Annotated in this window: 47 protein-coding genes and 1 pseudogene (2 of these 48 only partly in view); 21 read left to right on the top strand and 27 right to left on the bottom strand. The window is 68.9% G+C overall.

The features are described 5' to 3' along the window. The 6 genes from H0I76_RS17095 to H0I76_RS17120 form a co-directional block, all read right to left on the bottom strand. Positions 1–45 carry the 5' end (the start) of a GNAT family N-acetyltransferase gene (locus H0I76_RS17095; RefSeq protein ID WP_200612733.1) on the bottom strand. The gene continues 1,128 nt to the left of window position 1, outside the view, so the window shows 45 of its 1,173 coding nt (coding positions 1–45); it begins with the start codon at positions 43–45; its stop codon lies beyond the left edge, outside the window. 171 nt (positions 46–216) lie between these two features. Next, positions 217–1,761 (bottom strand): TRAP transporter large permease, encoded by a 1,545-nt coding sequence (locus tag H0I76_RS17100; RefSeq protein ID WP_234455405.1) that lies wholly within the window; start codon positions 1,759–1,761, stop codon positions 217–219. A gap of 1 nt (position 1,762) precedes the next feature. Continuing rightward, positions 1,763–2,266: a TRAP transporter small permease subunit gene (locus tag H0I76_RS17105; protein ID WP_200612736.1), complete on the bottom strand. Its 504-nt coding sequence runs from the start codon at positions 2,264–2,266 to the stop codon at positions 1,763–1,765. A 61-nt stretch (positions 2,267–2,327) separates the two neighbouring features. After that, positions 2,328–3,416 carry a TRAP transporter substrate-binding protein gene (locus tag H0I76_RS17110; protein WP_200612738.1) on the bottom strand — a complete coding sequence of 363 codons (1,089 nt, stop codon included), beginning with the start codon at positions 3,414–3,416 and terminating at the stop codon, positions 2,328–2,330. A 63-nt stretch (positions 3,417–3,479) separates the two neighbouring features. Then, a complete protein-coding gene (hutU, locus tag H0I76_RS17115) occupies positions 3,480–5,177 on the bottom strand; it encodes a urocanate hydratase (protein WP_200612741.1) in 1,698 nt (565 codons plus the stop codon). A 163-nt stretch (positions 5,178–5,340) separates the two neighbouring features. After that, positions 5,341–5,949: a glutathione S-transferase family protein gene (locus H0I76_RS17120; protein ID WP_200612743.1), complete on the bottom strand. Its 609-nt coding sequence runs from the start codon at positions 5,947–5,949 to the stop codon at positions 5,341–5,343. Between the two features lie 195 nt (positions 5,950–6,144). Here H0I76_RS17120 and moaA point away from each other — a divergent pair, with 195 nt between their 5' ends. Beyond that, a complete protein-coding gene (gene moaA, locus H0I76_RS17125) occupies positions 6,145–7,158 on the top strand; it encodes a GTP 3',8-cyclase MoaA (protein ID WP_200612745.1) in 1,014 nt (337 codons plus the stop codon). Positions 7,159–7,220: 62 nt separating this feature from the next. On the opposite strand, the gene H0I76_RS17130 is transcribed toward moaA, so the two are convergent. Further along, a complete protein-coding gene (locus tag H0I76_RS17130; RefSeq protein ID WP_200612748.1) occupies positions 7,221–8,318 on the bottom strand; it encodes an alkene reductase in 1,098 nt (365 codons plus the stop codon). 232 nt (positions 8,319–8,550) lie between these two features. Here H0I76_RS17130 and ggt point away from each other — a divergent pair, with 232 nt between their 5' ends. Then, positions 8,551–10,323: a gamma-glutamyltransferase gene (ggt, locus tag H0I76_RS17135; protein WP_200612750.1), complete on the top strand. Its 1,773-nt coding sequence runs from the start codon at positions 8,551–8,553 to the stop codon at positions 10,321–10,323. Positions 10,324–10,368: 45 nt separating this feature from the next. On the opposite strand, the gene H0I76_RS17140 is transcribed toward ggt, so the two are convergent. The 5 genes and pseudogenes from H0I76_RS17140 to ileS form a co-directional block, all read right to left on the bottom strand. Next, entirely contained in the window at positions 10,369–11,685 is a 1,317-nt protein-coding gene (locus H0I76_RS17140; RefSeq protein ID WP_234455406.1) for a M16 family metallopeptidase, read from the bottom strand. Beyond that, positions 11,685–13,025, bottom strand: a complete 1,341-nt coding sequence (locus H0I76_RS17145) for a M16 family metallopeptidase (RefSeq protein ID WP_200612752.1) — start codon at positions 13,023–13,025, stop codon at positions 11,685–11,687. Before H0I76_RS17145 ends, H0I76_RS17140 begins: the two co-directional genes overlap by 1 nt. A gap of 65 nt (positions 13,026–13,090) precedes the next feature. Further along, positions 13,091–13,804 (bottom strand): DUF3035 domain-containing protein, encoded by a 714-nt coding sequence (locus H0I76_RS17150; RefSeq protein WP_200612754.1) that lies wholly within the window; start codon positions 13,802–13,804, stop codon positions 13,091–13,093. Between the two features lie 115 nt (positions 13,805–13,919). Next, entirely contained in the window at positions 13,920–14,387 is a 468-nt protein-coding gene (gene lspA, locus H0I76_RS17155; RefSeq protein ID WP_407704281.1) for a signal peptidase II, read from the bottom strand. A gap of 31 nt (positions 14,388–14,418) precedes the next feature. Continuing rightward, positions 14,419–17,341 (bottom strand): annotated as a pseudogene (gene ileS, locus H0I76_RS17160) (isoleucine--tRNA ligase). 317 nt (positions 17,342–17,658) lie between these two features. Here ileS and H0I76_RS17165 point away from each other — a divergent pair. Next, positions 17,659–18,126 (top strand): DoxX family protein, encoded by a 468-nt coding sequence (locus tag H0I76_RS17165; protein ID WP_200612758.1) that lies wholly within the window; start codon positions 17,659–17,661, stop codon positions 18,124–18,126. A 106-nt stretch (positions 18,127–18,232) separates the two neighbouring features. Here H0I76_RS17165 and H0I76_RS17170 read toward each other — a convergent pair whose 3' ends face one another. After that, positions 18,233–18,901 (bottom strand): 50S ribosomal protein L25/general stress protein Ctc, encoded by a 669-nt coding sequence (locus tag H0I76_RS17170; RefSeq protein WP_407704282.1) that lies wholly within the window; start codon positions 18,899–18,901, stop codon positions 18,233–18,235. Between the two features lie 258 nt (positions 18,902–19,159). Here H0I76_RS17170 and H0I76_RS17175 point away from each other — a divergent pair, with 258 nt between their 5' ends. The 4 genes from H0I76_RS17175 (at position 19,160) to H0I76_RS17190 (ending at position 22,865) form a co-directional block, all read left to right on the top strand. Continuing rightward, positions 19,160–19,942, top strand: a complete 783-nt coding sequence (locus H0I76_RS17175; RefSeq protein WP_200612762.1) for a hypothetical protein — start codon at positions 19,160–19,162, stop codon at positions 19,940–19,942. A gap of 108 nt (positions 19,943–20,050) precedes the next feature. Next, positions 20,051–20,815 (top strand): (Fe-S)-binding protein, encoded by a 765-nt coding sequence (locus H0I76_RS17180; RefSeq protein ID WP_200612765.1) that lies wholly within the window; start codon positions 20,051–20,053, stop codon positions 20,813–20,815. Continuing rightward, positions 20,812–22,233, top strand: coding sequence for a lactate utilization protein B (locus tag H0I76_RS17185; RefSeq protein ID WP_200612768.1), 1,422 nt, complete (start codon positions 20,812–20,814; stop codon positions 22,231–22,233). Before H0I76_RS17180 ends, H0I76_RS17185 begins: the two co-directional genes overlap by 4 nt. Beyond that, positions 22,230–22,865, top strand: a complete 636-nt coding sequence (locus H0I76_RS17190; protein WP_200612771.1) for a LutC/YkgG family protein — start codon at positions 22,230–22,232, stop codon at positions 22,863–22,865. Before H0I76_RS17185 ends, H0I76_RS17190 begins: the two co-directional genes overlap by 4 nt. A gap of 32 nt (positions 22,866–22,897) precedes the next feature. Here the strand turns inward: H0I76_RS17190 and H0I76_RS17195 are convergent, their stop codons facing one another. Both H0I76_RS17195 and H0I76_RS17200 read right to left on the bottom strand, forming a co-directional pair. After that, positions 22,898–23,353, bottom strand: coding sequence for a YybH family protein (locus H0I76_RS17195; RefSeq protein ID WP_200612774.1), 456 nt, complete (start codon positions 23,351–23,353; stop codon positions 22,898–22,900). A 114-nt stretch (positions 23,354–23,467) separates the two neighbouring features. After that, a complete protein-coding gene (locus H0I76_RS17200) occupies positions 23,468–23,785 on the bottom strand; it encodes a hypothetical protein (protein WP_200612777.1) in 318 nt (105 codons plus the stop codon). Positions 23,786–23,993: 208 nt separating this feature from the next. Here H0I76_RS17200 and H0I76_RS17205 point away from each other — a divergent pair, with 208 nt between their 5' ends. Further along, complete coding sequence (locus H0I76_RS17205; RefSeq protein WP_200612780.1) at positions 23,994–24,401, top strand: hypothetical protein; 408 nt, start codon at positions 23,994–23,996, stop codon at positions 24,399–24,401. Between the two features lie 63 nt (positions 24,402–24,464). Here H0I76_RS17205 and H0I76_RS17210 read toward each other — a convergent pair whose 3' ends face one another. Both H0I76_RS17210 and H0I76_RS17215 read right to left on the bottom strand, forming a co-directional pair. Then, positions 24,465–25,070, bottom strand: a complete 606-nt coding sequence (locus tag H0I76_RS17210; RefSeq protein ID WP_200612783.1) for a DUF2238 domain-containing protein — start codon at positions 25,068–25,070, stop codon at positions 24,465–24,467. A 2-nt stretch (positions 25,071–25,072) separates the two neighbouring features. Continuing rightward, positions 25,073–25,237 carry a hypothetical protein gene (locus H0I76_RS17215; RefSeq protein WP_200612787.1) on the bottom strand — a complete coding sequence of 55 codons (165 nt, stop codon included), beginning with the start codon at positions 25,235–25,237 and terminating at the stop codon, positions 25,073–25,075. A 122-nt stretch (positions 25,238–25,359) separates the two neighbouring features. Here H0I76_RS17215 and H0I76_RS17220 point away from each other — a divergent pair, with 122 nt between their 5' ends. Further along, positions 25,360–28,815 carry a pyruvate carboxylase gene (locus H0I76_RS17220; RefSeq protein WP_200612790.1) on the top strand — a complete coding sequence of 1,152 codons (3,456 nt, stop codon included), beginning with the start codon at positions 25,360–25,362 and terminating at the stop codon, positions 28,813–28,815. A gap of 96 nt (positions 28,816–28,911) precedes the next feature. Next, positions 28,912–29,664 carry a DUF2459 domain-containing protein gene (locus H0I76_RS17225; protein WP_200612792.1) on the top strand — a complete coding sequence of 251 codons (753 nt, stop codon included), beginning with the start codon at positions 28,912–28,914 and terminating at the stop codon, positions 29,662–29,664. Here the strand turns inward: H0I76_RS17225 and H0I76_RS17230 are convergent. Next, positions 29,630–30,085 (bottom strand): methylated-DNA--[protein]-cysteine S-methyltransferase, encoded by a 456-nt coding sequence (locus H0I76_RS17230; RefSeq protein WP_200612794.1) that lies wholly within the window; start codon positions 30,083–30,085, stop codon positions 29,630–29,632. The genes H0I76_RS17225 and H0I76_RS17230 overlap by 35 nt on opposite strands. Positions 30,086–30,254: 169 nt before the next feature. Then, positions 30,255–31,940 carry an acyl-CoA synthetase gene (locus tag H0I76_RS17235; protein ID WP_200612796.1) on the bottom strand — a complete coding sequence of 562 codons (1,686 nt, stop codon included), beginning with the start codon at positions 31,938–31,940 and terminating at the stop codon, positions 30,255–30,257. Positions 31,941–32,098: 158 nt separating this feature from the next. On the opposite strand from H0I76_RS17235, the gene H0I76_RS17240 reads away from it, so the two are divergent. Next, complete coding sequence (locus H0I76_RS17240) at positions 32,099–32,899, top strand: SDR family NAD(P)-dependent oxidoreductase (protein WP_200612798.1); 801 nt, start codon at positions 32,099–32,101, stop codon at positions 32,897–32,899. Between the two features lie 43 nt (positions 32,900–32,942). Here H0I76_RS17240 and H0I76_RS17245 read toward each other — a convergent pair whose 3' ends face one another. Then, entirely contained in the window at positions 32,943–33,716 is a 774-nt protein-coding gene (locus tag H0I76_RS17245; protein WP_200612800.1) for a DUF1013 domain-containing protein, read from the bottom strand. Positions 33,717–33,877: 161 nt separating this feature from the next. Between H0I76_RS17245 and H0I76_RS17250 the strand changes: the two genes are divergently transcribed. Next, entirely contained in the window at positions 33,878–34,531 is a 654-nt protein-coding gene (locus tag H0I76_RS17250) for a ribonuclease T2 family protein (RefSeq protein WP_200612802.1), read from the top strand. Between the two features lie 6 nt (positions 34,532–34,537). Here H0I76_RS17250 and H0I76_RS17255 read toward each other — a convergent pair whose 3' ends face one another. The 7 genes from H0I76_RS17255 to acs form a co-directional block, all read right to left on the bottom strand. Continuing rightward, positions 34,538–36,664, bottom strand: a complete 2,127-nt coding sequence (locus H0I76_RS17255; protein WP_200612804.1) for a 3'-5' exonuclease — start codon at positions 36,662–36,664, stop codon at positions 34,538–34,540. Next, complete coding sequence (locus tag H0I76_RS17260; protein WP_200612806.1) at positions 36,657–37,070, bottom strand: response regulator transcription factor; 414 nt, start codon at positions 37,068–37,070, stop codon at positions 36,657–36,659. The genes H0I76_RS17255 and H0I76_RS17260 overlap by 8 nt, the downstream gene beginning before the upstream one ends. 29 nt (positions 37,071–37,099) lie before the next feature. Beyond that, positions 37,100–37,624, bottom strand: a complete 525-nt coding sequence (locus tag H0I76_RS17265) for a hypothetical protein (RefSeq protein WP_200612810.1) — start codon at positions 37,622–37,624, stop codon at positions 37,100–37,102. 17 nt (positions 37,625–37,641) lie between these two features. Next, a complete protein-coding gene (locus H0I76_RS17270) occupies positions 37,642–39,486 on the bottom strand; it encodes a DUF294 nucleotidyltransferase-like domain-containing protein (RefSeq protein ID WP_200612812.1) in 1,845 nt (614 codons plus the stop codon). 110 nt (positions 39,487–39,596) lie between these two features. Continuing rightward, positions 39,597–41,372, bottom strand: a complete 1,776-nt coding sequence (locus tag H0I76_RS17275; protein ID WP_200612815.1) for a sodium:solute symporter family protein — start codon at positions 41,370–41,372, stop codon at positions 39,597–39,599. 16 nt (positions 41,373–41,388) lie between these two features. Further along, the gene (locus tag H0I76_RS17280) at positions 41,389–41,649 is read right to left on the bottom strand and encodes a DUF4212 domain-containing protein (protein ID WP_200612818.1); all 261 of its coding nucleotides are present in this window, start codon (positions 41,647–41,649) and stop codon (positions 41,389–41,391) included. A 232-nt stretch (positions 41,650–41,881) separates the two neighbouring features. Beyond that, complete coding sequence (acs, locus tag H0I76_RS17285) at positions 41,882–43,825, bottom strand: acetate--CoA ligase (protein ID WP_200612821.1); 1,944 nt, start codon at positions 43,823–43,825, stop codon at positions 41,882–41,884. A 494-nt stretch (positions 43,826–44,319) separates the two neighbouring features. Here acs and H0I76_RS17290 point away from each other — a divergent pair, with 494 nt between their 5' ends. From H0I76_RS17290 to H0I76_RS17330, 9 genes are all read left to right on the top strand, one after another. After that, positions 44,320–47,418 carry a Stf0 family sulfotransferase gene (locus tag H0I76_RS17290; RefSeq protein ID WP_200612824.1) on the top strand — a complete coding sequence of 1,033 codons (3,099 nt, stop codon included), beginning with the start codon at positions 44,320–44,322 and terminating at the stop codon, positions 47,416–47,418. Between the two features lie 138 nt (positions 47,419–47,556). Beyond that, complete coding sequence (locus H0I76_RS17295) at positions 47,557–48,135, top strand: methylenetetrahydrofolate reductase C-terminal domain-containing protein (RefSeq protein WP_200612827.1); 579 nt, start codon at positions 47,557–47,559, stop codon at positions 48,133–48,135. Further along, positions 48,132–49,151 carry a methylenetetrahydrofolate reductase gene (locus H0I76_RS17300; RefSeq protein WP_200612830.1) on the top strand — a complete coding sequence of 340 codons (1,020 nt, stop codon included), beginning with the start codon at positions 48,132–48,134 and terminating at the stop codon, positions 49,149–49,151. Before H0I76_RS17295 ends, H0I76_RS17300 begins: the two co-directional genes overlap by 4 nt. A gap of 115 nt (positions 49,152–49,266) precedes the next feature. Beyond that, entirely contained in the window at positions 49,267–49,731 is a 465-nt protein-coding gene (locus tag H0I76_RS17305) for a hypothetical protein (protein ID WP_200612833.1), read from the top strand. Positions 49,732–49,742: 11 nt separating this feature from the next. Further along, complete coding sequence (locus tag H0I76_RS17310; RefSeq protein ID WP_200612836.1) at positions 49,743–50,285, top strand: hypothetical protein; 543 nt, start codon at positions 49,743–49,745, stop codon at positions 50,283–50,285. Positions 50,286–50,386: 101 nt separating this feature from the next. Next, a complete protein-coding gene (locus H0I76_RS17315; RefSeq protein WP_200612838.1) occupies positions 50,387–51,646 on the top strand; it encodes a patatin-like phospholipase family protein in 1,260 nt (419 codons plus the stop codon). A gap of 155 nt (positions 51,647–51,801) precedes the next feature. Further along, the gene (locus H0I76_RS17320) at positions 51,802–53,835 is read left to right on the top strand and encodes a mechanosensitive ion channel family protein (RefSeq protein WP_234455407.1); all 2,034 of its coding nucleotides are present in this window, start codon (positions 51,802–51,804) and stop codon (positions 53,833–53,835) included. 97 nt (positions 53,836–53,932) lie between these two features. Further along, positions 53,933–55,045, top strand: coding sequence for an AI-2E family transporter (locus H0I76_RS17325; RefSeq protein WP_200612840.1), 1,113 nt, complete (start codon positions 53,933–53,935; stop codon positions 55,043–55,045). Between the two features lie 256 nt (positions 55,046–55,301). After that, positions 55,302–57,112, top strand: partial view of an H-type lectin domain-containing protein gene (locus H0I76_RS17330; protein WP_200612842.1) — the 5' portion only. The gene runs 1,123 nt beyond the window's last position; 1,811 of the gene's 2,934 nt are visible here — the first part of the coding sequence; the start codon lies at positions 55,302–55,304; its stop codon lies off the right edge, out of view.

A 57,112-nucleotide genomic window follows, 5' to 3' on the forward strand; every position in this document is an offset into this window, starting at 1 on the left:
CCGCAGGACATTGACTTCGACGCTTCCGACATACTCGCTGGACATCGACTCTTGCCGATTGGTTACTGACACGGCGCCCGGAAACCGATTCCGGACAGGGTAACACGTGCGCGCCACGATACGCGCTGCTGTCTTGGTGCAGAACGCGCCCCTGCGGCACTCTTGCGCATCGCGGGGCCGCGCGCCCGCGATACGCCGGCACACCTGCGACGGCGCTCAGTAGAGCAGCGCCTGGAGCCAGGTCGCGATACCGGGGAAGACCCAGATGATCGCGACGCCCGCTGCCTGCAGGCCGATGAAGGGCACGACGCCCGCATAGATCTGGCCGGTCGAGATCTCCTTGGGCGCCGCGCCGCGCAGGTAGAACAGCGAGAAGCCGAAGGGCGGCGTCAGGAACGAGGTCTGGAGGTTGATCGCGAACAGCACCGCAAGCCAGATCGGGTCGTGCCCCATGGTGATCAACACCGGCGCGATCAGCGGCAGGACGATCACCGAGATCTCGACGAAGTCGAGGAAGAAGCCCAGCACGAAGACGATCGCCATGCTGAACACCAGCGCGCCCAGCGGACCGCCCGGCATCGCGCCCAGGATCGCGGCGATGGTCTCGTCGCCCCCGAGGCCGATGAAGACCAGCGAGAAGATGCTGGCGGTGAGGATGGTGGCGAAGATCATCGCCGTCACCGTCATGGTCGAGGTCAGCGCGGCCCCCAGCATCCCGTCGCTCAGGCCGCGGCGCAGGCTCGCGCCGATGGCGCAGAACCCCGCGAGCGCGAGCGCGGCGTAGACCGCGCCGAGCGCCCAGTCGAGGCCGCCCGCGTCGAGCCGCTGGAGGCGCACCGGCACGATCCCGGCGGCGAGCGCAAGCAGGAAGAGCGCGCCCGACGCGCCCAGGATCAGCGGCCGCGCGACGCCGAGCCTGAGCCCCGCCATCAGGATCGCGCCGACGGCGCCGACCGAGGCCGCCTCGGTCGGCGTGGCGATGCCGCCGAGGATCGAGCCCAGCACTGCCACGATCAGCAGAAGCGGGGGCGCGAGCGTCCCCAGAACCGCGACCCGCCCGGGGCGCTCTTCGAGCGCGGCCACCGGCGGCGCGTCCTGCGGGCGCAGCCACGCCCGCCCGAGGATGTAGAGGATATAGAGCGCCACCAGCAGCAGGCCCGGCATCAGCGCGGCGGCGAAGATCTGGCCGACCGAGATCGTCTCGATGGTGAACTTGCCCTGCGCGAACTGTGCCTGCTGGTAGGCATTCGAGATCACGTCCGAGAGGATGATCAGCAGCGTCGAGGGCGGAATGATCTGCCCCAGCGTCCCCGCCGTGCACACCAGCCCCGAGGCCAGCCGCGGGTCATAGCCGCTGCGCAGCATGGTGGGCAGCGCGATCATCCCCATGGCGATGACGGTGGCGCCGACGATGCCGGTCGAGGCCGCGAGCAGCGCCCCGACCAGCACCACCGACACGCCGAGCCCGCCGCGCAGCCGCCCGAACAGCCGGCCCATGGTCTCGAGCAGGTCCTCGGCGATGCGGCTCTTCTCGAGCACCACGCCCATGAAGACGAACAGCGGGATCGCGATCAGGACCTCGTTGGTCAGAAGCCCGAACACCCGCTGGCCGAGCGCGCCCAGCAGCGAGAAATCGAAGGCGCCGAGCGCCCAGCCCAGGACGGCAAAGCCGGTGGCGATGCCCGCGATGGTGAACGAGACCGGGTAGCCCAGCAGGATCCCGCAGATCAGCGCCGCGATCATCAGGAGGTCGAGATGCATCTCAGCCCTCCCTCCCGGCGAGGCGCGCGAGATCGCGCCCGAGGCAGGCCAGCGCCTGGATCATCACCAGCAGGCAGAAGGCCGGGATGAGCGACTTGAGCAGGAACGAGGCGGGAATGCCGCCGACCGAGATCGGCCCCTCGAGGATCGACCAGGAACTGCGGACCGAGGGCCAGGACCAGACCAGCAGAACCACCATGGCGGGGAACAGCAGCAGCACATGACCCAGCGCGTCGACCAGGGCCTGCCGCCGGGGCGCGAGCTTCGAGTAGAAGATGTCGACGCGCACATGCCCGTCGACCAGCAGCGTGTATCCCGCCCCCAGCATGAACAGCGCGCCATGCATGTAGAGCACCGATTCGTTGAGCGCGACGAAGCTCACGCCGAAGACGTAGCGCAGCAGCACGATGGCGAACTGCACCAGCACCATCATGAGCGCGAGCCAGCGCACCACGGCGCCAACGGCGCGGTTGACGGCGTCGAGCCGACGGGCCAGCCGGATCATGCCTCGCCTCCGGAACGGGAAGGGTGCCGGCGCCGGTCGAGCGGCGCCGGCTTCAAGCGGGTCAGTACTTGTAGTCCAGCACGCGGGCGTTCATTTGCCCGTTATCGGCATAGGGCATGTAGCTGACGATCGCGGCGCGGTAGGCGAGGAAGCTCTCGGTGATCCGGCGCACCAGCTCGTCGCTGTCCTCGCGCAGCTCGGTGATGACCTCGCCGGCGGCGTTGCCAAGGGCCACGATCACCTCGTCGGGCAGCTTCTTCACCTGCACGCCCTCGCTTGCCACCAGTTGCGACAGCGCCTGGGCGTGCTTGGTCGTGTACTCGGTCCAGACAGGGTTGTAGAGGCTCTCGCAGGCCAGCGACACGGCGGCCTTCAGGTCGTCGGGCAACTCCTCATAGACCTTGGCGTTGACCGCGCATTCCTCGGCCGACGAGGGCTCGCCCACGCCGGGCCAGTAGTAATTCTTGACGATCTGGTGGTAGCCCAGCGCGCTGTCCGACCACGGGCCGATGAACTCGCCCGCGTCCAGCGCGCCCGACTGCAGGGCCTGGAACATGTCGCGCCCGCCCATCGCCTGGACCGCCATGCCCAGCTTCGCCGCCATCTCGGACGCGAGCCCCGTGGTGCGGTAGCGCAGGCCGCGCAGGTCGTCGGCCGAGTTGATCTCGCCGCGGAACCAGCCGAACCACTGCGGCCCGGAATTGCCGCACAGGAAGGGCTTGAGGCCGAAGCGGCCATACATCTCGTCATAGAGTGCCTGGCCGCCGCCATGGGCAAGCCAGCCGACCTGCTCGTCGGCCCTCAGGCCGAAGGGCTGCGAGCCGAACAGCAGGATGCCCTTGGACTTCGAGCCCCAGTAGGCAGGGACGGCGTGATAGAGTTCGGCCGTGCCCTCGGCCACCGCGTCGAAGACGCCGTTGCCAGGGACGATCTCGCCCGCGGCGTAAAGCTTGACCTCGATCCGGCCGCCCGACAGCGCCGTGATCCGGTCGGCCAGGTTCTGGGCGGCCACGCCCGGCCCGGGCAGGTTCTTGGGCCACGCGGTGACCATCTTCCACTGCCGCTTGTCCTGCGCGATCGCCGGCGCCGCCAGCGCCGCCGCCGCAGCACCCCCGGCCGCGGCCGTCTTCAGGAAGTCACGCCTTTTCATCGTCAGTCCCTCCATGCCAGTCGTGATGATCCGCCCCGCGATCCGTCGCCGGAGCTTCGGGCCTCAGTTTCCGAGGATCGCGGGCAAGCGCAGCCCATGCTCACGTGCGCAGTCAAGCGCCATCTCGTAGCCCGCATCGGCGTGGCGCCAGACGCCGCTTGCCGGGTCGTTCCACAGCACCCGCTCGAGCCGCCGGGCCGCGGCCTCGGTGCCGTCGGCCACGATCACCATGCCGGCGTGCTGGCTGAAGCCCATGCCGACGCCGCCGCCGTGATGCAGGCTGACCCAGGTCGCGCCCGAAGCGGTGTTGACCAGCGCGTTCAGCAGCGGCCAGTCTGAGACCGCGTCCGAGCCGTCCTTCATCGCCTCGGTCTCGCGGTTGGGGCTGGCGACCGAGCCGCTGTCGAGATGGTCGCGGCCGATCACGATCGGCGCCTTCAGCTCGCCCTTGGCCACCATCTCGTTGAACATCAGCCCCGCGCGGTGCCGCTCGCCCAGGCCGATCCAGCAGATCCGCGCGGGCAGGCCCTGGAAGGCGATGCGGTCGCGCGCCATGTCGAGCCAGCGGTGGAGATGCTCGTTCTCGGGGAACAGCCGCTTCATCGCCTCATCGGTGCGGTAGATGTCCTCGGGGTCGCCCGAAAGCGCGCACCAGCGGAACGGCCCCACGCCGCGGCAGAACAGCGGGCGGATATAGGCGGGCACGAAACCGGGGAAGGCGAAGGCGTTCTCGAGCCCCTCCTCCTTGGCGACCTGGCGGATGTTGTTGCCGTAGTCGAGGGTGGGGACGCCGGCATTCCAGAAATCGACCATCGCGGCGACATGCACGCGCATGCTGGCGCGCGCCGCGCGCTCGACCGCCTTCGGGTCGCTCTCCTGCCGCTCGCGCCACTCGGCCACGCTCCAGTCCTGGGGCAGGTAGCCATGGACCGGGTCGTGGGCCGAGGTCTGGTCGGTCACGATGTCGGGCCGGCCGTTCGGCATCGGCAGGCCCGCCTTCATCCGGCGCACGATCTCGGGGAAGACGTCGGCGGCGTTGCCGATCAGCGCGACCGACTTGGCCTCGCCCGCCTTGGTCCAGCGCTCGATCATCGCCAGCGCCTCGTCAAGGCTGCGGGTCTTCTCGTCGACATAGCGCGTGCGGATGCGGAAATCGGCGCGGGTCTCGTCGCATTCGACCGCGAGGCAGCAGGCCCCTGCCATCACCGCCGCGAGCGGCTGGGCACCGCCCATGCCGCCGAGCCCCGCGGTCAGGATCCACTTGCCCCTCAGATCGCCGCCGTAATGCTGGCGCCCGGCCTCGGCGAAGGTCTCGTAGGTGCCCTGAACGATGCCCTGGCTGCCGATGTAGATCCAGGACCCGGCCGTCATCTGGCCGTACATCATCAGGCCCTTGCGATCGAGATCGTTGAAGTGCTCCCAGTTCGCCCAGTGCGGCACGATGTTGGAATTGGCGATCAGAACGCGCGGCGCGTCGGCGTGGGTCTTGACCACGGCGACCGGGCGGCCCGACTGCACGACCAGCGTCTCGTCGGCCTCGAGCGCCTTCAGCGCGCCGACGATGCGGTCGAAATCGTCCCAGGTGCGCGCCGCACGGCCGATGCCGCCATAGACCACCAGCTCGTGCGGGTTCTCGGCCACGTCGGGGTGCAGGTTGTTCATCAACATCCGCATCGGCGCCTCGGTCAGCCAGGACTTGGCGCTGATCTCGGGGCCGGTGGGCGGAAAGACATCGCGCCGGTTGAGGCGGGGATTGGTCATGGCGCTCTCCTCTGGGTCGTCGGGACGCTGCGGATGCCGCCGCGCGGCGCGGCCCGCTGAATCGGGGCGCATAGCGGCGTCACGTTATGTAGCCAGATTCGCTTCTTTTGTCCATACATAAAAAATCCATCACTTCCCCCCGCCCGGACGCGCCCGCCCCTCGTCAGGGGCGGGTCTGTGCCACCGCGTCGATCTGCATCGCGCGCCCGGCCAGGGCCGCGAGACGTGGAAACCCGGGGTCGAGCAGCCAGGGATTGGTCGCCTCGACGAACTGGTAGGCGCAGACGGTCGCGATGTCCGAGCCGTCTGGCGCAGCGCCGCCGAAGAAGCCGTCGGCCGGGGCGATTGCCTCGAGCGCGCCGAGCGCGCCGCGCACCTGCCCCGCCACGCGCGCCTGCCAGTCGGCCCAGTGAAGCGCCTCGGGGCGGCGGTTCTTCTCGTAGACCATGGCCACCGCCTTCTCGGCCGTGGCGGTCGCCAGCCCGATGCGCCGCAGGCATTCGCGCCGCGCCAGCCCCGAGGCCGGCACCAGCCGCCGGTCGCCCGCCTCCTCGTCCAGCCAGTCGCAGATCGCCCAGCTGTCGACCAGCACGGTGCCATCGTCAAGCACCAGCGCCGGCACCCGCGTGCCGGGATGGACCTTGGCGATCTCCTTCGATTCCTCGGGGTCGGTCGCGGCCAGCGGGCGGCGCTCGATCTCGCGGCCTTGCAGCGCGCACCAGATCGCGACGCGGCGGACATAGGGCGACAGGTCGCGGCCGTACAGAATCATCGATACCTCCGGGAGGGTGTGGCCAAAAGCGGAAGCGCCGAGCTAAGCGGCGCGGTGCGCGGCTGTCAAAGGGAAGCACGAATTTCCGCCAGACGGAAACCCGCATCCCGCGGTGAAAGCGCGAGCATTGCGCTCGGGAATTGCGGAAGCGGCGGCGCGGGCTTAAGTTCCGGACAGATAAGCCCGGGAGGAGACATGGACGCCGTCGCGACACCGCCGCTGATCGACCCGTTCCAGCGGGCGATTACCTATCTGCGGGTGTCGGTCACGGACCGCTGCGATTTCCGCTGCGTCTATTGCATGGCCGAGCACATGACCTTCCTGCCCAAGCGCGACCTGCTCACGCTGGAGGAACTGGACCGGTTGTGCTCAACCTTCGTGCGGCTGGGCGTGCGCAAGCTGAGGATCACCGGCGGCGAGCCGCTGGTGCGCAAGAACATCATGTGGTTCTTCGAACGCATGGGCCGGCACCTGGGCGCCGGGCTCGACGAGCTCACGCTCACCACCAACGGCTCGCAGCTGGCGCGCCATGCCGGCGCATTGCGTGACTGCGGCGTGCGGCGGGTCAATGTCTCGCTCGACACGCTCGACGAGGCGAAGTTCCGCGCCATCACCCGGTGGGGGCGGCTTTCGGACGTGCTGCAGGGCATCGACGCGGCGCAGGAGGCCGGGCTCGCGGTCAAGATCAACGCCGTGGCGCTACGCGGCACCAATGACGACGAGATCCACCAGATGGTCGAGTGGTGCGGCGAGCGCGGCATGGATCTCACCTTCATCGAGGTGATGCCGATGGGCGAGCTCGACGGCGAGGACCGGCTGGACCAGTTCTACTCGCTCGACGACGTGCGCCGCGACCTCGAGGCGCGCTGGACGCTGACCGATACCGATTACCGCACCGGCGGGCCGGCGCGCTATGCGCGGGTTACCGAGACCGGGCAGCGCATCGGCTTCATCACGCCGCTGAGCCACAACTTCTGCGAATCGTGCAACCGCGTGCGGCTGACCTGCACCGGCCAGCTCTACATGTGCCTGGGCCAGGATGACGATGCCGACCTGCGCGCGGTGCTGCGCGCCTCGGGCGACGACGCGGTGCTGGAGGCGGCGATCCGCGAGGCGATCACGCGAAAGCCGAAGGGCCATGATTTCGACTATTCGCGCCAGGAGGTGCACGGCCAGGTCGGCCGCCACATGAGCGTCACGGGCGGCTGAGATACCGGCCAATGCAAAAAAGCCCCGGCCAATGGCCGGGGCTTGGTCGTTATGGCTGACGCTCAGGCGGCCTGCTGATCGAGCGTCGGGTAGTCGGTGTACCCCTTCGCGCCCCCGCCGTAGAACGTCGCCTTGTCGGGCTGGTTGAGGGCAGCCCCACGCTGGAAGCGTTCGGGCAGGTCCGGGTTCGCAATGAACGGGCGGCCAAAGCTGACGGCGTCGGCACGTCCCCGGCCGATCCAGTCAGCCGCCCGCGCCGCATCGAACTTGCCATTCGCGACGTAGACGCCAGACCAGAGCGGGCGCAGTCTCTCGAGCGCCTGCGCCTCAGCCTCGGTCTGGGGCGAGCCCTCGCCGTCCTCGACCACGTGGAGATATGCGAGCGAGAGCCGGTCGAGCGCGGGATAGAGCGCCGCAAAGGTTTCCTCCGCCCCCTCGGTCGGGATATCGTTGAAGTTGCTGAAGGGCGAGACGCGCACACCGACCCGCTCGGCCCCGATCGCAGCCGCCACCGCTTCGGTCACCTCGACCACCAGCCGGATCCGGTTCTCGACCGAACCTCCATAGGCGTCGGTCCGCTGATTGATCCCCTCGCGCAGGAACTGGTCGAGCAGATAGCCATTGGCGGCGTGGACCTCGACGCCGTCGAAGCCGGCGGCGATGGCGTTCTTGGCGGCGCGGACGAAATCGGCCACCAGCCCGGGGATCTCGTCGGTGCCGAGCGCACGGGGCTCCGAGACATCCTCGAACCCGTTCTGCGTGAAGGTCTGGGTCCTCGCGCGGATCGCCGAGGGCGCGACCGGCGCGGCCCCGCCCGGCAACAGCGAGGTATGGCTGATCCGGCCGACATGCCACATCTGCAGGACGATCTTGCCGCCGGCCGCGTGCACGGCGTCGGTCACCTTGCGCCAGGCCTCGACATGGGCGGGCTCGTGGATCCCGGGGGTGTCGATATAGCCCTTGCCCATGGCCGAGACCTGCGTGGCCTCGGTAATGATCAGGCCGGACGAGGCGCGCTGGCGGTAGTAGTCGACTGCCATCGCCTTCGGGGTGGCGTCGGCCTGCGCGCGGTTGCGGGTGAGCGGTGCCATCAGCACGCGGTTGCGCGCGTCGATCGCGCCAATGCTGATGGGCTGGAAGAGGGCGTCGGTGCCGGACATCTGCGATCTCCTTCTCGGCCAGTTGCGAGGCCAGTGCGCCACTCGGGCGCCGACCCCGTCGGAGCGCGGGAGATATGATCCGAACCATTCATCTCAACAGTTTTCGAGTTGACGAATTCGCGCATTCACTTTTGCCAAAATGGCAAAGGCCGCACCTCTTGACGCGCTTGATCGCCCTCCGAACGCGCCTCAGACTGTCTGCTCCCTACCTCCCGCCCCAGCGAGGAAGTCGATGACGACGCGCCGCACCCGCTCCGCCCTGCGCCGCCTGTGCGGCGTGGCCCTGGCCCTATGCCTTGCCGCCCCGGCGCTGCCCGCCGCAGCCCAGACGCGCGCCGACCCCGAGACCGCGAGCCCACGCATCGCCGCCCCGCTTGCGCGTGCCAGCCGCCACATGATTGCCGCCGCGCATCCGCTCGCGGCCGAGGCCGGGCTCGAGATGCTGCGCCGGGCCGGGTCGGCCGCCGATGCCGCCATCGCGGCGCTCTTGGTGCTCAACGTCGTCGAGCCGCAGTCGAGCGGCCTCGGCGGCGGCGCCTTCGCGCTGGTCCATGGCGGGGGCGCCCTGACCAGCTTCGACGCGCGCGAGACCGCGCCCATGAGCGCGACGCCCGAGCTTTTCATCGAGGGCGGCGAGACGCTCGGGTTCCTCGACGCCGTCGCCTCGGGCCATTCCGTCGGCGTGCCTGGCCTGCCGCGGCTGATGGCGGTGCTGCATGCGCGCTATGGCCGGCTGCCCTGGGCCGAGCTGTTCGCCCCGGCGACCGCCCTTGCGCGCGACGGCTTCCCGGTGAGCCCGCGCCTCGCCGCGTCGGTCCAGGCATTCGCCGACCGGCTGGCCGCAAGCGAGGCCGCGGCGGTATTCCTGCCCGATGGCGCGCCGCTCGCGGCGGGCACGCTGCTGCGCCAGCCCGCGCTCGCCGACACGCTGGCGCGCCTTGCCTCCGACGGCGCCGACGCGTTCTACGGCGGCCCGCTTGCAGACGAGATCGTCGCGTCGGTGGCGCGCGAGCCGCGCCCCGGCGGGCTCACCGTCGAGGACATCGCCGCCTACGAGGTGATCGAGCGCGCGCCCGTCTGCATCGACTACCACGAGGCCTGGCGGGTCTGCGGCATGGGTCCGCCATCCTCGGGCGCGACCACCGTGGGGCAGATCCTGGGGCTGATGGACCGCGCGGGGACACGGGGCCTGCGCCTCGACGGCACGCTCCTGTGGCACCATTTCGCCGAGGCCTCGCGGCTCGCCTATGCCGACCGGGCGCGCTACCTCGCCGATCCCGACCAGATCCGCGTGCCCCTCAGGGGCCTGATGGACGACGGTTACCTTCGCGGGCGCGCGAAGATGATCCCGCGCTTCGCGGCCAGCACCGGCGAGGCCGAGGCCGGCACGCCGCCGTGGCGCGAGAGCGCGCTGCACGCACCCGACCGCCAGCTCGGCCGGCCGGGGACGACGCACCTGTCGGTGGTGGACGGCGAGGGGCTCGCGCTCTCGATCACCGCCTCGATCGAGACCGCCTTCGGCTCGGGCCGCATGGCGGGGGGATTCCTGCTCAACAACCAACTGACCGACTTCTCGTTCCGCCCCGTCGGCAAGGACGGCGCACCGATCGTCAACGCGCCGGGGCCGGGCAAGCGGCCGCGCTCGTCGATGGCGCCGACCATCGTCTACCGCCTTGGCGAGCTCGACACGCCCGCGGTGATCGCGGGCTCGCCCGGCGGCTCGCGCATCCCGGAATACGTGGCCGGCGCCCTGGTCGCGATCCTCGACCACGGGCTCGACCCGGCCGCGGCAGCGGCGCGCGGCCATGTCTCGCAGCGCAACCTGGACGCGGTCGTGCTCGAGGCGGGCGCCCATGACCCGGCGCTGGTCGCGGGGCTCGAGGCCATGGGCCACACGGTCGAGGAGGCCGAGATGACCTCGGGCCTGCACATCATCACGCGCACGGCCGATGGCTGGGAGGGTGGTGCCGACCCCCGGCGCGAGGGCGTGGCGCTGGGCGACTGACGGCGCCCCCACGGGGCGCCGCCGGGATGGCGTGGGCGCGGCGGCTCAGAGCCCCGCGGGCTTGCCCACGACCACGATCGAGAGCCCGTCGGGATCGAGGATCTTCGCCACCCGCCGGATGTCATCGAGCGTGACGGCCTCGATCAGGTCGTTGCGGATGTTGATGTAGTCGAGCCCCAGATCCTCCTCCTGCGCGCCGACCAGGAAACGCGCGATCTTGGCGTTCGAGTCGAAGCGCAGGGCGAAGGCGCCGGTGAGATAGCGCTTGGCGGCATCGAGGTCCTCGGCCGTGGCTCCCTCCTCGGCCATCCTGCGCCACTCGGCGCGGATCACCTCGAGGCTCTCGGCAATGCGGTCATTCGCCGTCTGCACGCTGCCGAGGATCAGGTCCGCGTCCTCGTAATTGGCCAGGTAGGAATAGACGCCATAGGCCAGCCCACGTTTCTCGCGCACCTCCTCCATCAGCCGCGACGAGAAGCCCCCGCCGCCCAGGATGTGGTTCATCACATATGCCGGGATGAAGTCGGGATGGTCGCGCGGCAACCCCTTCTGGCCGAAGATCGCCACCGATTGCGGCACGTCGAGCTCGGCGATCTCGACCCCCGCGGGCGGCGTCTCGGGCGCGCGCGCGGCATCGGGGGGGTCGCCCTCGTCCAGGCCTGCGAGGATGGTGTCGATCAGCACGCCGGCACGCGCCGCGTCGATCGCGCCGACCACCGCCACGGTCGCGGCCCCGCGTGTCATCAGCCGCTTCTGCGCCGCGGCAAGCTCGTCGCGCGTGATCGCCTTCACCGACTCGGGCGTGCCGTCGGTGTCCCGGGCGTAGGGATGGCCGTCGAAGGCGCGGGCGAACCAAAGGCGGCCTGCCACGGCGTTGGGGTCGGTCTCGTCCGAGGCGAGCTTGGACAGGATCTGCGCGCGCACGCGCTCGACCGCGTTCGCGTCGAACTGCGGCTCGGCCAGCGCCAGCGCCAGCAGCGCGGCCGAGCGATCAAGATCGTCGGCCAGCATCCGCGCGCTCACCGTCACGTTGTCTCGACCGGCGCCGAAGCCGAACCGCGCGGCCAGCTCGTCCGCCGCCTTGGCGAAGGCGGTGGCGTCGAGATCGCCCGCCCCTTCCTCGAGCAACGCCGCCATCATGTTCGCAAGCCCCGGCCGGTCTGCGGGGTCGAGCCGCGCGCCCCCGGCGAAGCTGATCTCGACGGCGACCAGCGGCACGGCCTGTTCCTGGACCAGCCAGAAGGTGGTGCCGCCGGGGCTCGTGACCTCCTCGATCTCGATCGCCGCCGCCGGCGCCGCGACCAGCGCCGCCGCCACGGCAAGCGCGGCGCCTGCGCGGGTGAAAAGCTGCATCATGCCCATCAGCCGGCCTCCCCGTCCGTGCCCATCAGATAGCCGGTGACCGAGTGCGCGGGCAGCAGCCAGTTCTCGGCCGCCGCGCGCACGTCCTCGGCCGTGACCGCGTCGATCAGGTCGGGCCAGCCCTCGACATCCTCGACCGTCAGCCCCACCGCCAGCGCCGAGCCGTAGAGCCGCGCGAGCCCCGCGACGTCGTCCTGGGCGTGGATCAGGTCGGTGCGCGTCTTGCGCTTGATCCGGTCCAGCTCCTCCTCGGTCGGACCCTCGGCCACGAGGCGCGCGATCTCGGCGTCGAGCGCGGCCTCGACCTCGGCCAGCGTGTGGCCCGGGGCAGGCACGCCGTAGATCGTGAAGGCCGTCCGGTCGCGGGCGCTGTCGTTGTAGAAGGCGCCGGTCGACACCGCGATCCGGTCTGCGATCTCGATCTGCTGCGAGAAGCGCGAGGTGATGCCCTTGCCCAGCACGTTGGCCAGCACCGACAGCGCGGCGGCCGTCCCCGGGGCTTCCGCCTCGTAGGTCGGAACCAGGTACTGGCGCATCACATAGGGCTGGCGCACCCGCGCGTCGCGCATCTCGAGCCGGCGCGCGGCCAGCTGCGGCGGCTCCTGCGGGCGGGCGTCTGGCGGGTTGTTCGAGGGCGCGATCGATCCGTAATGGGTCTTGGCGAGCTCAAGCACCGCCTCGGGGTTCACGTCGCCCGCCACCACCAGGATCGCGTTGTCCGGGGCGTAGTAGCGGCGATAGAACTCCAGCGCCTCGGGCAGGCCCAGCTCCTCGATCTCGTGGCGCCAGCCGATGATCGGCACGCCATAGGGGTGATTCATGTAGAGCGCGGCGTTCATCTGCTCGCGGAATAGCGAGCCGGGATCGTTGTCGGTGCGGCTGTTGCGCTCCTCGAGGATCACGTCGCGCTCGGTCGCGACCAGGCGCTCGTTCAGCACCAGGTTGCGCATGCGGTCGGCTTCCATCCCCATCACCAGCCCCAGCCGGTCGGCCGCGATGCGCTGGAAATACCCGGTGTAGTCCCACGAGGTGAAGGCGTTGTCCTGCCCGCCATTCTCGGCCACGACCTTCGAGAAGGCGCCTTCCGGGATCTGGTGGGTGCCCTTGAACATCAGGTGCTCGAAGAAATGGGCGATGCCCGAATGGCCCGCCGGCTCGTCGGCGGCGCCGACGCGGTACCACACCATGTGGGTGACGACCGGGGCGCGGTGATCCTCGATCACCACCACCTCCATGCCGTTGTCCAGCCGGAACGTGCTGACCGGCTGCGCCGCCGTCGCGACGGCAGGCAGCAGCAACGCGACGAGCGCGACCATGCGCGCGATCATGCCCGAATGCATGCGCATCCTCCCTGTGTTCCCGGCCCGCATCGCGGGCCCGCCGCTAACATAGGATGCGCGGGCGCTCAGTCGAAGGCCGGCGGGTTGTTTCCGGTCAGCGGATTGGCCGGCCGCCGGTCCAGCGACTCGTAATAGATGTCCGGATTGTTCGGCGGCGCACCGGTCTCGAAGATCTCGTTGCCGCCTTCGGTCGCGGCCGACGCCAGCGGATCGTTGGGCGCGAGGAGCCCCTCGCGCTGCAGGCGCTGCGACTCGGTGATGGCGTCGAGCGCGACCGCGGGGTCGATCTCGTCCTCCTCGTCGTCGCCGAAGCCGAACAGCTCGAGCAGCGTCGGCGGCTCGTAAGGCTCGTTTTCCTTGGCGTCGGCCGCGGCCTGCCGGTCGGTCTCGAGCTGCACACGGATGTCGCTGCCACCCGCGGCCACGTCAGCGGCGCTGAGCAGCGCAGCTTCGCCCGCACTCAGCGAGGTCGTGGTCGTCGGCCACGGGCCGGCGTCCTCCCTGCCCATCAGTGCGACCTCGGCCTCGCGCTGCGGATTGGGGTCCAGCGGCGACGGCTTGCCGGGCTCGGGCGTGGGCAGCGGGCCGGGCTGCACGCCGGGCTGCGCCACCGTTGCGGGCACCACCAGCGGCTTGCGCGGCAGCACCTTGAATTCGTCCGGCGCGGGACGGCGGCCGCCGATCGCCTCGATCGGATCGCCGAAGCTGTTGCACCCGGCCAGAACGGCCAGCGCCGCGGCAAGGGCGGCTCCGAGGGGCGGTCTGCGCCTGAAGGTCATGGCTCTCTTTCCGATCCTTTCGGCCCGGCGCGGCCGGGGGCCGCGTTCGGGCGCATATTGCGCGTTTGGCACGGGCACTGCAATGCCCCCCGCCGACGGGGCCTCGCCGGGCGCTTCAGGCCTTCCATGCGATCAGGACCGCGCCCAGGAAGATGGCGATGTCCGCGACGTTGAACGCAAACGGGTTCACGATTCCGCAACAGCTCATGTTCAGGAAATCCGCGACCGCGCCATACTGCACGCGGTCCCAGGCATTCCCCAGCGCGCCGCCGACCACCAGCCCGCCGAAGGCCGCCAGCGCCACCCGCCCGCGCCGGATCACCCAGGCCGCAAGCCCCACCGAGATGATGACCGCGAGCCCGACCAGCACCCAGCGCGCGGTGTCCGAGCCGCTGGCGCCAAGCCCGAAATTGATGCCGCGGTTCCACGCCATCACGAAGTTGAGGAAGGGCGGGACCACCTCGATGCGCAGCAGGTTGGCAAGATCCAGCGCCTCGACCACCAGCCACTTGCTGAGTCGGTCGAGCGCAAGGACCGCGAGCGCCACGAGCACCAGCGCCCGTGCCGCCCGCCCCCTGTCGATGGCGCCCGAGCGGGCCCGCGTTCCCGGCACTTCAGCCACGCAGCACCGCGTCGCAGCGCCCGCAGACGCCGGCGCTGGCGTGATGCCCGACATCGGGCAGCACCCGCCAGCAGCGCGCGCATTTCTCGCCCTCGGCCCGCTCGAACACCACGCCGATCGCGGGGTCGTCGGCGCGGAACGCCTCGGCCGGGGGCTCGTCGCCCGCCAGCTCCAGGGCCGAGGTGATGCAGACCTCGGCCATGTCGATCGAGCGCACCGCCGCCAGCGTATCGGGGTCGGCGATGTAGAGCACCGGCGCCGCCTCCAGCGGCGCGCCGATCAGCTTGTCGCGCCGGGCGATCTCGAGCGCGCCGTTGACCACGCGCCGGGCCGCGCGGATGCGCGCCCATTTCGCTGCCAGCGCGTCGTCGCGCCAGCCCGACGGGGTGTCGGGGAAGTCCTGCAGGTGGACCGAGCTGCCCTCGCCGGGGAAGCGCGCGAGCCAGACCTCCTCCATGGTGAAGCACAGGATCGGCGCGAGCCAGGTGGTCAGCCGGCGGAACAGCGCATCCATCACCGTGCGCGCGGCGCGCCGCCGCGGGCTCGAGGCCGCGTCGCAATAGAGCGCGTCCTTGCGGATGTCGAACCAGAAGGCCGAGAGGTCCGAGGTCGCGAAGGTGAAGAGCTTCTGGAACACGCCCTGGTAGTCGAACTCGGCATAGCCCTTGCGCACCTCGGCATCGAGCACCGCGAGGCGGTGCAGGATGAGCCGCTCGAGCTCGGGCATGTCGGCGGGCTCGACCCGCTCGGCCTCGTCGAAGCCCGACAGCGCCGCCAGCATGTATCGCAGCGTGTTGCGCAGCCGGCGATAGCTGTCGGCGGTGCCCTTGAGGATCTCGGGGCCGATGCGCAGGTCGGCGGTGTAGTCCGACTGCGCCACCCACAGCCGCAGGATGTCGGCGCCGTACTGCTTGATCACCTCCTGCGGGGCAACGGTGTTGCCCAGCGACTTCGACATCTTCTGGCCCTTCTCGTCCAGCGTGAAGCCGTGGGTGACCACTGCCTTGTAGGGCGCGCGGCCCATCGTGCCGCAGCCCTGCAGCATCGAGGAATGGAACCAGCCGCGATGCTGGTCGGTGCCCTCGAGGTAGACATCCGCGGGCCACGCCCCATCGGGCCGGTCGCGCAGCACGAAGGCATGAGTCGAGCCCGAGTCGAACCAGACATCGAGGATGTCGTCGACCTTGATCCAGTCGGCGGGGTCGTGATCGGGCCGCAGGAACCGCTCGGCCGCGCCTTCCGCGTACCACGCATCCGCCCCCTCAGCGCGGAAGGCGGCGCTGATGCGGGCGTTCACGCGCTCGTCGCGCAGCAGGAAGTCCGGGGCGTCGGGCTTGGCGCCGCGACGGACGAAACAGGTCAGCGGCACGCCCCAGGCGCGCTGGCGGCTCAGCACCCAGTCGGGTCGGTTCTCGATCATGGAGTAGAGCCGGTTGCGCCCGGTGCGGGGCACCCAGTTCACCAGATGGTCGATCGAGGCGAGCGCGCGCGCGGATGGTCTCGCCATGCTCGGACTTGCCGTCGTCGAGCGGCTTGTCGATGGCGACGAACCACTGCGCGGTGTTGCGGAAGATGAGCGGCGCCTTCGAGCGCCAGGAGTGCGGGTAGGAATGCTTGACCCGGCCGCGCGCGATGAGGGCGCCGGCCTCGGCCAGCTTGTCGATGACACGCTTGTTGGCGTCGCCCTCCTTGCCCTTGTCGGTGAAGATTACCGCGCCGCCGAAGAACGGCAGGTCGGGCCGGAACGAGCCGTCCTCGAGCACGTTGTGGGTCATCTTCAGGTCGGGGAACTGGCCCCGGTAGCGCAGGAAGACCTCGTAGTCGTCCGCGCCGTGGCTGGGCGCGGTATGGACGAAGCCGGTGCCGGCATCATCCGTGACGTGATCGCCCGCCAGCATCGGCACGTCTAAGTCCCACTCGCCTGCGGCGCCATCGAGGCCACGCAGGGGATGCGCGCAAGTGATCGCGGCAAGCTCGTCGGCCGTCACCGCCCGGAGCTTCTCGAAGCCCTCGACGCGGGCCTGGCGGAAGACCTCCTCGGCCAGCCGGTCCGCCAGCAGGTATGTGTCGCCCGCCCGCGCCCAGTTCTCCTCGGGCGCGGCACTGACGCGATAGAGGCCGTAGGAGATCGCTGGGTTGAAGGCGATCGCCCGGTTCTGCGGGATCGTCCAGGGGGTGGTCGTCCAGATCACGACCGGCAGCCCCACGAGGTCGTCCGAGGCGGCCGACGTCACCGGGAACTTCACCCAGATCGTGTGGCTCTGATGGTCGTGATACTCGACCTCGGCCTCGGCCAGGGCGGTCTTCTCGACCACCGACCACATCACCGGCTTCGAGCCCTGGTAGAGCGAGCCGTTCATCACGAACTTCATGAACTCCTCGGCGATCACCGCCTCGGCGTCGAAGCTCATGGTCAGGTAGGGGTCGTCCCAGTCGCCGGTGACGCCCAGCCGCTTGAACTCGTCGCGCTGGATGTCGACCCAGCCCTCGGCGAAGCGGCGGCACTCGGCGCGCAGCTCGTTGACCGGAACCTCGTCCTTGTTCTTGCCCCTGGCGCGGTACTGCTCCTCGATCTTCCACTCGATCGGCAGGCCGTGGCAGTCCCAGCCGGGAACATAGCGGCTGTCGAAGCCCAGCATCTGGTGCGAGCGCACGACGAAGTCCTTGAGGATCTTGTTCAGCGCGTGGCCGATATGCAGGTGCCCGTTGGCATAGGGCGGGCCGTCATGCAGCACGAAGGGCGGGCGGCCCGCGGCGGTCTCGCGCAGGCGGTGGTAGAGCCGCATCTCCTCCCAGCGCTCGAGCCATTCGGGCTCGCGCTTGGGCAGGCCCGCGCGCATCGGGAAGTCGGTCTCGGGCAGGAACAGGGTGTCCTTGTAGTCGGGCAAGGACGTGTCGGTCGTGTCGGCGGTCATCGGACGCCTCGTCTGAGCGCTGAAAGCATGGGTGTGGATCTTTTGGTGCGCATATCGCCTGCACCTTGGTCCCGGCGCCGCCTGTCAGCGGGCCGGGCGCGTAATTCGCCGCGGATGGGGCGTCCACTCCGTCATGGCGCGCCTTATAGCCGCCGCAACCCGGGGCGTCCAGATACGCGATGGCACAGGCAGCCGCCGGGCGAATGGATCTGAAAATTCTCCTATTGAGAATAATCTTTTCGAAAACTATCTGATTATTGATTTATCCATGCACGCTATCTCTCTGCGCAACGACATGCATTCACAGGAGAGATCCGATGACCAGCCTTGCCCAGACCCGCCCGCTCGTCCCCTCGCTTGCCCCCGTCTACGCCGCCACCTCGGACCTGGCCGAGGCCGGGCTGCGTATCGCCGCCGGCGCCTTCCTGGTGCCGCATGGCGCCCAGAAGCTGTTCGGCTGGTTCGGCGGCTACGGGCTCGAGGCCACGGGCCAGTTCTTCGAGACCCAGCTCGGCTTCGCCAACGGCCTGCTCGCCGCGCTCGGCGCGGGATCGGTCGAGACCTTCGGCGGGCTGCTGCTCGCACTCGGCCTGCTCACCCGCCCAGCCGCCGCGGCGATCGCCGTGATGCTGCTGGTGGCAGCGACGGTGCATCTTCCCAACGGCTTCTTCTGGACCTCGGGCGGCTGGGAATACCCGGTGCTGTGGGCCACGGTCGCGGGCTTCTTCGCCATCCGCGGCGGCGGGCGCCTGTCGCTCGACCGGCTGATCGGCCGCGAGATCTGAGCCCGCGCATCCCGCGCGCGGCCAGGCCCTGAATGCGAAGCGCCCCGCCGGAGCGATCCGGCGGGGCGCAAAATTCCTGATCGTGCCGCGACGAGCCGGGGGAGGATTATTCCTCCTCGTCGCCCTCGGCCTCGGCCTCGACCTCGGCTTCGGTTTCGGCCTCGGCTTCCTCGTCCTCTTCCGACACCAGCGCCGACGGCGCCGAGATGTTGGCGATCACGAAGTCGCGGTCGGTGATGGTCGGCGTGGCGCCCTCGGGCAGCGCGACGTTCGAGATCTTGACGACATCGCCGACATCGAGCCCGGTCAGGTCCACCGTCAGGTGATCCGGGATGTCCCCGGCGCGCACCTTCAGCTCGACATCGGGGCGCACCACCGTCAGCACGCCGCCGCGGCGCAGGCCGGGGGCCTGGTCGTGGTTCACGAACTCGACCGGGATGAAGAGGCTGATGCGCGAGCGCTCGGAGAGACGCAGGAAGTCGACATGGATCGGCAGGTCACGCACCACGTCGCGCTGCACGGCGCGGCAGATCACGGTGTGCTCCTTGCCATCGACATTGAGCTTGATCAGCGTCGACAGGAACTTGCCCGCCTTGAGCCGCTTCAGAAGCTCGTTATGCTTCATGCTGATCGTGACGGGGTCGTCGCCGCCGCCATAGATCACGCCGGGTACCATGCCTTCGCGACGGGTCGAGCGGGCAGCCCCTTTGCCCACACCGGCACGCGCAGTGGCATCCAGGACAATCGTCTGGGCCATGGGTGTCTCTCCAGGAATAACGTTTCACATGCCTTCCGCGCCGATCCTCCAGGGGTGTAAGCGGCACGGAAGCCGCCCTCATACGCGAATCCGCGGCATTTGCAAGGGGCGACGGGCGCGCCGCGCTCCCATCCGCACGGATCCGCGCGCCACGACACACCCTGCCGCACGCGCGGATTGCACTCTGGCCGCGCCCATGCATCACTGGAGCCGCCCGGGACCAACCCCGGGGCACCCCGGGCCGCGCGGCCCAGCACGCAAAGAGACCAGGGACAGATGATTGCCCGCCGCCTCGTCGCAACGGTCATGGTTCTGGCGCTTGCCCTTGGCGGCTGCGCACCACCGCCAAGGGGGCTGGCCCCGCCCGCCGCGAGCGAGACGGCGATCAACGCCCCGGCCGGGAGCGGGGCGGGCGAGAGCGCCGAAGACGAAAGCGGGCAGGACGCCCCGCTCACCGCGCCGCCGGGCGGCCGGCTCGCCGCGCTGCGCGTGACCGTCGCGAACGCCCCGCCCGAGCTTCTCGACGACCAGCGCCTGGGGGTGCTGACCGTCCGGCGCGGGGCCGAACACCGCCCGACGCGGCTGATCTTCGCCGACGGCGCGCTGGCGGTCTACCGGCTGCCCGCCGGGGTCTACCGTGTCGAATCGATCGCCGGTTACGACTGCGGCGAGATCTACCTCACGCTCGGGCAAGGCGCGGCGCCGCTCTCGCTCGGCGGGCTCGAGCTTTCCGTCTACGACGACAACGCGGCCACACTCTCGGGCCAGCTGCCGACGCCGCGCGACCTCGACGGCCTCGCAGGGCTCACGGGCGTCGCCACGGACGAGATCGACGCAAGCCCGCTCGAGCGGCGGCAGGGCATCGTCTGCCGGCGCGACCCGCGCGCGGTCTCGCGGCCCGACATCGACCCCAACATCCGCAAGCTCACGCCCACCGAGATCGCGCTCAGCGTCCTGCTCGGCGGGCTGATCGGCGCGGCCGGGGGCTACGCGATCGCGGCGGGTACCTTCATCTTCGTCAGCGGCACGGCGGGCGGTGCGGTCTTCCTCGGTCTGTGAACGGGGGCTTGCCGCGCGCGCCGCTTCGCGCGATCCATGGGCAGATCGCCGCATCGGACCGGGCCGCGCGAAGTGGTACGCCCGACTGACCGGAACAGGGAGTTCCCAATGCCGCCGAGCACGCCCCGCGTTGCCCTCCTCGTCACCTGCCTCGTCGACACGATGCGGCCCTCGGTCGGCTTCGCCGCCGTCAGGCTGCTCGAGCAGGCGGGCTGCACCGTGCATGTCCCGGTCCAGACCTGCTGCGGCCAGCCCAACTACAATTCCGGCGATCGCGACGGCGCCAGGGCGCTGGCCCGGCGGATGATCGAGGCGATGGCGGGCTTCGATTTCGTCGTCGCCCCCTCGGGCAGCTGCGCGGCGACGGTGATCAAGGATTACCCCCAGATGTTCGCCGGCGACCCGGAATGGGAGGCGCCCGCGCGCGACCTCGCCGGCCGGACCCACGAGATCGTGAGCTTCCTGACCGACGTGATGGAGATCGATGCCGTTGGCGCGCGCGTGCCGGCCAGGGCCACCTATCACGACAGTTGCTCGGGGCTGCGCTCGCTCGGCATCAAGGACCAGCCGCGCAAGCTGCTCGCCTCGGTCGAGGGGCTGACCCTCGCCGAGATGGCCGAGCCCGAGATCTGCTGCGGCTTCGGCGGCACCTTCTGCGTCAAGTATCCCGATATCTCGAACAAGATGGTGTCGAACAAGACCGCAGACATCGCCGCCACGGGGGCGGAGCTTCTGCTGGCGGGCGATCTTGGCTGCCTGATGAACATGGCGGGCAAGCTGAGCCGCGAGGGCAAGCCCGTGAAGGCGCGCCACGTCGTCGAGGTGCTGGCCGGCGACACCGACACCCCGGCGATCGGGGAGGGCGGCAAATGAGCGCCCACGCCCCCACCACGCCCCGATTCAAGCAGAACGCCCGCGAGGCGCTTGCCAACAAGAACATCCAGGCGGCCATGGGCAACGCCCAGGCGGGCTTCGTCGCCAAGCGCGCCGCCGCCCGCGCCGCCCTGCCGGAATTCGACGACATCCGCGACGCCGCGCGCGACCTCAAGAACCACGTGCTGGCGAACCTCGACGCGTATCTCGAGCGCTACGAGGCCAAGGTCACCGCCGCGGGCGGCCATGTCCACTGGGCCGAGACGGCCGAGGACGCCCAGCGCATCGTGCTCGACATCTGCCGCGAGGCGGGCGCGAAGACCGTGAACAAGGGCAAGTCGATGATCTCGGAGGAATGCGGGATCAACGACTTCCTCGAAGAACACGGCGTGCGCGCGCAGGAGACGGACCTGGGCGAGTACATCATCCAGCTGCGCCACGAGATGCCCAGCCACATCATCGCCCCCGCGGTGCATGTGACCGTCCCCGAGGTCGAGGCCGAGTTCCGCAAGGCCCACACCCACCTCGACCCCGGGCGCAACCTCGCCGAGCTGCCCTCGCTCCTGGCCGAGGCCCGCGGCGTGCTGCGCGAGAAGTATTTCGGCGCCGAGGTCGGCATCACCGGCGCCAACATGCTGATCGCCGAGACCGGCCAATCGGTGATCGTGACCAACGAGGGCAATGGCGACCTCAGCCAGTCGCTGCCGAGGGTCCATATCGTCATGGCCTCGATCGAGAAGATCGTGCCGACGCTCGAGGACGCCTCGACCGTCCTGCGCGTGCTGGCGCGCTCGGCCACGGGGCAGGAGATCACGGTCTACACGACCTTCTCGTCCGGCCCGCGCCGGCCCGAGGACCCTGACGGGCCCGAGGAATACCACGTGGTGCTGCTCGACAACGGCCGCACCGGCATGCTGGGCACCGAGTTCCAGGAGATGCTGCGCTGCATCCGCTGCGGCGCGTGCATGAACCACTGCCCGGTCTACCAGTCGGTCGGCGGCCACGCCTATGGCTGGGTCTATCCCGGGCCGATGGGCGCGGTGCTGACCCCCTCGCTGATCGGGGTCGAGAAGGGCGGGCAGCTGCCCAACGCCTCGACCTTCTGCGGGCGCTGCGAGTCGGTCTGCCCGATGCGCATTCCGCTGCCCAAGATGATGCGCCACTGGCGCGAGCGGGAGTTCGAGAAGAACCTCACGCCCTCGGCCGCGCGCTGGGGGCTGGCGGCGTGGCGCTTCCTCGGCACCCGGGCATGGGCCTACCGGCTGGTGACGGCGGCCTCGGCGCGGGCCCTCGCGCTTGCCGCCATGGGCAAGGGCCGGCTCGCCCGGCTGCCGATGGGTGGCGGCTGGACCGCCCATCGCGACTTCCCCGCGCCCCAGGGGCGCACGTTCCAGAGCCAGTGGAGGGGCGAGCGATGAGCGCGCGCGAGACGATCCTGTCCCGCATCCGCCGGGCCACCGGCGGCGGCGACCCTGCAAGCGTCGAGGCGCGGCTCGCGGGCGGCCAGGGCGCGCCGATCCCCCGGCAGGGCCGGGCCGAAGGCGACGCGCGGGTCGAGCAGTTCATCGCCAAGGCCCGCGCCGCCGACGCCACCGTCTCGCGCCTGGCCACGGCCGACGATCTGCCCGCCGCGCTGGCGGCCGAGCTGCGCGCGCGCAACCTGCCGGCGGCGATCCGCACCGGCGCCGACCCCCTGTTCGACCGAGACTGGGGGCCGGTCGAGCGCAGCACGGGCACCGGGCGGCTCGACGAGCCCGCCACCCTCAGCCGCGCCCGCATGGGCATGGCCGAGACCGGCACGCTCCTTCTGGCCTCGGGCCCCGAGAACCCGGTGACGCTGACCTTCCTGGGCGAGACGCATTTCGTCGTGATCGACGCCGCCGACATCGCCGCGGGGTTCGAGGACATGTGGGCCGGCTGGCGCGCGCGCGGGCTCGACCCGCGCACCGTGAACCTGGTCACCGGGCCGTCGCGCTCGGCCGATATCGGCCAGACGCTGCAGCTCGGCGCCCACGGGCCGGTCGCCCTGCATGTCTTCGTGCTGGGCTGAGGCGCGCCGAAATCCCCTAGCGGGGCCGGCGCTCAGCCGGGCCCTTCCTGGGTGTTCCAGATATCCCATTTCAGGCGCCACACGCCCTCGCCGTCACGCTCCCACAGCACGATGTACTTGCCGTATGCGGTGACGCGTCCGCCGATGCCATCGGGCGCGGTCAGCGTCAGGCGGCCCAGCTCGGTCGCGTTGGCGCCGTTGTCCCTGATCGATTCGGTCGTCAGGTTCAGATCCGACACCCCGGAATCGAAGACGCCCTGCCACAGGTCCCTGATCGCGTCGCGGCCTTCGACCCGCGCGGCGCCGGGCGGCAGCGCCACGGCGTCGGCGGTGTAAAGCGCGGCCAGCGCATCGGCGTCGCCGGCGTTGAAGGCGGCCTCGAAGCGGGCGCTGCTGTCGGCGATGCCGTCCATCGCGCCAGGCATGCCCATGTCGCTCGCGCAGGCCGACAGCGCCAGGAGCGCCGCCGCGGCAATCATCGGTCTCATCGGTCTTTTCCTTTCACAGGCGCGCAGGTTGCGGGCCCCTCGCCGGGTGCCAGCAGGGCCTCAGCCTAGCACAATGCCGGGCTTTTCCCGCGCGTCTTCGGCGCGCACCGCGGATCAGTGGTAATAATAGTAGCGGCCGCCGTAGCAGCAGTTGTCGTCGTCGACGACCGCCCAGATGCCAAGGCCGAGCAGGCTGAGCGCGAAGGCGCCCATGGCAATCGACGCGTTCTCGGACCGCTCGTAGTCCATCTGCTGGCGCAGGATCTGCTCGCGCTGGCAGGCGGGCGAACCATAGGGGTCGGGCGAGGCGAGGCAGGCGTCCAGCGCGGCGCGGTGCTCGGCCTTGGTGCGCGGGCTCGCACAGCCCGCCACCAGCGCCGCGGACGTGGCGACCGCGACCAGGGCCCGCGCAATCGAACCGATGCGGCGCATGCTCCGGCACCTCCGGAAGAAACCCGACTGCCGCGGAGGTTAGCACGCCCGTGGCCGCGCAGGCGAATCCGCACGCCGGGCCCGTCGGCCCCTTGCAAAAGCCGTGCGGCAAGCACCAGATGATTGGCGCCGCGGTTCTCGGTCCACCGCGGCGCGTCGGCGCAGCCGCCGGCCCCGCGGGGGCGTGAAGGGCCGTGGAGAACCATCCATGTTGCTGATCTACGGCTCGGGGCTGCTGTTCGCAGCGCTGATGCTGCTGTGCGCGGGCCGGACGCTGTTCGCCCGGCTCGACACCACGCCCGGCGAGGCGAGCTTCGGTCCGACCGAGGCGATCGCTCTGGTCTTCACCGCGCTCTTCGCCTTCGGGCTCTCGTTCTATGCTCAGGTGCTGGCCGTGGACCAGGGCCCGGGGACCATCGCGCAGGTCACCGGCGCGTCCCTCGCCGTCGCCGTCGCCGCGGCGGTGGCGTGGAGGATCGCCGGGCGCCTTGGCCATGCCGGGCCGCCGGTAACCCTGCCCGAACTACCCGAGGGCCGCCCCCCGCGCCGCGGCCCCGGCGGCGCCGATGTCAGCGGCCGGGCGACGGGCACCGCGCGCGGCAAGCGCGCCGCCTGAACCCTGCCCGCACGGCGGGCGCCGGTCCCCCCGGCGCCCCCGTCTCGCACCGCCTCCGTCCCCTCAGCCTTCGCGGTTTCGCTCGACGGCGGCGATCGCCAGCACCGCCAGCACCGCGCCCATCGCGTTGAAGACCAGGTCGAGCGCGGTGTTGTAGTAGCCGCCCACCCCGGTCTGCGGCAGCGCGACGACGGCCGCGAACTCGACGATCTCGTTGGTCGCACCCAGCCCCATGCTCGACAACGCCGCCAGCACCAGGACGGTGCGCGTGCCGCGCATCGCTGGCACCGTGCCGATCGCCAGCCGCCATACCAGCCAGGCCGTCACGGCAAAACCATAGGCGTGGACCACCTGATCATAGCGCAGCAGGGTCAGGTCGCCATCGGCGACCAGCGGCACCAGGGTGACGCCGTAGAGCACCGTCTCGCCGACCGGCACGCCGCCCCCCGCCATGTGCGCGAACCCCCAAAGCGACAGCGCCCACATCAGCGGCACCGGCAAGAGCACGCGGCGCGACAGCCACCAGACCAGCCCCATCAGCACCGCCATCGTCACGATGTACCAGAGGAACTCGGCATTGCCGCGCGCCAGGAAATGCGTGGTGAAGAGCGCGAGATAGCCGAGGTTGAAGGCGATCACCCACCACTCGGCCGGGCTTGGCGGGCGCATGCTCACTGCCCTCTCAGCCAGCGCAGGATGCGCGCGGTCAGCCGGTCGAGGCCCAGGAATCGCCAGTTGAGCCAGAGCATCAGCACCAGCAGCCACAGAAGATAAACAAGCTGCATCGGCGCTCCTGTCAGGCCGGGATCGGCGGCACGCACAGGGTAGCGTCGCATCCGGCGCGCCGGAAGGCGGATGCTGTCAATCGCGCCGTCACGCGCATGTTATGTTGCGCGCGCGAACAAGCTGGGGTCTATAGACGAGCGACAGTCTGGACCCGAGGCTGCGGGGGGCATTGATGACGACTTTCGAGAAAATCCTGGTGGCGAATCGCGGCGAGATCGCGATCCGCGTCCTGCGCGCAGCGAACGAGCTCGGCAAGCGGACGGTCGCGATCTTCGCCGAGGAAGACAAGCTCGCGCTGCACCGCTTCAAGGCGGACGAGGCCTACCAGGTTGGCGCCGGCAAGGGACCGGTCGCGGCCTATCTCGACATCGAGGACATCGTGCGCGTCGCGGTCGAATGCGGCGCCGACGCGATCCACCCCGGCTATGGCCTGCTGTCCGAGAACCCCGCCTTCGTCGACGCCTGCACCGCCGCCGGCATCGCCTTCATCGGTCCCAGCGCCGACACGATGCGGATGCTGGGCGACAAGGCCTCGGCCCGCCAGGCCGCGATCGCCGCGGGCGTGCCGGTCATCCCCGCCAGCCCCGTCCTGCCCGACCCCGAGGGCAACATGGACGCGATCCACGCCATGGCCGAGGAGATCGGCTACCCGATGATGCTCAAGGCCAGCTGGGGTGGCGGCGGGCGCGGCATGCGCCCGATCCTCGAGGCGAAGGAGCTCGAGGCCAAGGTCAAGGAGGGCCGGCGCGAGGCCGAGGCCGCCTTCGGCAACGGCGAGGGCTATCTCGAGCGCATGATCCAGCGCGCGCGTCACGTCGAGGTGCAGATCCTCGGCGACCGCCACTGCAACATCTACCACCTCTACGAGCGCGACTGCACCGTGCAGCGGCGCAACCAGAAGGTCGTCGAGCGCGCGCCGGCGCCTTACCTCGACGACGCCAAGCGCGCCGAGATCTGCGAGCTGGGCCTGAAGATCGCCCGCCACGCCAGCTACCAGTGCGCCGGCACGGTCGAGTTCCTGATGGACATGGACACGCAGGAGTTCTTCTTCATCGAGGTGAACCCCCGCGTCCAGGTCGAGCACACCGTGACCGAGGAGGTCACCGGCATCGACATCGTCAAGGCCCAGATCCGCATCACCGAGGGCGCGACGCTGGCCGAGGCGACCGGCGCCGCCCGGCAGGAGGAGATCGGCCTGCGCGGCCACGCGCTGCAGTGCCGCGTGACCACCGAGGACCCGCTCAACAACTTCATCCCCGACTACGGCCGGATCACCGCCTATCGCGGCGCCACCGGCTTCGGCATCCGGCTCGACGGCGGCACCGCCTATTCCGGCGCGGTGATCACCCGCTACTACGACAGCCTGCTCGAGAAGGTCACCGCCTGGGCGCCGACGCCGGGCGAGGCGATCGCCCGCATGGACCGCGCCCTGCGCGAGTTCCGCATCCGCGGCGTGGCCACCAACATCGTCTTTGTCGAGAACCTGCTCAAGCACCCGAGTTTCCTCGACCTGAGCTACACCACCAAGTTCATCGACACGACGCCCGAACTCTTCGAGTTCAAGCGCCGCCGCGACCGGGCGACGCGGCTCCTGCGCTACATCGGCGAGGTCACGGTCAACGGCAACCCCGAGGTGGCGGGCCGACCGCGCCCCTCGGCCGAGATCCGCACGCCCCAGCCGCCGAAGCACCCCGCGGGCATGCCGCCGCGCGGCTGGAAGCAGGTGCTCGACGAGAAGGGTCCCAAGGCGCTGGCCGACGCGATGCTGGCCGAGAAGCGCCTGCTGATGACCGACACGGCGATGCGCGACGGGCACCAGTCGCTGCTGGCTACCCGGATGCGCTCGCTCGACATGATCCGCGTGGCCGAATCCTATGCCCATCACCTGCCGCAGCTCTTCTCGGTCGAATGCTGGGGCGGCGCGACCTTCGACGTCGCCTACCGCTTCTTGCAGGAATGCCCCTGGCAGCGCCTGCGCGAACTGCGCGAGCGCATGCCCAACACGCTCACCCAGATGCTGCTGCGCGCGTCGAACGGCGTGGGCTACACCAACCTGCCCGACAACGTGGTCGAGAAGTTCGTCGCGACCGCCGCGGGGACGGGCATGGACGTCTTCCGCGTGTTCGACCCGCTCAACTGGGTCGAGAACATGCGGGTCTCGATGGACGCGGTGCTCGCCTCGGGCAAGGTGCTCGAGGCCGCGTTCTGCTACACCGGCGACATCGACGACCCGAACCGGGCCAAATACTCGCTGAAATACTATGTCGACCTGTCGAAGGAGCTGGAGCGTGCCGGCGCCCATATCCTGTGCATCAAGGACATGGGCGGGCTGGTGAAGCCCTTCGCGGCCCGCGCGCTGGTGCGGGCACTGAAGGACGAGATCTCGATCCCGATCCATTTCCATACCCACGACACCTCGGGCGTCTCGGGCGCGGCGGTGCTGGCGGCGGCCGAGGCCGGGGTGGACGCGGCCGACGCCGCGGTCGACGCCTTCTCGGGCCTCACCTCGCAGCCGCCGCTCGGCTCGATCGTGGCGGCGCTCAGGGGTCACGAGCGCGACACCGGGCTCGACCCCGACCGCATCCGCGAGATCTCGCACTACTGGGAAGGCGTGCGCCGCCAGTATGCCGGCTTCGAGCCCGACATGCGCGCGGGCGGCGCCGAGGTCTACCTGCACGAGATGCCGGGTGGCCAGGTCACCAACCTGCGCGCCCAGGCCCGCTCGATGGGGCTCGAGGACCGCTGGGACGAGGTCGCCCGCACCTATGCCGACGTGAACGCCATGTTCGGCGACGTGATCAAGGTCACGCCCATCGCCAAGACCGTGGGCGACATGGCGCTGACGATGGTCGCGGCCGGCCTCACCCGCGCCGATGTCGAGAACCCCGAGATCGACGTGGCCTTCCCCGATTCGGTGGTCACCTTCTTCAAGGGCGAGGTCGGCCAGCCCGTGGGCGGCTTCCCGCCGGCACTGCAGAAGAAGGTGCTCAAGGGCGCGGCACCGATCACCGTGCGCCCCGGCAGCCTGATGCCGCCCGCCGACCTCGAGGCCAGCCGCGCCGAGGCCTCGGCGGAGATGCACGGCCACACGGTCGACGACGAGGACCTGTGCTCGTACCTGATGTATCCCAAGGTCTATCTCGACTACATGGGCAAGCGGCGCGACTTCGGCCCGGTGCGCGTGCTGCCGACGCCGACCTTCTTCTACGGCATGCAGCCGGGCGAGGAGATCATGGTCGACCTGCGTCCCGGCGTGACGCTGGTGATCCGCCTCCAGGCGATCGCCGAGCCGAACGAGAAGGGCGAGGTCAAGCTGTTCTTCGAGCTCAACGGCCAGCCCCGCACCATCCGCATCGAGGACCGCCGCTTCGGCGCCGAGACCAAGCGCGCCGAGAAAGCCGACACCGCCAACCCCAACCATGTCGCGGCCCCCATGCCGGGGATCGTCGGCTCGGTCGCGGTGGTGGCGGGCCAGCATGTCCACGCGGGCGACCTGCTGCTCACGCTCGAGGCCATGAAGATGGAGACCGCGATCCACGCCGAGCGCGACGGCGTGGTCGAGCGCGTCGTGGCCCCGGCCGGCACCCAGGTGGACGCCAAGGACCTGCTGATCGTGCTGGGCGGCTGAAGCGCCCGCGCGCCGCGGCTTGACAGCCCCGCGGCGCCTGCCGACGCTCGTGACCCCGCAGCCCCGGCAGAGGGCGCGCGCGGGGTGGAGGTCGCGATGACGGACAGCAGGGCCGCCGCAGGCATCGGCGCCGGCATCGCGCTCGCGCTCGGCCTGTTCGGGCTGTCCGCCTGCACAGCAGGCCCGGCGGTCTCGCCCGACGCCGGCCCGCCAACCCGCGCCGTGCACGTCGTCAGCAACAACTGGCATACCGGCATCGTGGTCCCGCGCGCGGCGATCCTCGCGACCGGGCTGATGCCCGAGGCCGGGGATTTCCCCGATGCGGCCTACCTGACCTTCGGCTGGGGCGACCGGGACTACTACCCCGCGCCCGAGGCGACGGTCGGCATGGCCCTTGGCGCGGCCCTCGTCCCCACCCCGGCGGTGATGCATGTCGAGGCCAGCCCGGGCCCGCCCGCCCCGGTGCCGGGAGGGCGCGAAGTGCTGCGCGTGCCGCTGTCGAACAGCGGGCTCGACGCCCTGATCGCCGCCATCGCCGGCGATTTCGAGCGCCCCGAGGGCGCGCCCGCACGCCGTATCGCCCCGGGGCTCGGCGCAGGCAGCGGCTTCTATCCCGCGCGCGGCAGCTTCCACCTTTTCAACACCTGCAACACCTGGACCGCGCGCATGCTGCGGGCAGGCGGCGTCGACATCGCCCCGGCGGGTGTCGTCAGCGCGAGCGACCTGACAGCGCGGCTGCGGGCCGCGCTCGACGCACAGCCCCGGGCCGCGCCGCAGACGGCCGCCGCTGCCACCGGCGCCGCGCGCCGCGCCTTCAGATCAGCAGCGGATAGCCGCCCTCCAGCTTGAGCAGCGCGATCTTGGTCTCGACCCCGCCCCGGCCGGAATAGCCCCCAAGCCCCGTGGCCGACAGCACCCGGTGGCAGGGCACGATCACCGGCAGCGGGTTGGCACCGCAGGCCGCGCCCACCGGCTGGCCATAGGTGCCCAGCGCGCGGGCGATGTCGCCATAGGTGCGGGTCTCGCCATAGGGGATCGCCAGCATCGCCGCGCGCATCGCGGCGTGGAAGGCGTCGTCAACGGGCGTCAGCGGAAGGTCGAAGTCGCGCAGCCGCCCGTCGAAAAAGGCGGCGAGCTGCGCGCGTGCCTCGTCCAGCAGGGGCGTCGCGTCCGCACCCTCGCGATCGGACCAGAAGGCCCGCGCGATCGCGCCGTCGACCTCCTCGACGGCGAGGCGGCCGACCGGGGTATCGAGCGTGGCAAGGGGCATCACCGTCTCCGCGTCACTGCCGCCAGGGGGATCGCATCGCAGACTATGCCGACCCCTAGCCTCGCGCGACCCGGAAGATGCGGTGGTGGGGACGGACGGCCCGCGCGTTTGAGGTCATGAATTCTCGATATAAATCAAATACGTGGTCTCATTTTCACGCGTGAAAGCCTCAGCTTTCACGCGCCATGCGCCGCAGTTCGAACTTCTGGATCTTGCCGGTCGAGGTCTTGGGCAGCTCGCAGAACACCACCTCGCGCGGGCATTTGAAATGGGCGAGGTTCTCGCGCGCGAAGGCGATGATCTCGGCCGCCGTGGCCTGCCGCCCCGGCCTCAGTTCGACATAGGCGAGCGGGGTCTCGCCCCATTTCTCGTCGGGCTTGGCCACGACCGCGACGAAGCCCACGGCCGGGTGCTTGTAGAGCACGTCCTCGACCTCGATCGACGAGATGTTCTCGCCGCCCGAGATGATGATGTCCTTCGAGCGGTCCTTGAGCTGGATGTAGCCGTCCGGGTGCTTGACCGCGAGGTCGCCGGAATGGAACCAGCCGCCGGCGAAGGCCTTCTCGGTGGCCTCGGGGTTGCGGAAGTAGCCCTTCGAGACGACGTTGCCGCGGAACATGACCTCGCCCAGCGTCTCGCCGTCGGCCGGGACCGGCTCCATGGTCGCGGGGTCGAGCACGTCGAGCCCGTCGAGCACGCCATAGCGCACGCCCTGGCGGGCCTTGCGCGCGGCGCGGGCGGGGCCGGGCAGCGCGTCCCACTCGGCCTTCCACTCGTTGACGACGGCGGGACCGTAGACCTCGGTCAGGCCGTAGACATGGGTGACCTCGAAGCCCGCATCGGCCATCGCGGCAAGCACCGCCTCGGGCGGCGGCGCGGCGGCGGTCCAGAACCTGACCCGGTGGTCGAAGGGCGCGCGCTCGTCTTCGGCCGCGTTCAGCAGGATCTGCATCACGATCGGTGCGCCGCAGAGCATGTTGACCCGGTGCTCGGCGATGGCGCGGTAGATCGGCTCGGCACGGACCTGACGCAGGCAGACATGGGTGCCGCCGACGACCGAGACCGACCAGGGGAAGCACCAGCCGTTGCAGTGGAACATCGGCAGGGTCCACAGATACACCAGCGGCTCGGCCAGCGCCGCGTGCACGATGTTGCCCATCGCCAGCAGCGCCGCGCCGCGGTGGTGATAGACCACGCCCTTGGGATCGCCCGTGGTCCCCGAGGTATAGTTGAGCGAGATCGCGTCCCACTCGTCGCCCGGCATCTCCCAGGCGAAACCGGGATCGCCCTCGGCGACGAAGTGCTCGTAATCGACGCCCATATGGGTCGTGGCGATCCCCGCGGTGCGATCGACATACTCGATGACCTGGGGCTTGGGCATCACCATGTGGCCCAGCGCATCGGCCAGGACTGGCGCGAGTTCGGCATCGACCAGGACGATGCGCGCGTGGCAATGATCGAGGATGAAGGCGATCCCCGCGGCGTCGAGCCGGGTGTTGATCGCGTTCAGCACCGCCCCCGACATCGGCACCCCGTAATGCGCCTCGAGCATGGGCGGGGTGTTGAGCAGCAGCGCCGAGACCACGTCGCCCTTGCGGACACCGGCGCGCCGCAGCGCCGAGGCCAGGCGCCGCGACCGGGCATAGAAGGTCGCGTAGTCCGTGCGCTCGTCGCCATGGATGATGGCGGTGCGCTCGGGGAACACCTCGGCCGCGCGTGCGAGCTGGCTGAGCGGCGTGAGCGGCTGGAAATTGGCCTCGCGCCGCTCGAGGCCCTGGTCGAAGGGGCTGGCCGCCGCGCCGCCGGCCTGCGCCGCCGATGCTCGGCCGTCGCGATGGTTCTCGGTCTCGCTCAAGCGCGGCGTCTCCCCCAAGGATCCGGTTTTCGTCCCAGCGTTGCCGCCAGTGCGGGGCTTTGTCAAACCCGGGCGCCGCGATCAGTTTTCGATCGACAAGCGCGGCACGGCGGGCAACTGTGCCGCGCGGGGAGATGCGGCCTCGGGGGGCCAAGGACATGGTTGAGGAACTTCACGGCCGGGTGGCGATCGTGACCGGCGCGGGAGGCACGGTCGGGCGCGCCATCGCGCGGCGGATGGCCGAGGCGGGGGCCGAGGTCATGCTGGCCGATGCCGAGGGCGATGCCCTCGACGAAAGCTGCGCCGCGGTCCGCGACGTCACCGACAGCTTCGCGCGCTTCAACCTCGCGCGGCCCGACAAGCTGGGAGCGGCCAACCTCATCGCCGCGACGATCGACGCCTTCGGCCGGATCGACATCCTGGTCAACGAACCTCGGGCCACGCGCCCCGGCGCCTTCGAGGAGCTCAAGCGGGAGGATTTCGCCGCCGCCCTCGACACGAATGTCACCTCGACCTTCATGCTCTCGCAGGCCGTGGCCAAGCGCATGATCCACCAGGGGGCAAGCGAGGAGGACTTCGACGGCGCCATCATCAACGTCTCGTCGATCGCGGCGCAGCGCACGGTGCCCGAGCTGATCGCCTATTCGGTGTCATGCGCCGCCCTCGACCAGCTGACACGCTCGATGGCGGCCGATCTCGCGCGGCACGGCATCCGCGTGAACGGCGTGGCGCTGGGGGCGGTGATGTCGGCGCGCCTGCGCGAGACGCTGCGCGAGCGCGCGGACCTGCGCGCCGAGATGATCAAGGTTACACCGCTGGGCCGCATCGGCGAGGCGGACGAGGCCGCCGAGGCCGCGCTCTTCCTCGCCTCGCACCGTGCAAGCTTCATCACGGGGCAGGTGATCTCGGTCGATGGCGGGCGCACCGTGCTCGACCCGCTCGCCTCGCCGATCCGGTAACGGGGGCCGGCGCCGCCGCCACCGGCAGCCCGGCGACCGCGGGTCAGTCCTCGTCGCGCCCCTCGTCCTTGCCGCGCCGCGGCAGGTTGAAGAGGGAATCGGGATCGACCGAGCTGTCGTAGCCGCCTTCCTTCTCGGCGTCCTCGTCGGGGCCGCGCGGGTCGTCGAGGCTGAAGTTCTCGAAGCCACGAACCGCCGAGGGAAGCTCGGATTCCTCCTGCGAGCTCAGCGACTCGTCGGTCGACATCAGGCTCATGCGCTCCTCGGGCGAGGGCACGTGCTCCTTCGACTTGGCGCGCTTCTCGGCCGCCTTGCGCACCGCCTCGTCGAGCTCGGTCTGTCGGCACAGGCCCAGCGCCACCGGGTCGACCGGCTGGAGGTTGCTGTAGTTCCAGTGTGTCTTCTCGCGGATCGACAGGATCGTCGGCTTGGTGGTGCCGATCAGGCGCGAGATCTGGCTGTCCTCGAGCTCGGGGTGGTAGCGCACCAGCCACGCGATCGCGGCCGGGCGGTCCTGGCGCTTCGAGACCGGCGTGTAGCGCGGTCCCTTGCGCTTGACGGGCGGCGCGATCTCGCGCTTGACCATCCGCAGGCGCGCGATGGGGTCGCCCTCGCAGCGGGCGATCTCCTCGGCCGTCAGCTGATGGTTCGCGACCGGGTCGAACCCCTTGATGCCCTGCGCCACCTCGCCATCCGCGATCCCCGAGATCTCGAGCTCGTGCATTCCGCAGAACTCGGCGATCTGCCGGAAGGTCAGCGTCGTGTTATCCACGAGCCACACGGCGGTCGCCTTGGGCATCAGCGGCAGATCGGACATGGCGTCTCTCCTTCTCTTCTCTCGCCGTCGGCTTCGGCCTTCGGAAAACGGCTCCGCCGGCGCTCCGAGAACCGGGCGCGGGGGCGCGTCTGACGGTTTCGAGGAAATTCCAAGGGCGCTATATAGTCGCCACGATCACGGAAATAAAGCGGTATCGGGCGATGTGGGGACGGTTTGCCGGGCATATCCTGGCGATTTTCGCGCTGTTGGCGCAGGCAGGCGGGACAGCCGCGGCTCAGGACCGGGCGGGCGAGTTCAACCACTATGTGCTGGCGCTGTCGTGGAACGCCGGCTGGTGCGCCGCCGAGGGCGACTCGCGCGACGCGGACCAGTGCGACCCGCGCGAAGAGATCGGTTTCCTGCTGCACGGGCTGTGGCCGCAGCATGTCGATGGCTGGCCCGAGTTCTGCCGAAGCGCGACGCGGGACGCTTCGCGGCGCGAGACCGCCGCGATGGCCGATATCATGGGCTCGGGCGGCCTTGCCTGGTACCAGTGGCGCAAGCACGGGCGCTGCTCGGGTCTCGACCCGGCGGCCTATTTCGACCTGGCGCGGCGGGCCTTCGAGTCGATCGCCCGGCCGGTGGAGTTGCGCCGCCTGCGCAGCGCCGTCGAGATCGACCCCGAAGTGATCGAGGCGGCGTTCCTCGAGATCAACCCGGGGCTCGGCGACGACATGGTCAGCATCACCTGCCGCGACGGTCGGTTTCGCGAAGTGCGCATCTGCCTCGACCGCGACCTCGAGCCCATTTCCTGCCCGGGACGCGGGGCGCGCGATTGCAGGGCGCGGCTGATCACGCTCGATCCGATGCGCTGAGGTGGCTCAGTAGCTCTGTCGCCGCCTGAGCGCGACCATCGTGTCCGAGGCCTCCTGCGCATCGGCCAGCGTCCGGATCCCGCGCGCCGCCAGCAGATCGAGCATCCGCAGGAACACGGCGCCCGTCGCAATCGAGTCGCCGAGCGCGGTGTGCCGCTCCTCGGGCAGGAGCGTGATGCCGAAACGCTCGGCCAGCGCGTCGAGCGTGTGCTCGTCCGCGGGATCGCTGATGAGCGCGGACAGCAGCACCGTGTCGAGCACCGGATGGTCGAAGCGCACGCCGGCCTGCTCCTGGCGCAGCTCGAGGAAGCGCATGTCGAAGGCGGCGTTGTGGGCGATCAGGACCGCCCCCTTCGCGAAGGTGTGGAAGCGGCGCAGCACGGGCTCGACCGGCGGGCGGTCGGCCACCATGGCATCGGTGATATGGTGGATTCGGGTCGACGCGGCGGGGATCGGGCGGCCCGGATTGACCAACTCGTCGAACACCTCGCCGCGCAGGAGCCGGCCGTTGACGATGCGCACCCCCGCGACTTGGACGATCTGGTCGCCTCGCCCGGGATTCAGGCCGGTCGTTTCGGTATCGAAGACGACATAGTTCAGGTGCCGCAGGTCCTGGCCCGCGAGATCCGCCGGCAGGGCGCGGTTCATCAGGTCGAAATCGTAGAATTCGGGCCGCTTGGGCAGCGGCATCGCCGGCGCGCCCTCGTGGTCGTGGATCGCGGAGCCGAGCGGAAGGCGCAGCCGCGCCCGCCCGTCGGGCGCGCGGTTGGGCAGGAAGCCCGTGCGATGGCGGGCGAGCACGTCGCGCCCGGTCAACTGGCCCAGGGTATGCTCGAGGGGCTCGGCCAGCCAGCTCTCGAGCCGGGCGAGACTGATCAGCTCGCCCGTCCAGACCAGGTCGAACGAGACGTTTCCGCCGCGCCGCTCGGCCAGCAGCGAGACCCGACCGGCCTCGGGGGCGAGACGCCGGATCACATGAGCGAGCAGTTCGACGATGCTGTAGGTCTCGGCATGCAGCCAGAGGCCCTCGCCCTCGATGCTCACGCTGCCGCGCAAGGTCATCGGCAGGCGCCCGACGATGCAGGCGAAGAGGGTGGGCGAAAAGGTGTCCTCCATCGGCCACACGCCGCTCTTCAGCCCCGCATGACGCTCGGCCAGCTTGGCGATCGCATCGGCCGCATGGCGGCTTTCGGCCGTGATCGCGGCGTCGAAGGCGGCGCGCCCCACGCCCTGCGGAGCGTCGGGTTCATCGAAAAGCTCGCCGATCGCCGAGAGCGCCGAGAGCGCCGGTGTCAGCGATTCGATCGTGTCCCAGATCAGCCGGTCGCGCGCGCTCGCGGCCTCGATCTGGTGGGTGACGTCGCCTAGCGAAACCGCAAAGCCGCTGATGTCACCGCCAGCCCCGTCCACGATCAGACCCAGCCGCCCCGCGAGGGTGCGCTGGCCCGTCGCGGTCGCGGTGAGCACGGCGATCGAGAGGCCGTCGGGATGGGTCAGGTGCCGACCGGCCCGGTAACGCGCCTCGACCCGTTCCAGCGCATGGCGGATCGGCTCGTCGAGCATGAGCGCCGAAAGCGGGCGTCCGAGCCCGACATTCTCGGCGACACCGAGCAGGCGGACGGCCTCGGTGTTGTAGAGCAGGATGAGATGCTGACGGTTGCAGATGATCACGGCCTGCTTGAGCTCGCTCAGCACGCTTTCGAGCCGCGCCTTGGCCGACTCGGCCTCGCGGGTCGCCGAGGCGATCTTGGCCGCGGTCGCGGCGCGCTCCTGGCCCAGCGCCTCGACGGCACGCTCGATGGCGGGGCCGAGCTTCCCGAGATACCGCGCGGGCGCGGTGTTGACGCCTGCGCGCGCAGCGCTCTCGGTGCTTTCGCGCTCGAGCTCGTGGCTCAGCGCCAGGATTGGGCGGGCAACGTTCTCGTCGAATTTCTGCCAGACGAGCAGGATCACGAGCGCGGTCACGAACCACGCGCCGCCGGCGCCGAGCACGAGATGCGGGAGCGCATGATCGCCGATGCGCCCGGCCGCCACCCAGATGCCTGCGCCGGTGGCAACAGCAGAGACGCAGAGCAGCAGGGCGAAGAAGAGAAAGATCCGCAGCCTGAGCCCAAGCCGCTCGCGCTCAGCCATGATGCGCCTCCGTCGGCTTGCCTCCCCCTGCCGGCGGGTCGAGCTCGAGCAGCGCGCGCAGCGTGGCGCGCATGTCCGAGATCGCGAAGGGCTTGGGCAGGAAGGCATCCGCACCAAGCGCGAAGGCGCGCTCGATGTCGAGCCGCGCGCAGCGGGCGCTCAGGACCATGATCCGCAGCCCCTCGAGCCGCGGGTCGGCGCGCAGGCTCTGGCACAGATCGAGACCCGAGCGCCGTGCAAGATCGGCATCGATCACCACGAGGTCCGGTGGCGACGCGGCCACCGCCTGCGCGGCGGCATCGGGGCAGGACGCGGCCTGCGGCTCGCAGCCCTCGCGGCGGACGAGGTGATCGAGCACAAGGGCCATGCTCTCGTGGTCCTCGACGATGAGAACGCTTCGGCCCATTGTGTTTTCTCCTTCGCGGTGACCCCGGTTCAGCTGCTGCCGCAGACGGTGTCGATCAGTGGCGTCCCGACGTCGGCCGGCGCCCAGTCCACGCCGGTCATCGTCCCCTCCGCATCGAATTGCGGCGCCTCGGCCGGCGGACGGCCCATGCGGCGGTTGCGGCAGTCGAACAGGTGCACGCTGCGCGCCACGTCCCGGAACTGCTGGAACTCGATGACCTCGGCGAGAACGTATTCGGGATGCGCGGCGATCTGCGCGCGATCGGCCATGTTCACCGCCACGAAGTGCTGGACCCGCGGGAACAGATAAGTCCAGGGCTCGATCGGGCTGCGGGTCGGGAAGGTCGCAGCCACGACCACGCCATCGGTCAGATGGCCGGTGATCCGGTCATACCAGGCATAGCTGTTCCAGATGGAGAAGCTGATCATCGCAAGGCCCGCCGCCGCCGGAAGCGCCCAGCGCGGCATGGCGCGCCACAGGTGGCGCCGCACGAAGAACATGACGAGCGCCGTGGCCGCCGCCACCGCAACCGCGCCGATCAGAGTGAACAGCATCGAGCCTCCCCTGCCCCTCAGCCCGGCGCGCCGCGGCTGTGTGCCAGCGCCGACTGCATTGTCTTGATCACCATGAAGGCGTCCTTGAGATGACCCCGCTCGAGCTCGGAAAGCGTCCCGGGCGCCATGAAGTTGTCGGGCTTCTGCCCCTCGCGGACCTGCCGTGCCTGGTGCTCGAGACGCACGCTGGCAATGAAGTCGTAGGCGTCGAGCAGGTCATGCGCGCCGGACTCCGACAGGACGCCCGCCTCGCGCGCAGCGATCAGGCGCTCGCGCGTGTTGACCGGCTCGAGCGCGCCCACGAGCGCGTAGATCCGACCGAGATCGACGACCGGCACCACGCCATTGTGCTTGAGATCCACGGTGTCCTTGTGTTCGCCCGACCGGATCAGCGCGAAGCCCCGGAAGAGCCCCAGCGGCGGCGTGTGCTTGAGCGAGTTGGACACCATGTGCGCGACGAAGATCGAGTTCGCGCGGGCGTCGCTCAGCGTCTCGGCCTGGAGCCCGTCGAACAGGCTCCGCGTGCCCGAGATCGGGCGCAGGTCGAACATCACCGAGGACAGCATCTGCGCCATCGGATCGGGCTTGCGGATCCAGCCGTCGAAATACTGGCGCCAGACCTTCAGGGGCTGCCGCCATCGCGGATTGGTCGCCATCATGTCGCCGGGGCAGTAGTAGTAGCCACAGGCGTCGAGCCCGTCCGAGACGAACTTGGCGAGCGCGCCGAAATAGGCATCGTCGGCCTCGGTCGCGCTGTCGTCGAGGATCAGGCAGTTGTCCTGGTCGGACACCCCCGTCTGCTCGCGGCGTCCCTGGCTGCCGCAGGCGAGCCAGAGCCACGGGCACGGCGCGGGGCCGAGGTCGCGCTCGGCCATCACCAGCAGCCGCCGCGTCACGGCGTCGCCGATATCCGTGATCAGGCGGGTGACGACATGCGGCTCGGCACCGCCGCCCACGAGCTGGGCGAGAAGCTGCGGGATCGCGGTCACCGTCTCGGCCAGCCGGTCGACGGTCTCGGCCCGGGCGATCTCGCCCACCATGTAGATCGACGAGACGGTCTGCCGATTGATCAGGTTTGTGCGGGTGATGATGCCAACGGGGCGGCCACCATCGGTAACCGGCAGATGACCGATATGCCGCTCCGCCATCGTCAGGAAGGCGTCGAACCCCAAGGCCTCGGGCGAAAGGCTGACGGGATCGGCCGTCATCACCTCGCGCACTGGCGTATCGGGCGAGAGCCCCTTTGCCAGCACGCGGCCCGTCAGGTCGCCCGTGGTGAGGATGCCCGCGAGCGGACCGCCATCCTCGGCGACCAGGACGCAGGAGATGTGACGCTCGGCCATGATGCGCGCGGCATCGCGCACCGCGATCCCGGGCGGCACGGTCACCGGCTCGGCGGTCATCAGGGCGCCAATCGGAAGGGTCGTGAGGCCGCCGTCGCGCGCTCCGGTTCGGGCCTCGTCGGAGCGGATCCGGACACGTTCGAAGAAGCTCCGGAACGGCTCGGAAGCATCGAGCATTCGCCGGAAGTGAGGCACGGGCACGACGAGGAGATCACCGTCCTCGAGCGCCTTCGCCGCGTCGGGCGCAGTGCCATCACCGATCAGACCCCTTCGGGCGAAGATCTCGCCCGTGCGGCGCACCGAAATCGCCGTGCCATCCGGCACGCTCAGCTCGACCGAACCGCGCAGGATGAGGAAGAGGCCGGGCAGCGCGTCGCCTGCGCTGTAAATGGTGTCGCCCTCGGAGACCTCGTGCGATGTCGCCTCGCGCGCGCATTCGGCGACGAGCTCGGGCGAGAGCGTATCGAAGGGATGATGGGCTGCGAGAAACCGCTCGATCCGTTCTAGCGTGAAGGACATGGTACGGACCCCGCTTTGCCCGGAAGTGGCTGCGGGCGGCGGCCAGGCCGCCGCCCGCTTTGGTTTCTTGCCCGTGCCCGGCTTGGAACACCGGGCACGGCAGGCTGTCGTCAGTGGTCGACCGCCTCGCCCGCGCCGCGCGGGATGCGGATGCTCTCGACCAGCTCCCGGATCTCCTCGGGCACGTCGGCCGTGGCACGGCTGACGAAGTAGGCGACCAGGAAGTTGATGCCTGCGCCGATCGAGCCGATGGACAGCGGCGAGATGCCGAAGACCCAGTTGTCGGCGTTGTCAGGCAGCCAGTTGGTGTCGGGGATGAAGAACCACCCCTTGTAGATGAAGATGTAGACCACCGTGAAGATCAGGCCCGACAGCATGCCCGCGATCGCGCCCGAGTTGTTGATGCGCGTCGAGAAGATGCCCATCATCAGCACGGGGAAGATCGAGGCCGCCGCGATACCGAAGGCGAGCGCCACGGTTTGTGCGGCAAATCCCGGTGGATTCAGACCGAGCCATGTCGCCACGCCGATCGCGATCGCCATCGCGATACGCGCCGCCAGGAGTTCGCCCTTTTCCGAGATAGACGGGTTCAGAGCGCCCTTGATGAGGTCGTGACTGATCGCCGACGATATCGCCAGCAACAGACCCGCCGCCGTCGAGAGCGCCGCTGCAAGACCACCGGCCGCGACGATGGCGATGACCCAGCCCGGAAGGTTCGCGATCTCCGGGTTGGCAAGGACGAGGATGTCACGGTTGAAGGTGACGAGCTCGTTGCCGGCCCAGCCACGCTCGGTTGCCGCGGCGGCCATCGCCTCGTTCTTGTCGTTGTAGTACTGGATCATGCCGTCGCCGTTCTTGTCCTCGAACTTGAGGAGACCGGTGACTTCCCAGTTCGTCATCCAGGACGGCTTTTCGTCATACCGCAGCGAGGTATCGGCCTGGATGCCGTTCGGGTAGATCGTGTCGACGATGTTGAGCCGCGCCATCGCGCCCACGGCCGGGGCCACGGTGTAGAGTAGCGCGATGAACACCAGCGCCCAGCCGGCCGACCAGCGGGCATCCGCCACCTTCGGCACGGTGAAGAAGCGCACGATCACGTGCGGCAGGCCGGCGGTACCGATCATCAGCGACAGCGTGAACAGGGTCATGTTCAGCGTGTTGGTGTGATGGCCGGTGTAGCTGGCGAAGCCGATCTCGGCCAGCACCTGGTCGAGCCGCGCGAGCAGCGGAGTGCCCGAGGCCTCGTGAGTGCCGAAGAGACCCATCTGCGGCAGGAAATCACCGGTCAGCTCGAGCGAGATGAAGATGGCCGGGATCGTGTAGGCGGTGATCAGCACGACATACTGGGCCACCTGCGTGTAGGTGATGCCCTTCATGCCGCCAAGAACCGCGTAGAAGAACACGACGATCGCACCGATATAGAGGCCGGTGTCGCTTTCCACCTCGAGGAAGCGAGCGAAGGTGACGCCCACGCCGGTCATCTGGCCGATGACGTAGGTCAGCGACGCGACGATGAGGCAGACCACCGCGACCATGCGGGCCGAGGTGCTGTAGAAGCGGTCGCCCACGAATTCCGGCACGGTGTACTTGCCGAACTTGCGCAGGTAGGGCGCAAGCAGCATCGCCAGCAGCACGTAGCCGCCGGTCCAGCCCATCAGGAAGGACGAGTTGTCATAGCCGACGAAGGCGATCAGGCCCGCCATCGAGATGAACGAGGCGGCCGACATCCAGTCGGCCGCTGTGGCCATGCCGTTGGTGACCGGGTGCACGCCCCGGCCCGCGGCATAGAACTCGCCGGTCGACCCGGCACGCGCCCAGAAGGCGATGCCAATATAGATCGCGAAGGTCGCGCCGACGAAGATGAAGTTGAGTGTTTGTTGGTCCATGATTTCCCCCCGGCGCTCAGTCTTCGTGGACGCCGAACTTGCGGTCGAGGGTGTTCATCCTGACCGCGTAGATGAAGATCAGCGCGAGGAAGACCAGGATCGACCCCTGCTGGGCAAACCAGAAGCCCAGATCAGTTCCGCCGACCGCGATGCCGCTCAGCATCGGACGAAGCAGAATTGCGAACCCGAAAGAACAAAGCGCCCAGATGACGAGCGATATCTTCACGAGGTTGATGTTTGCCCGCCAGTAGGCAAGGCCCGCTTCCTTGTCGTTCATCTTTTCATTTCCTCTCCTACAGAATCCCGCCATCCCGTGGTGGGGGGCGGGCTGCCGTTACGGCTCCCCTGCGATGCTGCGGGTTCTTGCTTGAGACTTGCCCCCGCATCGTTCTTTTTCTTGGGCGATGGGCACACCTGGCGCCCGTGGCCTGCGCGTCGCGATCCCGCCGCGGACCTGCCGCGGGATCGCACGGGGGCGGGGAGCATGGCCCCGCACCCCGCTCACACGGTCACTTGACCGCGCGGTTCTCGATGAGGTTGTCGACGACCGAAGGGTCGGCGAGCGTCGAGGTATCGCCCAGGGCGCCGAAGTCGTTCTCGGCGATCTTGCGCAGGATGCGGCGCATGATCTTGCCAGACCGGGTCTTGGGCAGGCCAGGCGCCCACTGGATCACGTCGGGGCTGGCGATCGGGCCGATCTCCTTGCGCACCCAGTTGCGCAGTTCCGTGCGCAGCTCGTCGCTCGGCTCCTCGCCAGACATCAGTGTGACGTAGCAGTAGATGCCCTGCCCCTTGATGTCGTGCGGGAACCCGACGACCGCGGCCTCGGAGACCTTGGGATGCGCGACCAGCGCCGATTCGACCTCGGCCGTGCCCATGCGGTGGCCCGAGACGTTGATGACATCGTCGACACGGCCGGTGATCCAGTAGTAGCCGTCCTTGTCGCGGCGGCAGCCGTCGCCCGAGAAGTAGTAGCCCTTGAACATCTCGAAATAGGTCGAGACGAAGCGGTCATGATCGCCGTAGACCGTGCGCATCTGGCCCGGCCAGCTGTCCTTGATCGCCAGCACGCCCTCGCAGGCGGTCTCGGTGATCTCCTCGCCCCTATCGTTGAGCACGCAGGGCTGCACGCCGAAGAACGGCCGCGTGGCCGAGCCCGGCTTGAGCGCGATGGCGCCGGGCAGCGGCGTGATGAGGATGCCGCCCGTCTCGGTCTGCCACCAGGTGTCGACGATCGGGCAGTTCTCGCGGCCCACGACGCGGTGGTACCAGCGCCAGGCTTCGGGATTGATCGGCTCGCCGACCGAGCCGAGGATCCGGAGCGACGAGAGGTCGTGCTTGGCGACGAACTCCTCGCCCTGGCCCATCAGCGCGCGGATGGCGGTCGGAGCGGTGTAGAAGATGTTAACCTTGTGCTTGGCGCAGACTTCCCAGAAGCGGCCGGCGTCCGGATAGGTCGGCACGCCCTCGAACATCAGCGTCGTCGCGCCATTCGCCAGCGGGCCATAGACGATGTAGCTGTGCCCCGTGACCCAGCCCACATCCGCCGTGCACCAGTAGATGTCACCTTCTTGGTAGTCGAACACATACTGGTGCGTCATCGACGCGTAGAGCAGGTAGCCGCCCGAGGTGTGCAGCACGCCCTTCGGCTTTCCGGTGCTTCCCGACGTGTAGAGGATGAACAGCGGGTCCTCGGCGCTCATCTCGACGGGCGCGCAATGGTCGCTCACCCGCTCGACCTCGTCGTGGTACCAGACGTCGCGACCCTCGGTCATCGGCACGGCGCCGCCGGTGCGGCGCACGACAAGGCAGCGCACGTCCGACCCGCAGCGCGCCAGCGCCTTGTCGACATTGGCCTTCAGTGGCGTCGCGCGGCCGCCACGCGGCGCCTCGTCGGCCGTGACGACGAGCTTCGCGCCACAGTCGTTGATGCGATCCGCGAGGGCGTCCGGGCTGAACCCGGCGAAGACGATGGAATGGATTGCACCGATGCGCGCGCAGGCCAGCATCGCGTAGGCCGCGGCGGGGATCATCGGCAAGTACAGGATGACGCGGTCGCCCTTCTTCACGCCGAGGCTGTGAAGGACGTTCCCGAACTTCGAAACCTGCTCGTAGAGTTCCTGGTAGGTGATGTGCTGGCTGACGCCGGGATCGTCAGACTCCCAGATGATCGCGGTCTGGTGCGCGCGGTCCTTCAGGTGGCGATCGACGCAGTTGGCGCAGACGTTGAGCGTGCCGTCCTCGAACCATTTGATCGAGACGTTGTGGTAATCATACGAGGTGTTCTTCACCTTCGTGTAGGGCTTGATCCAGTCGAGCCGCTTGCCGTGCTCGGCCCAGAACGCCTCGGGATCAGCGACCGAGGCGTTGTACATCTCCTCGTAGCGCGCGGCATCGGCATGCGCCGAGGCAGCAATCTCCGGCCTCACCGAAAAGATGTCGTCATCCGCCATCGCGAATCCTCCCAGAACGTTTCGCATCCCCTGTGCGACGTCCGTCGGGCATGCGATCGTTTCTGCCCGCGGCGACGCTGCTTCGGCAATTTCCTAACACAAGTGAAACGCCGTGTAATCAATTGAAATTGGGCGGAAAATTTGTCAAAATTTTTTCCCTCTGATCCTCTGGATTGAAAAATATTTACATATTTCCAATTTTTCTCATGTTTTCAGACGCTTTCAGGAACTGCTCCGATCGAGGGCAACGCGCGCGCATCGAATCCTTCACTCGCATGGGCGCTCGATGCCGCGCGATGGGGACAGTTTGCCGCGCGAAAGATCAGCGGATCATGCCTGATCCGGCCCTGAAACGGAGCCCGATCCGCCTCATCCGCGCGTCCCGCTGAAACGAGCGCAAGAATCGTCGAGCATGATTCTTGCGCGGGTTTCGTTGTTGCCCTGGGCCGAGAGCGTGCGCAGCAATCCGTCGCAGCGCGGCGCCGAAGAAAAGAATGGAAACTGCATGTGTAATGCTCGCGCGAATGCCTCGCACGACGCATGCTGCACTCTGGATCCGTCGAACCAGGATGACGCCGAGAAGCTACTCGAAGTACCGCCTGAGCACGGCGGCGGATGTGCTGAAAGGATCGCACCAAGTCGCGCACAGGATGATCCGCGCCCTCTTGCGGCGATCGCACTTCACGCTCGCAGAACGCATGACGGCGCGGCTTGCACACGGACACGGTCAGGATGCCGCGCTCCAGCACGTGCTCGCCGCACTGCGCTGGGCGCGTGACGATATTCCCGGAGCGCTCGATGCGTCACGCAACGCCGTTGCGCTCGAGCCAAGGAACCAGCGGCACAGGGTTCTGCACGCGTCGGTTCACAATTCCGCCGGCGACGTGGCTCGCGCCTTGTCGGTGCTCGGCGACGAACGGCCGAACCATGAGCCGGTCCAGAGCCTTCGACTGCGCATCACCTTGCACCTCGCGCGCCGGGATCTCCACAGCGCGCTGCGTCTCGCCCGGATGGCGTACCGCCGCTTTCCCGGGCTGCCCGAGCCTGCCCGACTGCTGATCACGGCCCTGATCGAGACCGGAAACTTCGCGGAAGCGGATGCGCTCTGCGCAAGAGCCTGCACCGATTCCCCCTCCAACCGGATCTTCTGGCACCTGCGCGCGCAAATCCACGAGCGCCTCGGGGATCTGAGGGTGGCGAGAGAGGCGCTGGCTCATGCGCTATCATTGGACCCCGACGATCTCCGGGCTCTTGAAGCGGACTTGCGCCTGCAAGTCATGCAAAGCGATCAGGAGAGCGCTCGGGAGCGCGCCCGCGCCTTCACCGACCGGATTGATCTGGCATCGTTCCCGAACAAGGCAGCGCTTTTGCGCCTCTTCGACACGGTACAGCTGGATCCGCCGAGCGCACTCCTCGAGCACATTGCCCGCCAGGAATGTGACACTGCGGATGCGGCACTCGGTGCATTCTCGGCCAGCATTGCGCTTTCCGACAAGGATATGGCGCTAAGAGCGTTCGATGCGATCCTGAGCTTCGGAACGCACGATACGCGGCTGCTCGGGCCGCTGAAGATGCTGGGCGACACGCTCGATCCCGAGGCCGCCGGACGCGGGCTTCCCACGCCGTCCTGGCTGTTGCGCAAGCTGGAGGCGGCCGGACTGCGGCAGACCGCCGGTGACCCGCTGCTCGCGGCGGCGGACGATCTCACAATGCGCATCCTCCACGACGGGCCCAGCGAGGGCGACGCGCCACGCGTGAGCTTCATCTGCCCCATCCATCGGGCGCAGGATGTGTCCAACCTACTTGCCCAGATCAACCGCCAGCGCTGGCCCGACGCAGAAGTCATCTTCTGCGTCAACGGCGAAGGCATCGACCCGGCGTCGCTCCGCCCGGATCCATCCACCGGCTTTCCTGTCCGCCATCTGGTCCTGCCACCGGGCAAGACGATCGGTCACTATCTCAATAAGGCGATCGACCTTGCCGAGGGAGATGTTGTCGTCAGGTTCGACGCCGACGACAGGTACGCGGCCGATTACACCCGCTGCATGGTCGGCTTCCTATTGGCGTCGGAGGCGGACATCGTGTCGATGAGCCCCTATTGCTTCCACTTCGAGAGCCTTGGGCAGACCTACCTTCTGCACCCACCATCTCCGGAGATCGCCCGGGACCTTGGCGCGGGCAATCGTCAGGCGATCGGGAGCGGATCGAGCCTATGCGCGCGACGCAGGGCGTTCGCGACGGTTCGGTTCGACGAGACCTTGAGGCTCGGAGAGGACGTCAATTTCTACCGACGAGCCATCGCCTCGGGACTGCGGGTTTGCGGCTTGCCCGGGCACTTCCACACCGCGAAACGCCGTGTCGATAAGACGGCGCATACATGGAAGGTCGCCGATGCGAACATGATCGCGTCGGATTCCCTCTATTTGGGAGAGGGGTGCGTGATCCTGCGACCCGGAGAGTGCGCGGCGCCCCCGGCAGATGACCCTTTCTGCGGACTCTTCGAGGATCCGGCATTTGTATCGTTCGCTGAACTGCGAGCGGAAGCTGCCCTCAGGTCGATACCGGGGCGGCTGCGGATCCTCCGTGGGCCGAACACCCCGCTTCCCAACCGAGCGGGCCCGTATCTCGACGTCGCTCTGGCGGAAGAAGCGAGGCGATCGGACGATGCGCTGTGTATCGTGGTCGCGCCGGATGACCCGGCTCTCGAAGATAGGGTTGCTGAGCGCCATGGAGGTCTTTCCTTCACGCGCGATATCGTGCCGCGGCTTGCATGCCGCGATCGCGTCGCGTTCGCACGTGCTGGCGGTATCACCCGCGCGGACCGCAATCGGTTCGCACAACGCTTCGAGGGCGCGGGGACGCGGTATGCGATCCTTGCCAATCCGCGTTCCGGGTCGGAACACCTGTGTGCCCTGCTCGCGTCTGTGGGGCTCGGCCGTCCGGCCGAGCACTTTCGCGCACCCCTGATCGCGGCACTGGCCTGCAAACGCGCCCCGGACGGCGCGTTGCGCGAGGTCTTCGGACAGATCGAACACGAAGGCGTCGTCGGCACGAAGCTGCTTACGCAGTACCTCTTCGAACCGGCGGCGGGGGACGCCGGCGACCGCCTTCTCGGCTGGATGGTCGATGCTGGATTTTGCTTTGTTCGCGTCGGACGCCGGGAGACCGAGTCGGCTGTGAGCTCCTACGTGGCGGAAGCGCTCGGGGTCTGGCACCACGAGAACCGAGCCGGCCCGCGATCAGCATTGAAGGAAGCACCCGCGACAATGCCGCCATATGATTTCGCGGCACTCAGCGCCAAATTTCGCCGCTACGCGGCCTGGACGCGCCAGCTCGACGATGCCGTGGGGCGCCTGATCCCGGATGATAAACTAATAAGGATCAACTACGCGCAGGTCGCGCGAAGACCCAAACATACGCTGAGACGCGTTGCCGAGTTTCTCGAGGCGCCGTTCCTGCCGGGGATGACGCCGATCAGCCGCCTCGTTCCCGCAACGACGCGCGCGCCGGAGATCCGCGCCTACCGCGAACGCTTCGCGCAGGACTTGGCGCTTGGCGGGGTACCAAACGACGCGGCAAAGAGGACCGGCTGAACGGCGCGCGCGCCGCTGGTCCGCGACACACGACAGCGCATGGCGCAAGGTTTTTTGCTGTTGCGCTCGGCGCCACCGCATTGGAGGCTCGACGATGCCGGACGACGCGCGGCCGGCGCCTCGGGAGGGCATTTTGTCATGTACCGCGCCCGCCTCTTCGCGATCCGCCATGCGGCGGCGTTCGAATGGATCTACCAGCGTCTCGAGCGGCTGATGATCGCCTGCGACCCGGTCTTCGCCCGGATCGGCTACGAGCGCGTCGAGCGGCCGATCGCACTGGTCGAGCGCGGCGTGAAGGGCGTGCTCTTCGACTGCAAGATGTGCGGACAGTGCGTCCTGTCGTCGACCGGCATGTCCTGCCCGATGAATTGTCCCAAGGAGCTGCGCAACGGGCCCTGCGGCGGCGTGCGCCCGGGCGGCTATTGCGAGGTGAAGCCCTGGATGCGTTGTGTCTGGGCGCTGGCCTGGGACGGGTCCTCGCGGATGAAGGGCGGCGACAAGATCCGCGAGGTGCTGCCCCCGGTCGACCGCAGCCTCAAGGGGTCGTCCTCCTGGCTGCGGGTCAGCCGCGAGAAGGCCGCCCGGTTGCGGGAGGCGCGGGAGGCTGCACGCACCACGATCGCGCAGGCCTTCCCCGGCGCGCGCGCGAACGAGCCCGCGGTCGCCCCGCTCGCCACCGAGCCCGCAAGCGCCGTGAACCGCGAGCAGCGCCAATGAGCGGGTTCGAGGACCACGGCGATTTCGTCCGGCCCTACGAGGAGCCGCCACCGGGCCATGTCTCGAGCAGCCGGCTCGAGCGCGTGCTGCGCTCCGGCCGCTTCGCGGTGACCGCCGAGCTGAACCCGCCCGACAGCGCGGACCCGGCGGACGTGTTCGAGGCGGCGCGGCCGCTCGGCGAGGTGGCGGACGCGATCAATGCCACCGATGCGTCGGGCGCCAACTGCCACATGTCCTCGATCGGGATCAGTGCGCTCCTGACCCGCGCGGGATACGGCACCGTCTACCAGATCTCGTGCCGCGACCGGAACCGCATCGCGATCCAGGGCGACGTGCTGGGCGCGGCTGCGATGGGGGTGCGAAACGTGCTGTGCCTGACCGGCGACGGCGTCGGGGTCGGCGACCAGCCGGGTGCGAAGCCCGTCTTCGATTTCGACTCGCTCTCGCTCCTGAGAACCATCCGGACGATGCGTGACGACGGGGTCTTCCTGTCGGGGCGCAAGATCTCGCGTCCACCGCGCATGTTCCTCGGCGCGGCCGAGAACCCCTGCATCGAGCCGCATGAGTGGCGCCCGGAACGTCTGGCGAAGAAGGTCGATGCGGGCGCCGAGTTCATCCAGACCAACTACATCTTCGATATCCCGCTCTTCGAGAAGTTCATGGCGCGGGTCCGGGACCTCGGTCTCGACAAGCGCGTCTTCATCCTTGCGGGCGTGGGGCCGCTCGCCTCGGCGAAGGCCGCGCGCTGGATGCGCTCGAACGTTCCAGGCATCCACATTCCCGACAGCGTGATCGCCCGGATGGAAGGCGCGCAGAAGCCGGGCGAGGAAGGCAAGAAGCTCTGCATCGAGCTCATCCAGAGGATGCGGGAGATCCCGGGCGTGGCGGGTGTGCATGTCATGGCCTACCGCCGCGAGCACCAGGTCTCCGAGATCATCCTCGAATCCGGCGTGCTCGAGGGCCGCCGTGCGCGGCGGCGCGGCAGCGAGCCGACGGGCGCCGGTCCCGAGGCATGATGGCACCGGGACCGCGACGCCTCATTCCACCACACATTTCGGCAAAGAAGATCGTTGCGGGAACGGGGCGAGATGGGCTCAACTCGTGCTGGTTCATTAAGGGGGAGACCGCCGGATGAGATTCCGTGACGCTGATCGGATGCCCGCTCGGCTCCGAGCGCTTTTGACGGGCGGCATCGCAGCATTGGTGCTTGCCACCAGCGCGACCGCCGAGGATCGCGAGGTCACCGCGCGTGTCGAGATCTCGCAGGTTCAGGTGGCATTCCTGTTCAGCGGAAATGTCGGCGGGGGCAAGCTCCACTTCAACGGCAAGACCTACGACTTCTCGGTCGGCGGCCTGGGCATCGGCGGGATCGGGGCGTCGAAGATCGAGGCCACCGGCGATGTCTACGGCCTGAAGAAGGTCGAGGATTTCCCGGGCGCGTACGTGCAGGGACGCTACGGTGTCGCGGCGGGCTCGAAGAGCACGGGCGAGTTGTTCCTCGAGAACTCCGCGGGCGTCAGCCTGCGGCTGCAGGCGAAGCGCGAGGGGCTTGCCCTCTCGCTTGGCGGCGACGCCGTCTACATCACGTTCGATTGAGGGAGAGCGTCATGCGAAGCGCGCGAAAGACTGCTGCACTGGCCCTCGCCACGATCGGTCTGATGACGGGCGGCATCGGATCCGCAGCCGCAGAGCCCGTCACATTTGACGCCGTATCGATGTGGGAGGCGAACGGCACCGTCGTGCAGTCCGCGAGCGACCGGAATGTCTTCGCGGGCGAGGTCAGCGGCCCCTACGCCATCGACACCGGGAAGGGGCCGGTACCGGCGGGACGGATCATCTGCGTGGGGACCGTCGCGGCCGCGATCAGCACCGGCGAGCAGGTCGGCAAGGGCGAATGCCAGATCGTGGCGATGGACGGAGCGATCGCCTTCGGGCGGTTCGAGTGCTCGGGGCTCCGCCTCGTTGGCTGCAGCGGCATCTTCGAGATCACTGGCGGGGAAGGCCGGCTGGAAGGCGCCAAGGGCAGCGGCAAGATCGTCGTGCGCAGGGCCGAGACCAGTTTCAAGGTTCAGAACGGCAGCCTGCGCGAGGAGGCGTTCGGTGTGGCGTTCTGGAAGGACATGACCCTGGAGATGCCTGAAAAGAACTGACACTGGCCGTCCGTGAGGGAATTCGGCGGACCGCCGCCACGTCCGTGGGCGCCATCACCAAGGCGCGTGGGCGCCGCAGCAGTCCGGGGGAAAATGCGCCAATGACACGCCTCGAAAATACCCGGACGCCTGGGCGGCGCGGAGGCGCCGCTCTGGTGCTTGCGTTCGTCGCCGTGGTCGCGATGCTTGCAGGCGCCTGCACGACCGTCCTCACGCGCAGCCCCGTGCCGGCGTCCGAGGCCGAGACCGCCGCGCCCTATGGCATCGTGTCGAAAGGCGGCAACCGGGTCAGGGACTGGGGTGACGAACTTTCGGCCGGAACACGCGACGATCTGATCGCGAACTGGTCCAAGCTCCAGCGCGCGGCGCACAAGGACGCAATTGCCGCCGGCGAGCCGATCCGGGAAATCAGTCTCGCACTTTCGGGCGGCGGCCCGGATGGCGCCTTCGGTGCGGGCGTGCTCAATGGCTGGAGTGCGCGCGGCGACCGGCCCGAGTTCACGATCGTGACCGGGATTTCCACCGGCGCGATCATCGCGGTCTTCGCCTTTCTCGGCCCTGATTACGATGACGAGCTGACTGAAGTTTATACCACCTATGAAACCAGCCAGCTGATGCAGCGGGCGATCTTCGCCGGCCTGACCGGGGGCACCGCGTTGATGGACACACGCGGCTACCGCGGATTGATCGAGAGGTACATCGACGACACGGTGGTCCAGCGCTTGGCCGAGGAGTACGAGCGCGGGCGCGCCCTGCTCATCGGCACGACGAACCTTGATGCCGCGCGGCCGGTCTTCTGGAACGCCAGCGCGATCGCCGCGAGCGGGCATCCGATGGCCAAGCGCCTGATCCATGACATCGTCCAGGCGTCTTCCGCGATCCCCGCCGTCTTTCCCCCGGTCCTGATCCCGGTCGTCACGGCCGACGGCAAGACCTACGACGAGATGCATGTCGACGGCGGGGCGACACAGCAGGTGATGTTCTTCAGCCCCGAACTGCCGATGCGGCTTGTCGACGAGGCCGTGGGAGCGCGCTTCGATCGCTCGATCTACGTGATCATGAACAACAAGCTGCGCAAGCCATATGACCCGGTGCGGCCGCGCGTGGTGTCGATCGCGGGCTCGGCGCTCTCCAGCCTGCTGGGCGGCGCGGGGTCCGGCGATGTCTACAAGATCTACGCGATCGCCGAGCGTGACGGCATCGAGCTCAACGTCCTCGCAGTGCCGACGGACTTCGACCGCGAGCCCCAAGAGGCCTTCGACCGGGACTACATGAAGGCGCTCTACGACGTTGGATACGAGATCGGCCTTGCCGGTGACGGCTGGTCCCCGACCCCCCCCGAGTTCGAGCCGTGGCCCTGATGCGAATGAACCTATTCCAGCGCCCCTCACTGGCACGCGGCAGATCAGCTTGCCGGCGCGCCGCTGCAGCCGCATTCGCGGTTCTCTTCATGCTCGGCGCTGCGACCGCGCAAACCCCGCCGCCGGCTCCGTCCTCCGAGGCCGCGGCAAAGATCATGGAGGCCGCGAAGAGCGCCGGCGTCCCCGTCGTGATCATCGGCGCCGCGCCTCCCCCCGCGGCCGCACCGCTTAGCCAGCCGCCTTTCGCCGAGCGTGCGGCCGGATGGTCGCGCCGCGTCTTGGCCGAGGCCAGACAGAGCATCGCCGAGGTCAAGGCGCTGCCCGAGACGTTGCCGCCAATCCTCGAAGGTCTGTCGGGGCGTTCCGATCCTGGCTGGTTGTGGCCCGCGCTCGTGATCGCCTTCATCGCCGGCCTCGGCGGCCTTGTCGTCGAGCGTCTTGCCGCGGCACGGCTCGAGCGGCTCCTGATCCACAACGCCCCCGAGCTTTCGTCCAACCGGGGCGCGAGAATACGCTATGCGCTGAGCCGGGCGGCACTGCGCGCCGTCGCCATCGCTGTCGGGCTTGGCTCGGGCTTCTTCGTCGCCGCGATCGCGGTGGACGATTTGCCGGGGCATGAGTCGGTGGTGCTGTCGGTCTTCGAGACCTTCGTCGTCATGCGACTTGCGCTGCTCTTCCTCCGGTTCATGCTTTCGCCCGACGATCCCGCGACCCGCGTCTTCGCGATACCAGACGCGGTGTCGAAACGGGTCTATCGCCGCGTGATGATTGGCGTGGGCGCAATTGGCCTTGTCGTGATGTTGGCAACCTGGCTCGAGCGCATCGGCGCGCCGGTGGGCGCGGTGAACGCGGTCGCGAGCCTGTCCACCGTTCTCGGTGCGGGGCTGTTCGGACAGGCCGCATGGACGCTCAGGTATCGCAGGGCACGCGGCGAGAGCGGCCCAAGGGCGCCGTGGATTTCCCGAAACTGGCATCTGCTGTTCATCGGCTACACGATCGCCGCCGTGGCCGCGACGATCCTTGGCCGCCTGTCGGGCGCCGAGGTGGGCGGCCTCCTGCTCGCCCCCGTGGTCGCGGGCATCATCGCGGGCATCATCTACGCCGTCGCGCTCCTCGCGATCGACCGGCTGTTCCCGCCGCCGCTGGCGGGTGAAACCGCGTCGTCCTTCAGGGCATGGGCGGAGCGCTCCGCGCTGGTCATCGTGGGCGCAATCGCTCTCGCGGTCGTTCTCGGTGAATGGGAGGTCGACATCTTCAGCGACGCGGGCGAGATGCGCCCCGCCTTCACTGTGCTCATCATCTCGGTCGGCGCGTGGATCGGATGGGACGCGATCCGGACGGCCTTCGACCAGCGCATCGCCGAGGAACGAGGTTTAGGCGGACAAGCGGCTGAGGAGCGCGAGGATGGCGATGAGGGCGGTGCCGGCGGCACGCGGCTCGAGACGATCCTGCCGCTCTTTCGCAATGCGATCCTGATCGCGATCCTCGTCATCGTCGCGATGGTCGGGCTGTCGTCCATCGGCGTGGACATCGCGCCCCTCTTTGCCGGCGCCGGGCTGGTCGGCATTGCCATCGGCTTCGGCGCGCAGACGCTGGTCCGCGATATCTTCTCGGGCGTCTTCTTCCTGATCGATGACGCCTTCAGGATCGGTGAGTACATCGACACCGGCGGCGCGAAGGGAACCGTCGAGCGGATCTCGATCCGTTCGATGCAGCTTCGCCACCACACCGGCCCGCTGCACACCATTCCGTTCGGCGAGGTGAAGCAGCTCACCAACTTCTCGCGTGACTGGGTGATCATGAAGCTGCCGATCCGCGTCCGCTTCGGCACCGACACGGAACGCGTGCGCAAGCTGGTGAAGAAGCTCGGCCAGCAACTGCTCGAAGACCCCGTCATCGGCACGAAGTTCGTCGAGCCGCTCAAGAGCCAGGGCGTCTACCAGATGGACGAGTACGGCATCATCACGCGGGTCAAGTTCAAGACGCGCCCCGGCGACCAGTTCGCGGTCCGCAAGGTTGTCTACCAGAAGATCAACGAGCTCTTCGAGCACGAGGGCATCGCCTTCGGCGGGCGCGAGGTGGTCGTGCGCGCGGCCGACGAACCGCATGGCACGGAAGGAGTGTCGGCGGATGCATTGACGAAAGCGGCGGCGGCCGAAGCTGGATCGACGCCATCGGCCCGGGCCTGACCGGCCCTTCGGCCAAGGGCGCCGCCAACGACCGGACGCGGGCGGGCCGCGTCGATCAGACCGGCCGTCACGACGCCGGCAAAATTGGGGATGCGCCATGTCGAACGGCAATCAGGAACGTCAGCGGGTGCTCCGCTACTCCGTCGACATCTTTGTCACCCTCGGGCTGATCTCGCTGTTCGCCTGGCTTTCGATCCGGCTCATTTCGCCGTTCGTGCCGATCCTGATCTGGGCGCTGATCCTCGCGGTCGCGCTTCACCCGGTCTTCGTCTGGCTGCGCGACCGTCTGGGAGGGCGCCGCGGAATGGCGGCGACCGCGCTGGCCCTGCTCGGACTGGTGCTGCTGATCAGCCCGACCGTGCTCATCGTCGACTCGATCATCGGTTCGACGCTGGAGCTCGCGGACAGGCTCGGCAAGGAGCGCCTCGAGATCCCGCCGGCCGATCCCACTGTCCGCGACTGGCCGCTGGTGGGCAACACGGTCTACCGGCTCTGGGACGGAGCGCATGCCGATCTCGAGAAGACCGCCGAGCAGTTCGCGCCCCAGATCAAGGAGTTCGGCGTCTTCCTGCTGGGCTCAGGAGCCGGGCTGGCGCGCGGCGTGATCGAATTCGCGCTCTCGGTAATCTTTGCCGCGGCCCTGCTCAGCTATTCCGAGCCGCTGGGCGCGGTAAGTGACCGGCTGGCCAGCCGGATCGCCTCGACGCGCGGCCGATTGTTCCTCGAGACGGCGATCGCCACGATCCGCAACGTCTCGCGCGGGGTGATTGGCGTGGCGATCATCCAGGGGGGGCTCGCGACCATAGGCATCGTCGCGGTGGGCATACCGTTCGCGGGGCTGGTCGCCGCCCTCACCGTGGGCGCGGCCATCATCCAGTTCCCGATGATCGCCATCCTTCCGACGATCATCTACGTCTGGAGCGTGGAGGCGACCACCACGGCACTGCTGTTCACCGTGTACATGATCCCCGTGATGCTCTGCGACAACGTGCTCAAGCCCGTCCTGATGGCACGGGGCCTTACGACACCCATGGTCGTGATCCTCATCGGCGTCGTCGGAGGCACGCTGAGTTCGGGGCTCACGGGCCTTTTCATCGGGCCGGTCATTCTCGCGATGTTCTACGAGATGATGAAGGTCTGGATCGCCTCGATGGACGAGGAAGCCGCCGCAGCGGCCTTGCGGGATCATATCGACCGCGGCGCGTCCTGAGGCTTCCCCGCAAGGCCTGATCCCCGCCCGTCGCCTCCTTTCCAGCCGGGCGCCCCTACCCGGCGCGTTGGCCCGCAACCATGCGGGGCCGGGCGCCGCATGGCGACCGCGCGACGCATGGTGGGGCGATTTTGACTTGGATCAACGAATTAAAATTTATCTATATGTAGAACTCCTCCTGTAGGCCAAAGGCCAATCATAACAAGGCGTAAGCGTGCGCCCGACGGGTATCTCCGTGCTCGCCAGGAGGAGCGAAATGACTGTCTACAACTCGCCGACCCATATCTTCAGCATCGATGACATCACCGGGACATTCTCGGGACTTACCTTCGCGGACGATCCCGGTTTCCTCGATCTCACAGGGTCGGTCGTCACGCCCTACATCGACAAGGACGGCAACGAACTCTACGGAATCGACAGCGAGTTCGGCTTCTACGTGAATGACTTCCTGGGTGCCGACCAGAAGGTGCTCGACGGGGACTATGCCGAAGGCTTCGCCGGCAACATCTTCGACCCCTCGGACTCGACCTCGGTGATCGGCCTCGCGCTGAGGAATGCCGAAACCGACGTGTTCCGCTCGGGCGCCCCGCTCGGCACATGGTCGCTTGGCCTCGGCGGCGCGACCGTGAAAGCATCGACCGAGCATTACAACACGATGGCGGACGTCCTTTCGGACCAGGCCTTCCCCGGCGATCCGGACGCGATCGCGCCGCTCGACAACGACCTCAAGATGCTCGACCTGCGCCCGACCGGGCCGGACGGTGCACTCGAGCCGGGCCTCGTTCACGAGTACTATGTCGAGGAACTCACCGAGGCGCTGCAGCGCGCCATCGACAACGTGGGTGGCACCGACACGCTCCATTCCGACATCGACTTCGACCGTGATGGCATCAACGACGCCTTCACCACGCGCACCGTGACGCTCGATTACGACACTGATGGCGACGGCACCGTCGAGAAGATCGAGGTTGGCGGCATCGACCTCGACAATGACGGCACCGCGGATGTGGTCGACAGCTTCCTCAACGGCTTCGGCGCGCCGGCCGATCTCGTCGATCTGCTCGAGCCGAACGAGTCGAGCGTGACCTACGACATCGCCTACAGCACCGATTACTCGGTCACGCTGAAGGACGACGGCAAGCTGCTCTATCGCTGGGGCGAGGCGGTAAAGCGGCCCAACGACATCCGCATGGAGGTCAACCTCGAGCTCCCCGAGGAGTGGACCGAGGATCTCGACGAGAACGGGATCGCGGACATCCTCGAGAACGGGTCGGAAGGCTTCAAGATCACCCGGGCCGAGCTGATCATCGTCCACGACATCACGAACAATCCGAACGACCAGGTCCGGCCCGAGGACTACGAGAACGAGGCCGCGATCGGGCGGTTACCGTCGCATTACATCGTGACCGATCCGGACGATGCGACCAATACGCTCTGGGTCTCGCCCGTCGACAGCTACAATGGCGAGGGCGATCTGCTGGCCAGCTACTTCAAGCTGACCCCGACCGGCGAGATCGACCTCGGGGCCGGCGGCACGGCGGTCTATGATCCCGATGGCGCCCTCGTCGGTTACCGCAACGAGGACATGTCGGGCACGCCCATCGGCACCGTCCTGCGCGACATGGCGCTGGCCGATGCGGCGGCGGACGCGGACCTGACCTTCGAGTCGTCGGATCTCGTCTCCGGTTTCACGGCCGCCTGGTACACGACCGTCGACCGCGAGCCGTTCGAGTGGTCGTACGACATGTTCCCCGACGACCCATACAAGAACGTCTACGAGAGCTTCCGGAGCCCCGAGGACGCCGCGCTCGAGGGGTATACCGAGGAAGCGCTGGTCTCCGGCCCCCGCTGGCGCCTGACGCCCAACAAGTTCGGACAGGATCTTCCCGGCCTCGAGGTGCCGCTGACGCCGAACACGCCGCCCCCCTACCAGAAGGACAACATCAAGTACGAGACGGGCGAGCTGACCACGACCACGCTCAACCTGCTCGACTGGGGCGAGGACGCGGACGGCGACGGGATCCCCGACCCCTCGCCGCTTGGCACCAGTCTGGGTTGGATGACCAT

The sequence above is a fragment of the Thermohalobaculum xanthum genome (genome assembly GCF_016623495.1).
GTDB classification, from domain to species: Bacteria; Pseudomonadota; Alphaproteobacteria; order Rhodobacterales; family Rhodobacteraceae; genus Thermohalobaculum; species Thermohalobaculum xanthum.

What these genes read in the sequence shown, in the direction of transcription:
- H0I76_RS17100 (WP_234455405.1), bottom strand. Translation starts at nt 1,761, where the DNA reads ATGCATCTCGACCTCCTGATGATCGCGGCGCTGATCTGCGGGATCCTG.
- H0I76_RS17105 (WP_200612736.1), bottom strand. Translation starts at nt 2,266, where the DNA reads ATGATCCGGCTGGCCCGTCGGCTCGACGCCGTCAACCGCGCCGTTGGC.
- H0I76_RS17110 (WP_200612738.1), bottom strand. Translation starts at nt 3,416, where the DNA reads ATGAAAAGGCGTGACTTCCTGAAGACGGCCGCGGCCGGGGGTGCTGCG.
- hutU (WP_200612741.1), bottom strand. Translation starts at nt 5,177, where the DNA reads ATGACCAATCCCCGCCTCAACCGGCGCGATGTCTTTCCGCCCACCGGC.
- H0I76_RS17120 (WP_200612743.1), bottom strand. Translation starts at nt 5,949, where the DNA reads ATGATTCTGTACGGCCGCGACCTGTCGCCCTATGTCCGCCGCGTCGCG.
- moaA (WP_200612745.1), top strand. Translation starts at nt 6,145, where the DNA reads ATGGACGCCGTCGCGACACCGCCGCTGATCGACCCGTTCCAGCGGGCG.
- H0I76_RS17130 (WP_200612748.1), bottom strand. Translation starts at nt 8,318, where the DNA reads ATGTCCGGCACCGACGCCCTCTTCCAGCCCATCAGCATTGGCGCGATC.
- ggt (WP_200612750.1), top strand. Translation starts at nt 8,551, where the DNA reads ATGACGACGCGCCGCACCCGCTCCGCCCTGCGCCGCCTGTGCGGCGTG.
- H0I76_RS17140 (WP_234455406.1), bottom strand. Translation starts at nt 11,685, where the DNA reads ATGGGCATGATGCAGCTTTTCACCCGCGCAGGCGCCGCGCTTGCCGTG.
- H0I76_RS17145 (WP_200612752.1), bottom strand. Translation starts at nt 13,025, where the DNA reads ATGCATTCGGGCATGATCGCGCGCATGGTCGCGCTCGTCGCGTTGCTG.
- H0I76_RS17150 (WP_200612754.1), bottom strand. Translation starts at nt 13,804, where the DNA reads ATGACCTTCAGGCGCAGACCGCCCCTCGGAGCCGCCCTTGCCGCGGCG.
- H0I76_RS17165 (WP_200612758.1), top strand. Translation starts at nt 17,659, where the DNA reads ATGACCAGCCTTGCCCAGACCCGCCCGCTCGTCCCCTCGCTTGCCCCC.
- H0I76_RS17175 (WP_200612762.1), top strand. Translation starts at nt 19,160, where the DNA reads ATGATTGCCCGCCGCCTCGTCGCAACGGTCATGGTTCTGGCGCTTGCC.
- H0I76_RS17180 (WP_200612765.1), top strand. Translation starts at nt 20,051, where the DNA reads ATGCCGCCGAGCACGCCCCGCGTTGCCCTCCTCGTCACCTGCCTCGTC.
- H0I76_RS17185 (WP_200612768.1), top strand. Translation starts at nt 20,812, where the DNA reads ATGAGCGCCCACGCCCCCACCACGCCCCGATTCAAGCAGAACGCCCGC.
- H0I76_RS17190 (WP_200612771.1), top strand. Translation starts at nt 22,230, where the DNA reads ATGAGCGCGCGCGAGACGATCCTGTCCCGCATCCGCCGGGCCACCGGC.
- H0I76_RS17195 (WP_200612774.1), bottom strand. Translation starts at nt 23,353, where the DNA reads ATGAGACCGATGATTGCCGCGGCGGCGCTCCTGGCGCTGTCGGCCTGC.
- H0I76_RS17200 (WP_200612777.1), bottom strand. Translation starts at nt 23,785, where the DNA reads ATGCGCCGCATCGGTTCGATTGCGCGGGCCCTGGTCGCGGTCGCCACG.
- H0I76_RS17205 (WP_200612780.1), top strand. Translation starts at nt 23,994, where the DNA reads ATGTTGCTGATCTACGGCTCGGGGCTGCTGTTCGCAGCGCTGATGCTG.
- H0I76_RS17210 (WP_200612783.1), bottom strand. Translation starts at nt 25,070, where the DNA reads ATGCGCCCGCCAAGCCCGGCCGAGTGGTGGGTGATCGCCTTCAACCTC.
- H0I76_RS17215 (WP_200612787.1), bottom strand. Translation starts at nt 25,237, where the DNA reads ATGCGACGCTACCCTGTGCGTGCCGCCGATCCCGGCCTGACAGGAGCG.
- H0I76_RS17220 (WP_200612790.1), top strand. Translation starts at nt 25,360, where the DNA reads ATGACGACTTTCGAGAAAATCCTGGTGGCGAATCGCGGCGAGATCGCG.
- H0I76_RS17225 (WP_200612792.1), top strand. Translation starts at nt 28,912, where the DNA reads ATGACGGACAGCAGGGCCGCCGCAGGCATCGGCGCCGGCATCGCGCTC.
- H0I76_RS17230 (WP_200612794.1), bottom strand. Translation starts at nt 30,085, where the DNA reads ATGCCCCTTGCCACGCTCGATACCCCGGTCGGCCGCCTCGCCGTCGAG.
- H0I76_RS17240 (WP_200612798.1), top strand. Translation starts at nt 32,099, where the DNA reads ATGGTTGAGGAACTTCACGGCCGGGTGGCGATCGTGACCGGCGCGGGA.
- H0I76_RS17245 (WP_200612800.1), bottom strand. Translation starts at nt 33,716, where the DNA reads ATGTCCGATCTGCCGCTGATGCCCAAGGCGACCGCCGTGTGGCTCGTG.
- H0I76_RS17250 (WP_200612802.1), top strand. Translation starts at nt 33,878, where the DNA reads ATGTGGGGACGGTTTGCCGGGCATATCCTGGCGATTTTCGCGCTGTTG.
- H0I76_RS17255 (WP_200612804.1), bottom strand. Translation starts at nt 36,664, where the DNA reads ATGGCTGAGCGCGAGCGGCTTGGGCTCAGGCTGCGGATCTTTCTCTTC.
- H0I76_RS17260 (WP_200612806.1), bottom strand. Translation starts at nt 37,070, where the DNA reads ATGGGCCGAAGCGTTCTCATCGTCGAGGACCACGAGAGCATGGCCCTT.
- H0I76_RS17265 (WP_200612810.1), bottom strand. Translation starts at nt 37,624, where the DNA reads ATGCTGTTCACTCTGATCGGCGCGGTTGCGGTGGCGGCGGCCACGGCG.
- H0I76_RS17270 (WP_200612812.1), bottom strand. Translation starts at nt 39,486, where the DNA reads ATGTCCTTCACGCTAGAACGGATCGAGCGGTTTCTCGCAGCCCATCAT.
- H0I76_RS17275 (WP_200612815.1), bottom strand. Translation starts at nt 41,372, where the DNA reads ATGGACCAACAAACACTCAACTTCATCTTCGTCGGCGCGACCTTCGCG.
- H0I76_RS17280 (WP_200612818.1), bottom strand. Translation starts at nt 41,649, where the DNA reads ATGAACGACAAGGAAGCGGGCCTTGCCTACTGGCGGGCAAACATCAAC.
- acs (WP_200612821.1), bottom strand. Translation starts at nt 43,825, where the DNA reads ATGGCGGATGACGACATCTTTTCGGTGAGGCCGGAGATTGCTGCCTCG.
- H0I76_RS17290 (WP_200612824.1), top strand. Translation starts at nt 44,320, where the DNA reads ATGGAAACTGCATGTGTAATGCTCGCGCGAATGCCTCGCACGACGCAT.
- H0I76_RS17295 (WP_200612827.1), top strand. Translation starts at nt 47,557, where the DNA reads ATGTACCGCGCCCGCCTCTTCGCGATCCGCCATGCGGCGGCGTTCGAA.
- H0I76_RS17300 (WP_200612830.1), top strand. Translation starts at nt 48,132, where the DNA reads ATGAGCGGGTTCGAGGACCACGGCGATTTCGTCCGGCCCTACGAGGAG.
- H0I76_RS17305 (WP_200612833.1), top strand. Translation starts at nt 49,267, where the DNA reads ATGAGATTCCGTGACGCTGATCGGATGCCCGCTCGGCTCCGAGCGCTT.
- H0I76_RS17310 (WP_200612836.1), top strand. Translation starts at nt 49,743, where the DNA reads ATGCGAAGCGCGCGAAAGACTGCTGCACTGGCCCTCGCCACGATCGGT.
- H0I76_RS17315 (WP_200612838.1), top strand. Translation starts at nt 50,387, where the DNA reads ATGACACGCCTCGAAAATACCCGGACGCCTGGGCGGCGCGGAGGCGCC.
- H0I76_RS17320 (WP_234455407.1), top strand. Translation starts at nt 51,802, where the DNA reads ATGGAGGCCGCGAAGAGCGCCGGCGTCCCCGTCGTGATCATCGGCGCC.
- H0I76_RS17325 (WP_200612840.1), top strand. Translation starts at nt 53,933, where the DNA reads ATGTCGAACGGCAATCAGGAACGTCAGCGGGTGCTCCGCTACTCCGTC.